Origin of the sequence: Knoellia locipacati (genome assembly GCF_007992835.1) — a bacterium.
Taxonomy (GTDB): domain Bacteria; phylum Actinomycetota; class Actinomycetes; order Actinomycetales; family Dermatophilaceae; genus Knoellia; species Knoellia locipacati.
The window spans coordinates 1-57,671 of record NZ_BKBA01000004.1 but is presented as its reverse complement, the minus strand read 5'-3'; the positions used below and the strand labels follow the sequence as shown (position 1 = coordinate 57,671).

General features: G+C 70.7%; 38 protein-coding genes (1 of these 38 running past the window's edge). 24 read left to right on the top strand and 14 right to left on the bottom strand.

Annotated features, from left to right (window positions below; all coding sequences use genetic code 11):
- From KLO01_RS06180 to KLO01_RS06140, 9 genes are all read left to right on the top strand, one after another.
- On the top strand, positions 1-1,139 hold the 3' portion of the coding sequence (locus tag KLO01_RS06180) for a serine/threonine-protein kinase (RefSeq protein WP_147063260.1). The gene continues 349 nt to the left of window position 1, outside the view; the window shows 1,139 of its 1,488 coding nt (coding positions 350-1,488); its start codon lies beyond the left edge, outside the window; its stop codon occupies positions 1,137-1,139.
- Between the two features lie 4 nt (positions 1,140-1,143).
- Complete coding sequence (locus KLO01_RS06175; protein ID WP_147063258.1) at positions 1,144-1,836, top strand: FHA domain-containing protein; 693 nt, start codon at positions 1,144-1,146, stop codon at positions 1,834-1,836.
- A 165-nt stretch (positions 1,837-2,001) separates the two neighbouring features.
- Complete coding sequence (locus tag KLO01_RS06170) at positions 2,002-4,866, top strand: immune inhibitor A domain-containing protein (protein ID WP_147063256.1); 2,865 nt, start codon at positions 2,002-2,004, stop codon at positions 4,864-4,866.
- An 821-nt stretch (positions 4,867-5,687) separates the two neighbouring features.
- A complete protein-coding gene (locus tag KLO01_RS06165; protein ID WP_147063254.1) occupies positions 5,688-6,164 on the top strand; it encodes a hypothetical protein in 477 nt (158 codons plus the stop codon).
- Positions 6,165-6,497: 333 nt separating this feature from the next.
- The gene (locus KLO01_RS06160) at positions 6,498-7,466 is read left to right on the top strand and encodes an AAA family ATPase (RefSeq protein WP_147063252.1); all 969 of its coding nucleotides are present in this window, start codon (positions 6,498-6,500) and stop codon (positions 7,464-7,466) included.
- A gap of 35 nt (positions 7,467-7,501) precedes the next feature.
- The gene (locus tag KLO01_RS06155) at positions 7,502-9,151 is read left to right on the top strand and encodes a DUF58 domain-containing protein (protein WP_246136084.1); all 1,650 of its coding nucleotides are present in this window, start codon (positions 7,502-7,504) and stop codon (positions 9,149-9,151) included.
- Positions 9,148-11,559, top strand: coding sequence for a transglutaminase TgpA family protein (locus tag KLO01_RS06150; RefSeq protein ID WP_147063248.1), 2,412 nt, complete (start codon positions 9,148-9,150; stop codon positions 11,557-11,559). The genes KLO01_RS06155 and KLO01_RS06150 overlap by 4 nt, the downstream gene beginning before the upstream one ends.
- A 32-nt stretch (positions 11,560-11,591) precedes the next feature.
- Positions 11,592-17,942, top strand: coding sequence for an Ig-like domain-containing protein (locus KLO01_RS06145; protein ID WP_246136083.1), 6,351 nt, complete (start codon positions 11,592-11,594; stop codon positions 17,940-17,942).
- A 112-nt stretch (positions 17,943-18,054) separates the two neighbouring features.
- A complete protein-coding gene (locus KLO01_RS06140; RefSeq protein WP_246136082.1) occupies positions 18,055-24,396 on the top strand; it encodes an Ig-like domain-containing protein in 6,342 nt (2,113 codons plus the stop codon).
- Between the two features lie 33 nt (positions 24,397-24,429).
- Here the strand turns inward: KLO01_RS06140 and KLO01_RS06135 are convergent, their stop codons facing one another.
- Positions 24,430-24,645: a biotin/lipoyl-binding carrier protein gene (locus tag KLO01_RS06135; RefSeq protein WP_147063246.1), complete on the bottom strand. Its 216-nt coding sequence runs from the start codon at positions 24,643-24,645 to the stop codon at positions 24,430-24,432.
- A gap of 267 nt (positions 24,646-24,912) precedes the next feature.
- Here KLO01_RS06135 and KLO01_RS06130 point away from each other — a divergent pair, with 267 nt between their 5' ends.
- Positions 24,913-25,722, top strand: coding sequence for a zinc ribbon domain-containing protein (locus KLO01_RS06130; RefSeq protein ID WP_147063244.1), 810 nt, complete (start codon positions 24,913-24,915; stop codon positions 25,720-25,722).
- A gap of 112 nt (positions 25,723-25,834) precedes the next feature.
- Here the strand turns inward: KLO01_RS06130 and KLO01_RS06125 are convergent, their stop codons facing one another.
- Positions 25,835-26,926 (bottom strand): inositol-3-phosphate synthase, encoded by a 1,092-nt coding sequence (locus KLO01_RS06125; protein WP_147063242.1) that lies wholly within the window; start codon positions 26,924-26,926, stop codon positions 25,835-25,837.
- A gap of 82 nt (positions 26,927-27,008) precedes the next feature.
- A complete protein-coding gene (locus KLO01_RS06120) occupies positions 27,009-27,593 on the bottom strand; it encodes a PadR family transcriptional regulator (protein WP_147063241.1) in 585 nt (194 codons plus the stop codon).
- A gap of 254 nt (positions 27,594-27,847) precedes the next feature.
- Here KLO01_RS06120 and KLO01_RS06115 point away from each other — a divergent pair, with 254 nt between their 5' ends.
- The 6 genes from KLO01_RS06115 to rplI all read left to right on the top strand — a co-directional run bounded on the left by KLO01_RS06115 (position 27,848) and on the right by rplI (position 33,212).
- Positions 27,848-30,046, top strand: a complete 2,199-nt coding sequence (locus tag KLO01_RS06115; protein WP_147063239.1) for a transglycosylase domain-containing protein — start codon at positions 27,848-27,850, stop codon at positions 30,044-30,046.
- Positions 30,047-30,107: 61 nt separating this feature from the next.
- Positions 30,108-31,280 (top strand): glycosyltransferase 87 family protein, encoded by a 1,173-nt coding sequence (locus tag KLO01_RS06110; protein WP_147063236.1) that lies wholly within the window; start codon positions 30,108-30,110, stop codon positions 31,278-31,280.
- A gap of 138 nt (positions 31,281-31,418) precedes the next feature.
- Positions 31,419-31,706: a 30S ribosomal protein S6 gene (gene rpsF, locus KLO01_RS06105; protein ID WP_147063234.1), complete on the top strand. Its 288-nt coding sequence runs from the start codon at positions 31,419-31,421 to the stop codon at positions 31,704-31,706.
- A 104-nt stretch (positions 31,707-31,810) separates the two neighbouring features.
- Positions 31,811-32,410: a single-stranded DNA-binding protein gene (locus tag KLO01_RS06100; protein ID WP_147063232.1), complete on the top strand. Its 600-nt coding sequence runs from the start codon at positions 31,811-31,813 to the stop codon at positions 32,408-32,410.
- An 84-nt stretch (positions 32,411-32,494) separates the two neighbouring features.
- Positions 32,495-32,731, top strand: a complete 237-nt coding sequence (gene rpsR, locus KLO01_RS06095) for a 30S ribosomal protein S18 (protein ID WP_035904052.1) — start codon at positions 32,495-32,497, stop codon at positions 32,729-32,731.
- 34 nt (positions 32,732-32,765) lie between these two features.
- The gene (gene rplI / locus KLO01_RS06090; protein ID WP_147063230.1) at positions 32,766-33,212 is read left to right on the top strand and encodes a 50S ribosomal protein L9; all 447 of its coding nucleotides are present in this window, start codon (positions 32,766-32,768) and stop codon (positions 33,210-33,212) included.
- Positions 33,213-33,309: 97 nt separating this feature from the next.
- On the opposite strand, the gene KLO01_RS06085 is transcribed toward rplI, so the two are convergent.
- Entirely contained in the window at positions 33,310-33,903 is a 594-nt protein-coding gene (locus KLO01_RS06085) for a GNAT family N-acetyltransferase (protein ID WP_147063227.1), read from the bottom strand.
- 91 nt (positions 33,904-33,994) lie between these two features.
- Between KLO01_RS06085 and radA the strand changes: the two genes are divergently transcribed.
- The 4 genes from radA to KLO01_RS06065 all read left to right on the top strand — a co-directional run bounded on the left by radA (position 33,995) and on the right by KLO01_RS06065 (position 39,085).
- A complete protein-coding gene (gene radA / locus KLO01_RS06080; RefSeq protein WP_147063225.1) occupies positions 33,995-35,380 on the top strand; it encodes a DNA repair protein RadA in 1,386 nt (461 codons plus the stop codon).
- Positions 35,381-35,570: 190 nt separating this feature from the next.
- Positions 35,571-36,623 carry a DNA integrity scanning diadenylate cyclase DisA gene (disA, locus tag KLO01_RS06075; RefSeq protein ID WP_147063223.1) on the top strand — a complete coding sequence of 351 codons (1,053 nt, stop codon included), beginning with the start codon at positions 35,571-35,573 and terminating at the stop codon, positions 36,621-36,623.
- Between the two features lie 9 nt (positions 36,624-36,632).
- Complete coding sequence (locus KLO01_RS06070) at positions 36,633-37,550, top strand: iron-sulfur binding domain-containing protein (protein ID WP_147063221.1); 918 nt, start codon at positions 36,633-36,635, stop codon at positions 37,548-37,550.
- Positions 37,547-39,085, top strand: coding sequence for an MFS transporter (locus KLO01_RS06065; protein ID WP_147063219.1), 1,539 nt, complete (start codon positions 37,547-37,549; stop codon positions 39,083-39,085). Before KLO01_RS06070 ends, KLO01_RS06065 begins: the two co-directional genes overlap by 4 nt.
- A gap of 10 nt (positions 39,086-39,095) precedes the next feature.
- Here KLO01_RS06065 and KLO01_RS06060 read toward each other — a convergent pair whose 3' ends face one another.
- Both KLO01_RS06060 and KLO01_RS06055 read right to left on the bottom strand, forming a co-directional pair.
- Entirely contained in the window at positions 39,096-39,548 is a 453-nt protein-coding gene (locus KLO01_RS06060; protein WP_246136104.1) for an amino-acid N-acetyltransferase, read from the bottom strand.
- A gap of 238 nt (positions 39,549-39,786) precedes the next feature.
- Complete coding sequence (locus KLO01_RS06055; RefSeq protein WP_147063215.1) at positions 39,787-41,202, bottom strand: LVIVD repeat-containing protein; 1,416 nt, start codon at positions 41,200-41,202, stop codon at positions 39,787-39,789.
- A 175-nt stretch (positions 41,203-41,377) separates the two neighbouring features.
- Between KLO01_RS06055 and KLO01_RS06050 the strand changes: the two genes are divergently transcribed.
- Entirely contained in the window at positions 41,378-42,058 is a 681-nt protein-coding gene (locus tag KLO01_RS06050; RefSeq protein ID WP_147063213.1) for a DUF305 domain-containing protein, read from the top strand.
- 192 nt (positions 42,059-42,250) lie between these two features.
- On the opposite strand, the gene KLO01_RS06045 is transcribed toward KLO01_RS06050, so the two are convergent.
- The 7 genes from KLO01_RS06045 to KLO01_RS06015 form a co-directional block, all read right to left on the bottom strand.
- Entirely contained in the window at positions 42,251-44,794 is a 2,544-nt protein-coding gene (locus KLO01_RS06045; RefSeq protein WP_147063212.1) for an ATP-dependent Clp protease ATP-binding subunit, read from the bottom strand.
- Positions 44,795-45,009: 215 nt separating this feature from the next.
- A complete protein-coding gene (locus KLO01_RS06040; RefSeq protein WP_147063210.1) occupies positions 45,010-45,837 on the bottom strand; it encodes a hypothetical protein in 828 nt (275 codons plus the stop codon).
- Positions 45,838-46,014: 177 nt separating this feature from the next.
- Positions 46,015-46,674 carry a slipin family protein gene (locus KLO01_RS06035; protein ID WP_147063208.1) on the bottom strand — a complete coding sequence of 220 codons (660 nt, stop codon included), beginning with the start codon at positions 46,672-46,674 and terminating at the stop codon, positions 46,015-46,017.
- A gap of 378 nt (positions 46,675-47,052) precedes the next feature.
- Positions 47,053-47,889, bottom strand: coding sequence for an Fpg/Nei family DNA glycosylase (locus tag KLO01_RS06030; RefSeq protein ID WP_147063206.1), 837 nt, complete (start codon positions 47,887-47,889; stop codon positions 47,053-47,055).
- A gap of 4 nt (positions 47,890-47,893) precedes the next feature.
- On the bottom strand, positions 47,894-48,820 hold the full coding sequence (gene ku / locus KLO01_RS06025) for a non-homologous end joining protein Ku (RefSeq protein ID WP_147063204.1): 927 nt from the start codon (positions 48,818-48,820) through the stop codon (positions 47,894-47,896).
- 116 nt (positions 48,821-48,936) lie between these two features.
- On the bottom strand, positions 48,937-54,270 hold the full coding sequence (locus tag KLO01_RS06020) for an ExeM/NucH family extracellular endonuclease (protein ID WP_147063202.1): 5,334 nt from the start codon (positions 54,268-54,270) through the stop codon (positions 48,937-48,939).
- Positions 54,271-54,457: 187 nt separating this feature from the next.
- Positions 54,458-54,817, bottom strand: a complete 360-nt coding sequence (locus tag KLO01_RS06015; RefSeq protein ID WP_147063200.1) for a hypothetical protein — start codon at positions 54,815-54,817, stop codon at positions 54,458-54,460.
- 48 nt (positions 54,818-54,865) lie between these two features.
- Here KLO01_RS06015 and ligD (KLO01_RS06010) point away from each other — a divergent pair, with 48 nt between their 5' ends.
- The 3 genes from ligD (KLO01_RS06010) to KLO01_RS06000 all read left to right on the top strand — a co-directional run bounded on the left by ligD (KLO01_RS06010) (position 54,866) and on the right by KLO01_RS06000 (position 57,033).
- Positions 54,866-55,807 (top strand): non-homologous end-joining DNA ligase, encoded by a 942-nt coding sequence (ligD, locus tag KLO01_RS06010; RefSeq protein ID WP_186827936.1) that lies wholly within the window; start codon positions 54,866-54,868, stop codon positions 55,805-55,807.
- Positions 55,800-56,681: a non-homologous end-joining DNA ligase gene (gene ligD, locus KLO01_RS06005; protein ID WP_147063197.1), complete on the top strand. Its 882-nt coding sequence runs from the start codon at positions 55,800-55,802 to the stop codon at positions 56,679-56,681. The genes ligD (KLO01_RS06010) and ligD (KLO01_RS06005) overlap by 8 nt, the downstream gene beginning before the upstream one ends.
- A gap of 97 nt (positions 56,682-56,778) precedes the next feature.
- Positions 56,779-57,033 (top strand): hypothetical protein, encoded by a 255-nt coding sequence (locus KLO01_RS06000; RefSeq protein ID WP_147063194.1) that lies wholly within the window; start codon positions 56,779-56,781, stop codon positions 57,031-57,033.
- 4 nt (positions 57,034-57,037) lie between these two features.
- Here the strand turns inward: KLO01_RS06000 and KLO01_RS17280 are convergent.
- Positions 57,038-57,671, bottom strand: a 634-nt coding sequence (locus tag KLO01_RS17280; RefSeq protein WP_222611936.1) for a (2Fe-2S)-binding protein, incomplete at its 5' end; no start/stop codon positions are given.

Below are 57,671 nucleotides of genomic sequence, written 5' to 3'. Positions count from 1 at the left end.
CCGGCATACAGCTGGCTTCCGCCGTCGAGACCGCGCACCGCGCGGGCATCGTGCACCGCGACATCAAGCCGGCCAACGTCCTCGTGAGCCAGTACGGCGCACCCGGCCTCACCGACTTCGGCATCGCCGGTCGTGCGGTCGGGCAGGAGGAGCACGACGAGGACGTGGGTGTCTCCGTCCCCTGGTCGCCGCCCGAGGTGCTCTACGGCCAGAGCAACGGTGACGCGCGCAGCGACGTCTACTCGCTCGCGGCCACCCTCTGGCACCTCCTGGTCGGGCGCTCGCCGTTCGAGCAGCCGGGAGGCGACAACTCGGCATACGCGCTCATGCCCCGCATCCGGGCGACGCCGGTCCCGCAGACCGGACGCGCGGACGTCCCGATCAGCCTCGAGCGGCTGCTCGGCCACGCCATGGCCAAGAAGCCCGACGCCCGCCCCCAGACCGCGATCGACTTCGCGCGCGGTCTGCAGGCGATCGAGCAGGAGCAGCGCTTCGCCCGCACGCCAATCGTCGTCCTCGACGAGTCGGGCCACACGACGGTCGCCGACAGCACCGGCAGGGCCGCGCCCGAGGAGGCCGACCCCGACCGCACGAGCGTGCGCGCCCCCAAGGTCACCTCGGCGCAGACCCAGTCCCCGGCCCCGGCGAGCACCGCGCAACGCCCGGCCACCGAGACCGACGACGGCCCGCAGCCGACGACGATCAGCGGCGGTGCGCTGCTGGCCGGCGTGGGCGTTCTGCTCGTGGCGCTCGTCGGTGCGCTCGTGTGGGCGATCGGCTTCCGGGGTGGTGACGAGCCGACCGAGGCCTCGACCGACGCGCCGTCCGCCTCGGTGACGACGGGTGGCGGCGGCTCGATCGTCGACATGGCCGAGCAGCCGCAGATCGACGGCCAGGGCATCGCCGGAGGCGTCGTGTTCTCGTGGCAGTACGCCGGGGTCCGCAAGGGCGACTTCTTCCCGATGCGGATCGCGTCGAGCGAGGCAGCGATCCCGGAGGCGGTCGTGAAGTCGGTCAAGGTGATGCCGTTCAAGGTGAGCGCCAAGCCGGGCGAGCTGGTCTGCGCGCAGGTCGCGGTCGCGAGGGCCGCCGGGACGACCTCGCCCTACTCGCCCATCAAGTGCGTCCAGGGAGGATGACCGCATGTCGGTGACGGTGGAGTTCTGCGGCGAGGAGTTCACGGCGAACGAGGACGCCCCGCTGACGATCGGCCGGGTGGCCGACGTCGAGATCGACGACAACCCCTACCTGCACCGGGTCTTCCTCCAGGTGCACCGCGAGCACGACCTCTGGTGGCTCACCAACGTCGGCTCGACGCTCACGGCGACGGTCGGCGACCGCAAGGGGCTGTTCCAGGCGTGGCTCTCGCCGGGTGCCCGCATCCCGCTCGCGCTCGAGGCGTTCACCGTGTGGTTCACGGCGGGGCCGACGACCTACGACTTCGACATCACCGTCGACGACGCGACCTTCACCTCGATCGTCACCGAGCCCGAGCCCGAGCCCGAGGACTCCCCGGGTGAGACGACCGTCGGCCGCGTCTCGATGACCCCGGACCAGAAGCTGCTCGTGGTCGCTCTCTGCGAGAGCTTCCTGCGCACGACGTATGCCGGCCAGGGCCAGATCCCGTCCTCCGCCCAGGCGGCGCAGCGGCTGGGGTGGACGACGACCAAGTTCAACCGCAAGCTCGACAACGTCTGCCAGAAGCTCGCCGACGCGGGCACCCGGGGCCTGCACGGTGGGCCCGGCAAGCTCGCGAGCAACCGCAAGGCGCGGCTCGTCGAGCACGCCCTGTCGACGCGCATGGTCACCGAGAAGGACCTCGTCCTCCTCGACTAGCGACGGGCCACCCCTCATCACCCCAAAGGGTGAGGTCAGGGGCCAATTCTGACCGTCTGACGCATGACTCTTCCCAAGGGTCCCCCCGGGACGGCAGGATGCACAGAAGTTCGTGCAATGCCGCGCGAACGTCCGAGCCCTCGGCTTGGTTCCTGGAGGAGAGACATGACAGCTCGCACATCCCTGCGCGGAAGGCGGCGTTACATCGCGGCCGTCCCCGCGCTGGCGTTGGCGGCGACCGGACTGACCATGGGGTCCAGCTCCGTCGCAGCAGCGCCGAGCACCGCCCCGGCGTCATCCGGCGTCGACAGTGCACCGTCCACGGCGGGGTACATCAACTACGTGGCTCCGCGCATGGAGTCCGCGTACTCGAGCGACAAGGCCGTGAAGAAGAACGGCAAGGTCGTCTCCAAGGTCACGGCCGACCAGCAGCAGAAGGCCCTCATCAAGGCCAAGCAGGTCGACCGCAAGCACAGCCAGGGCAACCCGGTCGCCGCCCGCCAGCTCGCCAAGGCCGAGGCCGAGTCGATCCGGACCGGCAGGAGCCCCAAGCAGCTCAAGGCCGCCGGCTACAAGAAGTTCAAGCAGGCCAAGACGATGCAGGAGGCCCGCCTCCTCACGATCCTCGTCGAGTTCAACGACAAGGCCAACGACGACTTCTCCAACGTCATGGTGCCGGACGGCTTCAGCGCCGAGGGCTGCGTCAAGGGCAACGTCCAGAACGGCCCGAAGCACAACAACATCCCGAACCCGGCCCTGAGCAAGCTCAAGGACAACAACTCGATGTGGGTCAAGGACTTCTCGTCCGCCCACTACAACACGATGCTCTACACCAAGACGGGCATCACCCAGCGCGTCCGCCCCGACCTCAAGGGCCCCGACGGCAAGGCCGGCATCGACATCTCCGGCTACACGATGAAGAACATGTACGAGGAGATGTCCAAGGGCGCCTACACGGTCGGCGGCTCGGCCACCCCGTGGATCACCGTCCCGCACTCCGAGGCCTACTACGGCGCCACGCGCTGCTACCTCGACGACAAGGGCGTCTGGACCTACGGCGCCATCCAGGACATGCAGGGTCACCCGGACAACCCGCTCGGTGCGGGCCAGCTCCCGATCGACGCCGTGGCGGCTCTCGCCAAGGCGCAGCCGAACTTCCCTTGGGCCGACTACGACCTCGAGGACCAGGGCGACCGCGACGGTGACGGCAACGTCCTCGAGCCCGACGGCATCATCGACCACGTCGTCCTCGTCCACGCCGGTGAGGACAAGTCCGGTGGTGGCGGCGCCGAGGGCCCGTACGCCATCTGGGCGCACTCGTCCGACGTCGCCGGTGGCGCACCCGTGCCCGGCACGAACCTGCGTCTGTCCAACTACATCGTCCAGCCCGAGGACTCGGGTGTCGGCGTGTTCGCCCACGAGTACGGCCACGACCTCGGTCTGCCGGACCTCTACGACACCGCGAGCGGTGGCGACAGCGACGTCGACTTCTGGGACCTCATGAGCTCCGGCTCGCACTCGGGCCCGATCTTCCAGTCGATGCCGACGCACATGGGCATCTGGGACAAGTGGGTCCTCGGCTGGGCCGACCCGCTCGTGGTCAACCCCGGTGACAAGGCCCGCTCGGTCCGTCTCGGACAGACGAGCCGCACCCCGCGGGGCACCTCCGACGGCGTGAAGATCAACCTGCCCGGCAAGACGGTCACGCTGGCCGAGCCGCACAGCGGTTCCAAGATGTGGTTCTCCAGCGCCGACCAGTCGTGGGCCAAGAACACGCTCTCGCGTGACGTCGCGGTCCCCGCCGGCGCCACCGACGCCAAGTTCTGGTCCTGGAACACCGGCTCCATCGAGAAGGACTGGGACTACGGCTTCTTCGAGGTCTCGACCGACGGTGGCACCACGTGGACCGAGCAGAAGCTCTTCGACGAGGCCGGCGCGGAGGTCACGACGCCCGACGGCTACTCGGACCCCAACGGCCGCATGAAGGACTTCGGCAACAAGAAGTACGGCGTCACCGGCACCATCGCGGGTTGGAAGCACTACTACGCCAACCTCACGCCGTTCGCCGGTCAGACCGTCAAGGTCCGCTTCCTCTACGCCACGGACGCGGCGTTCGAGGACACCGGCTGGTTCCTCGACGACCTGGCGCTCACCAACGGCGCCACGACCGTCTGGTCCGACGACGCCGAGGCCAACAACGGCTGGACCGCCACGGTCGGCACCTACACCGACAGCACCGGTGCCGGCTGGGTCCTCGACCCGGGCAAGCACGACTACGCCCAGTACTACCTCGTCGAGTGGCGCAACTTCGACGGGTTCGACAAGGGTCTGCAGTACGCCTACGACACCACCTACCAGAAGCTCGGTGGCGACGGCGCGTGGAAGGTCGAGAAGATCAAGTACAACGCTCCCGGTGCGCTCATCTGGTACCGCGACACGTCGTACGGCAACGCCAACCACGTGCTCAACAACCTCACGTCGCTCCCGAGTGAGGGTGCCAAGGGTGGCCTGCTCATCGTCGACAGCCACTTCGACCCGCTGCGTCGCAGCGGTGCGAACGCGGCGCTCGACCCGAGCACGCTGAAGAACCTGCCGTCCCGCCCGCAGTCGTCCAACGCCGCGTTCAACCTGTTCGGGACCTACCCGTTCAACGAGTGCTCGACGAAGGCCGACTTCACCGGCGAGGCCTGCAACACCTTCGGCAAGCAGTCCGCGGTGAGCTCCTTCACCGACAACAAGGGTTGGTACCCCGGCTTCGAGGTCCGTGACAACGGCGACCTCTTCTACCGTGACGCCGACGCGTCCACGGTGGTGCCGTCGGTCCACAACCAGCCCTACAGCGTCCGTGTCGTCGACCAGCGTGGTGCGGCCCTGCCGCAGTACTACGGCGAGGACATCGGCGCGGCGACCGTGCTCGGTGACGGCAACCCCGCCACCGACGGGGTCGGCTACGGCACCGGCGTCTCCATCCAGAAGGCGGACCGCGGCAACATGGCCGCCCTGATCCGGATCACCGCTCCCAAGAAGTGACCCGAACCAGCGCCTGACCATCGGGCCCGCATCCCTCAGGGGATGCGGGCCCGATGCGTTCCCGACTGATTGCTCCACTGGGACAGCGCGGTGACCCGACTGATTGCTCCACTGGGACAGGCCATTCCGACTGATTGCTCCACTGGGACAGCTCTCGGACCGTCCACAGGTCGGCTGTGATGCCTCGGTCATCCACATGTGCGCCGGTCGTCCTGTTCATGGGCTGTTCGAACCCCGCAGCCTTCGACGATGGTTCCCTTCGACGAGCTTCCTCAGCCCTTCGTCCGCGCCGATGTGGTTGCAGCCGGACTGTCGGCCCGCGCGATGAGCCGCGCCGCGGCCTCCGGCACGCTCGTGCGTGTTGCCGAACGCCTGTATGCCGTCCGCTCGTCCTGGGAGTCCCACTCCGCCTGGGAGCAGCACCGGATGAAGGCCGAAGCCGCCGTCCGGCTGACGAAGGACGCCATCGTGAGTCATTCGAGTGCTGCTGCCCTTCTGGGGCTGCCACACCCGACCCACCCTCCGCAGCACGTCGCCATGACGGTGCTCGACGACCTGCGGACCAGCAGGTCGGACACCTGGCGGCAGTTCCATCGAGGAGCGACGCCCTACGAACACGTGCGGATCTCCGCCGGGGTTCCGGAGTTCGTCGTGGCCCGGACCGTCATCGACTGCGCCCGCGAGCTTCACCCCCGCGACGCTCTGGCGATCGCCGACGGCGCGCTGCGAGCCGGTCTCGTCACCCGTGAGGAGCTGTGGACGATGAGGTCCCACCAGCGGAGGTGGCCCGGTGTCGCGGCATCGAACACGTCCTCCTGCTTGTGGACGGCCGACGCGAGAACTGGCTGGAGTCCGCATCGGCCTGGGCCACCCATCGATGGGGACTTCCCATCGGCGTGCCCCAGGTCGACATCCTCACCCCGGCGGGCCGTCACATCGGCAGGTGCGACGTGTTGTGGAGCCGCGAGGGTGTCGTCGGCGAGGCTGACGGGGTGGCCAAGTACCTCGAGGACGGCGCATCGGAGCAGCAGGTGGGACGGCGTCTGCTCGCCGAGGAGGAGCGGCAGCGTGGGTTCACCGACCTCGGACTGGCTGTGGTGCGGTGGACTCCCCGAGAGGCCATCGACGGAGGAGAGATCCACACTCGCTTCCAGCGCTCCGCGGGTCCGCCCAGATCCGTCGACGCCATCCTCAGGTGCTCCTGCTGCAGGCGCAGATTGGATGAGTGCGGCGTCGAGGCGGAGATCGCGACATGGCGGCGCATGGTGGCCCAGGAGTTCACCCGGAAGGTCTGGTGACCTCACCGTCGCCTGCAGCGTGGCGACGACATGTCCTGACAGGGCAAGACGTCGACCTGAGAGGTGTCCCGGTGGGGCAATCAGTCGCACGTGGGGCGTGGAAATGGAGGGTTCAACTACTGCTCGGTAAGTCAAGAGTGGGTATGGACACCTAGGGTGAGGCCACTTTCAGACGGTAGGGTGCGACACGGCATACGCGGAGATTTGTGACACGTCACGCAGTCTCGCTGTGCCTGGCACCCACGGGGGGTGACGTCATCGGGTCGGGGATCGCGCAGGGTTCCGCGGGCCGGAGGGGTCGACCCCGTCCCAGCGATGAGAGGACCCTGACCCATGACGGTCACCCATGACCAGGCCGCGTGGTTCACCAAGACCTTCGAGGCGATGGTGAGCAACGTCGACAAGGCCGTGCTCGGCAAGGAGCACGTCATCCGACTGGCCCTGACCTGCATGCTGTCCGAGGGGCACCTCCTCCTCGAGGACTTCCCCGGCACCGGCAAGACCCAGCTAGCGCGCGCGCTCTCGAGCACCGTCCACGGCACCAACAGCCGCATCCAGTTCACGCCGGACCTGCTGCCCAGCGACGTGACCGGCGTGACGATCTACGACCCGAACAGCAAGAAGTTCGAGTTCCACCAGGGGCCGATCTTCGCGACCATCGTCCTCGCCGACGAGATCAACCGCGCGTCACCCAAGACGCAGTCGGCCCTCCTCGAGGTCATGGAGGAGGCCAAGGTCACCGTCGACGGCGTGCGTCACGAGGTCGGCGACCCGTTCATGGTCATCGCCACCCAGAACCCCATCGAGCAGGCCGGTACCTACCGCCTCCCCGAGGCGCAGCTCGACCGCTTCCTCATGAAGACCACGCTCGGCTACCCCGACCACGACGCCACCGTGCGCGTGCTGCGCGACGCCAAGACGCGTGACCGCACCAAGGCCCTCGAGCCGGTCGTCACCTCGCAGGTCATCCTCGACATGGCCGAGCTCGCGGACGAGGTGCACGTCGACGACGCCATCCTCGACTACGTCTCGCGCCTCGCCGAGGAGACCCGTCGCCACGTGAGCGTCCGGCTCGGTCTGTCCGTGCGCGGCTGCCTCGCGTTCGTCCGCTGCGCCAAGACCTGGGCCATCGGGCAGGGCCGCACCCACGTCATCCCCGACGACATCAAGCTGCTCGCCCAGCCGGTGCTCAACCACCGCCTGCTCGTCACGGCCGAGGCCCAGTTCGCCGGCATCACCGTCAACCAGGTGATCGACCAGATCCTGGGTGAGGTCGCCCCGCCGACCGAGCGCGTCGCCTGACGATGTCCGACCCGGTGGAGCCCGACGAGGCGACGGTGAGGCGGTCCGACCTGCGCGGGCCGTCGTCGTCGACCCCGCCGACCCCCGCGGCACCTGCCGCGCCAGCAACCCCAGCACCCCCCGCCGCACCAGCAACCCCCGTCCCGGAGCGCACCCGCTCGCGCTCGGCGGCGCCGCAGCAGGACGAGCCCGAGGCCACCGTCTCCCGGTCGTCGCTCAAGGTCCGCCCCGCGCAGGACCAGCCGAGCCGTCGGCAGGCCTCGGGCGCCACCGCCACGGGCGGTTCGCGCTGGCGTTCGCTCCTCGGCCTGCGCCAGCCCGAGGTCGACACCCAGGCCGTGCGACGCAACGACCCGCCGGCCTCCACCGGTGGCCGCTCCACCCGGCTGCGCCCCGAGCTCCCGACGATCACGCTGCCCCGCGTGCAGATCCCGGCGGCGATCACCCAGGGTGGCGCCCGCCTCCTCGACCTCACCGGCGAGCGGATCAAGCCGCTGGCCGACCGCGCCGCACCGGTGTGGCGCCCCGTGGCCAACACCCTCGCGTGGGTCTCCCCGCTCGGCTGGACCGTCCTCGTGCTCGGGCTCGTGGCCTGGTTCCTCGCGAGCCGCTACGGCTGGGCCGAGCTCTCGATGATCGCCGTTGCCTGCCTCGTGCTGTTCCTCGCGTGCGTCGCGCTCGCGATCGGCCACGCCAAGGTCGAGATCCGCACAGACGTCGACCCCACCCGCGTCACGGTCGGTGACCCGGCGACCGGCCGGATCGAGGTCCGCAACCTCTCGGGCCGGGGCATGCTGCCCCTGCTCGTCGAGCTGCCCGTCGGCCGGTCGGCCGCGCGCTTCACGCTGCCGTCCCTCGGCTCGGGCAAGTCGCACGAGGAGCTCTTCGTCGTGCCGACCGAGCGCCGGGGTGTCATCCAGGTCGGTCCCGCGACGACGGTGCACGGCGACCCCCTCGGGCTCGTGCGCCGCACGATGGAGTGGACCGAGCAGACCGAGCTCTTCGTCCACCCGATGACGACCTCGCTCGAGCCGCTCGGCGCCGGGCTCCTGCGTGACCTCGAGGGCCAGGTCACGCCCGACCTGTCGATGTCCGACCTCGCCTTCCACGCCCTGCGCGAGTACCAGCCCGGTGACGACCGCCGCTACATCCACTGGCGTTCGAGTGCCAAGCACGACCGGCTGCTCGTCCGCCAGTTCCTCGACACCCGTCGCTCCCACGTCGCGGTCGTCGTCGACACGACGCCCGAGGTCTACACCGGTGAGGACGCCGCGGTCGAGCTCGCGATCTCGTGCGCCGCCTCGCTCGCGGTGCGCTCGATCATGGACGAGCAGGACACGACGATCGTCTGCCACGACCAGCAGATCTCGCGCGCGACCGCGCCGCTGACCCTCGACACCTTCGCCCGCGCCTCCGTGGGTCCGGTCGACATCTTCGGCTCCGCGGGTGACGCGGCGGCCCTCGCCCCCGACGCGAGCGTCGCGATCCTCGTCACCGGCTCGCACCGCCCCTTCATCCAGGTCCAGCGCGCGCTCGCCCAGTTCGAGGTCGAGGTCATCAGGGTCGCCCTCGTCATCGACCCCGACGCCCAGGTCGGTGTCCGGCACGCCGGCGGCCTCACCATCCTCACCGTGCGCGAGCTCGCCGACCTGCGCCGCGTCCTCTTCAGCGGAGTCCTCGCATGAGCACCGACGCCACGGCGAGCCGCCGCTCGCGCGCCAAGGAGCGCCCCGCCCGCAAGCCCTCGTCGGGGCCCTCCCTCTTCGGTATGCCGTCGCGCGACGCCCTCGTCGACCTCGCCTTCGCGCTCGCGCTCGTCGCGATCGCCCTCGTCGGCTTCCGCACCGGCTTCATCGGGTGGGAGTGGATCGCCGCGGCGACCGTCGGCGTCGTCGTCGGAACTCTCGTCGCCCACGTCGCGGTGGTCCGGTCGTGGCCGCTGCTCGCCACCGTGCTCGTCCTCGTGGCGATCCACTTCGTCCTCGGCGGCCCGGTGGCCGTGCGCGGCGACCTCATCGCCGGGTTCATCCCCAGCCTGCAGACCTTCGTCGACCTCGCGGTCGCCCCGGTGACCGGCTGGAAGGAGTGGCTCACGCTGCTCCCGCCGGTCGACGCCCGCGGCCCGCTCGTGGCCCTGCCCTGGGTCACCGGCCTGTTCGGCGCGGCCGCGACCTACGGCATCGGCCGCCGGTTCCGCAGCGTCGGCGGTGCGGCCGTGGCCCCCGTCGTCCTGCTCGTCGGCAGCATCGCCCTCGGCACCCAGCAGCCCGCGGCCAAGTTCGTCCAGGGCGTGCTCTTCGCGCTCGTCCTCATCCTCTGGCTCGTCGTGCGTGCCGGCCGGACCCGCGCGGCGCTCCAGAACGGCGCCGGTCGTCAGGCCCGCCTGGTCACGGGCATCGTGCTCATCGTCGTCGCCGCCCTCGCCGGGACGTTCCTCGGCCAGATCCTCCCCGGCGCCGACGCGAGCTCGGCCCGCACCGTGGTGCGCGACCAGCTCACCCCGCCCTATGACGTGGCCCAGTTCTCGAGCCCGCTGTCCGGGTTCCGCCGCTACACCGAGCCCAACTCGGCCAAGCTCTACGACGCCGAGGTCCTCAAGGTCACGGGTCTGCCCGAGGGCACGCCCGTCCGCTTCGCCACCCTCGACAACTACGACGGCCTCGTCTGGGGCGCCGCCGACCGCGCGATGGACGGCACGCCGTTCCAGCAGGTCGGCTCGCGCATCGCCCCCCGGATCTCCGGTGACCGGGTGACCGCGACGGTCACCGTGCCCGACGGTGGGTACGAAGGCGTCTGGCTCCCGGTCGCCGGGTCCGCCACCGGTGTCCGCTTCGACGGGGCCCGCGGCAACGACCTCGCCGACGCGCTGTGGCTCAACACCGCGACCGAGACGGCCGTGGTGCCCGCCTCGCTCCAGCCGGGTGACACCTACTCGTTCGACGCGGTCCTCGACAAGAACTGGTCGACGACGCTCCCCAAGGAGCTGTCGGTCAAGAGCGGTGGACAGGTCGCCGAGGACACGAGCTTCCTCGACGCCAAGCTCGACGCCTGGAGCGGCCAGGCCGGCAGCCCGTGGGAGAAGTTCGTCGCCATCGCCAAGACGATGACCTCCGACGGCGCCTACACCGACGGCGGCACCGCCAACTCCTACGAGAAGGTCTACCTCCCCGGCCACGGCCTGGCCCGGCTGAGCCGCTTCGTCGGCTCCACCCAGCTCGCGGGCAACGACGAGCAGTACGCCTCGACCCTGGCCCTGGCCGGCAACCGGCTCGGCATCCCGACCCGCGTCGTCATGGGCGCCGTCCCCGAGCCCGACGGCGTCGTCAAGGGCAAGGACGTGCACGCCTGGGTCGAGGTCCAGGTTGACAACGGCACGTGGCACGCGCTGCTGCCCTCCACCTTCCTGCCCGACCGCAACAAGAAGCCCAACGAGCAGCAGCTCAAGTCCGAGGAGCAGAAGGTCGGCGCCCAGGTGCCGCCCCCGGCCGGCGTCAACCCGCCCTCGGTGCTCCAGGGACCGGACCAGGCGCAGAACGCCACCGACATCAAGAAGAAGAAGCGCAACCCGCTCGACATCGGTGCGTGGCCGCTCTGGCTCAAGATCCTCGTGCTCGGCCTGCTCCTGCCGGTCCTGCTGTTCTTCGCCGCCCTCGCCGTGATCCGCTGGCTCAAGGCCCGTCGTCGCCGACGGCACGCCACGACCGGTCCGACCGCGTCCCGCGCGGCCTGGGTCTGGCGAGACCTCGTCAGCGACGCCCGCAGCCTCGGCGTCGCGGTCCCGCGGGGTGCGACCCGGCTCGAGCAGGCCCGAGACTTCCCCGAGTCGGTGACCGCGGAGCCCATCGCCGTGGGTGCCAACGCCGCCGTCTTCGGCCCGGGCGACCCCGAGCCCGAGGTCGCGACGACCCTTCTCGACGAGGCCGACGACGTGCGACGCCAGCTGCGCGGCGCCGTCTCACGGTGGCGCCGGATACGGTCCGACCTCAACATCCGCCCCCTGCTCGAGCGTGACCGCCGCCCGCGCACGGGAGGCCGCACGTTCCCGACCCTGCCATCCCTGCGCCGCGTGCGCGGAGCCGAAGGACCTGCGTGAACCCGTTCCGCCGTCGTCAGCAGTCGAAGCCCGTGAGCCGGTCGCTCCGGCATGGGCGCAACAAGGGACGCATCGCGTCGACGACGGTCGTCATCCTCGCGGCGTCGACGCTGGGCTACGCCGCGGTGACCTCGCAGGGCGCGACCGTCCACGAGGCCGACGTCGGCGACGGCGGGGTCTGGATCACCTCCGACGTGCAGGCCAAGTTCGGCCGCCTCAACAAGACGATCTCGCAGCTCGACGCCGGTGTCGCCTCCGACGCCGCTCCCGGCTCCGGGATCGACATCCTCCAGGACGGCAGCGCCGTGGTCGCGTGGTCCAGGGGGACCTCGCAGCTCCAGCCCATCGACGTGCGGACGGCGCAGTTCCGTGAGGAGACCGCGGCAGCACCCGGATCCCCGACCCGCGAGCCCGGCCGCATCTCACCGACCCTCGTCGACCTGCGCGGTGGCACCCTCGCCTCCGTCGACCCCAGGTCCGGCAAGGTCTGGGCCCAGCGGGTCGACCCCCGAGCCGGGGTCGAGTCCCTCAGTGGCCTCGGCGCCGCTGCCAAGCCGGTCGCGACGGTCGGCGGCGACGCCGTCCTCGCCGTCGGTGACGACGGCGCGATCCACGTCGCCTCGGGTACCAAGGGCACCGTGACGACGATCCGCCCCGGCGGCAAGGCCTTCACCAAGCCGGTCACCGAGGACAGCGGCGCCAAGGGCAACCAGCTCCAGGTCACCACCCTCGGCTCGGCGTGGGCGGTCTACGACGCACAGCGCGACCGGCTCCACAGCAAGGGACGCACCGAGGGCGTCGCCGCCGGCTTCGCCGAGAGCGAGGGCACGCCCGCGTATGCCGCGGTGCAGCTCCCCGGACCGTCGGCCGACGCCGTCGCGATCGCGGGCGGCAACGGCCTGCGCATGGTCCGGCTCGACGGCAGCGCGCCGACCGGCGGCATCGAGATCGCCGACCAGGTCAACCGCAGCGGCGCCGTGCCCCTGCCGGCCCACCCCGTCGTCCTGCGCGGCTGCGTCCACGGTGCCTGGTCCGAGGTGGGCAAGGTGTTCTACGGCGCCAACTGCGGCCGCGAGGAGCCCGTCCCGACCGGCACCATCGACAACATCAGCGAGACCCCGCTGCGTGACGGTGTCGCGTTCCGGGTCAACCGCGGCGTCATCGTCCTCAACGACCTCGACAACGGCTCCGCCTGGGACGTCCAGCGCGACAAGCAGAAGATCGACAACTGGGACGCGCTCATCCCGCCGCCGGAGCGCGACGAGGACAGCAAGAAGAAGGACAAGAACGTCGTCGACGACCAGGTCGCGCAGCAGCCGCCGACGGCCAAGCCGGACAACCTCACCGTCCGCGCGGGCCGCACGAGCAAGCTCCACGTCCTCGACAACGACACCGACGCCGCGGGCTCCGTCCTCGCGATCGACCCGCGCGACGTCAGCGCCGTGTCCGACCCCGACGTGCGGGCCTCGGTGTCCGCCGACGGCCAGAGCATCGACGTCACCGTGCCCGCCGGCAAGGAGACGCCGTTCCAGTTCACCTATCTCGTCGGCAACGGCAAGGTCAAGGCGAAGTCGCGTGCGGCGGTCAAGGTGAGCATTGCCTCCGAGGACACCAACAACGCCCCGTTCCTGCGTGAGGGGCAGGCCAAGCTGGCCAAGACGGCATACCCCGTCCTAGCCGGGAAGCGGCTCGCGGTGCCGGTCATCGCCGACTGGCGCGACCCCGAGTCCGACCCCGTCCTCGCCACGGTCGAGGGGGAGCGGCTGAGCATCGACGGGCAGGGTCGGCTGGCCTACCTCGCCTCGCCGGAGGCGGGCAAGACGAGCATCGAGTACGTCGCCGACGACGGACGCGGCGGCCGCACCAAGGGCGCGGTCCCCGTCGAGGTCATCGCGCTCACCGAGACCCGGGCGCGCCCGCCCGTGACCCAGCCCGACGTCATCCGCGGCGTCGTCGGCAAGTCGCTCCAGATCGAGCCGCTCGGCAACGACATCGCCGGCGCCGACCCGAGCGACCCCGACGACAAGATGCACCTCGCGGGCGAGGTCCGCGCCACCGGCGCGCTCACCGTCGACACCAACATCGACACCGGTGTCGTCACCGTGACCCCGTCCGGTGCCGGGACCTTCGAGCTCTCGTATGCCGCCCAGGTCGGTGGCGGTGTCGCTCCGGGGCGCATCCGGGTCGACGTCATCGAGGCGGCCGATCCCGACGCCCCGCCGGTCGCGGTGGGGGACACCGCGACCCTGCGCGACCAGTCGCCGACCCTCGTGGACCCGCTCGCCAACGACTACAGCCCGCGGGCCGACGTCCTCGTCACCCAGGGAGCCTCGGCTGCGACGAGCGAGGACTCGTGGCTCCAGGCCTCGATCTACCAGGGTCGCTGGATCCGTGTCGTGGCGCTCGAACCTGCCGGCGCCGCCGCGGACTCGACCCGGCGCGGGACGATCCGCTACACGGTGAGCGACGGCTCCAAGCGCGCCACCGGCGAGGTCACGGTGACCCAGAAGCCGGCACTCGACCTCGACCCCGTCGTCGAGGACGACACGGCCGTCGTCCGCGAGGGTGACGCCGTCGCCGTCCCGGTGCTCGACAACGACACCATGGCCGACGGCATCCCGCTGCGCATCGACCCCACGACCGTCAAGGTGCTCGGCAAGGGCGTGCAGCAGACCGCCTTCGCGTCGGGCAACGTCGTGCGCTTCGTGCCGTGGGCCTCGGGTCTCAAGGCCGAGCAGCTCGTCACGGTTGAGTACGCCGCCTATCCCGAAGGTATGCCGGAGCGCGCCCAGACCGGTCGCATCGCCATCCGGGTCACGCCGCTGCCGAGCGCTGCCCGCCCCAACCAGGTCCCGGTCGCGCGCAGCTTCTCGTCGTCGGTCACCGCCGGTGACCCCCTGACGATCACCGTGCCGACCACGGGCGTCGACCCCGACGGCGACACGGTCGGCGTCACGGGTGTCGTCGGCACCAACGGCGGCCCCGTCAACCTCACCTACGGCCGTGTCGTCTCCACCGGCCCGTCGACGATCCGCTACGAGTCGTTCCCGACGGCGTCGGGCACCGAGGTCATCAACTACGAGGTCGTCGACCGCTTTGGTGGCGTGAGCCGGGCCTTCGTCCGCGTCGGCGTCGTCGCGCCGGGCGACCCCCAGCCGCCGGTCGCGATCGACGACACCGTCACCGCCGCCCCGGGCAAGACCGTCACCGTGCCGATCACCGCCAACGACCTCATCGCCCGCGGCGACTCCGTCGAGATCCAGTACGAGGACCTCAACCCCTCGTCCGAGAAGTCGCAGTGGAAGGTCGACCTCGACGACGAGACCGTCTCGACGAAGGCGCCCGAGGAGGGCGCCCCCGTCCACGACTTCACCTACGGCATCAGCAACGGGCTCTTCGACCCCTCGCGCGCCAGCCTGCTCGTGCGCGGCCAGAAGGGCTGGATCAACCCGCCGGTCGCCAACGACGACGTCGCCAAGCCCAAGGGCGGCGAGGCTGCGACGACGGTCGACGTCCTCGTCAACGACACCGACATCGACTCCGACCCGGCGACGCTCAAGGTCATCGAGGTGCTCTCACCGCACGGCCGCATCACCGGCAACAAGGTGAGCGTCGACATCCTCGCCTACCCCCACACCGTCCCCTACGTCATCGAGGACGAGGACGGCGCCCGCGCGATGGCCGTCATCCACGTGCCCCGCGGCGCCGGTGGCACACCGTTCGTCGTCGAGGGCTCGCTCATCGAGATGGGCAAGGACGCCACCAGGACCGTCCCGCTCGGCGACTACGTGAAGTCGCCGCAGGGCAACACCCTGGGCATCACGTCGGCGAGCACGATCTCGACCGCCCCGAGCAGCAACCTCGCGATGACCGCCGACTCCGACGGCAACCTCACCCTGACGTCCTCCGGCGGCTACGTCGGTCCGGCCTCGGTGATGTTCGAGGTGACCGACCAGATGAGTGACGACCAGAAGGACGTCCACACGGCATACGTCTCGGTCCCGGTCCAGATCGGGCCGAGGACACCGCTGCTGCGGTGCCCCACGTCCGCCGTCACCGTCCTGGGCGGTGGGCTGCCGCGTGAGCTCGACCTCCCGACCCTCTGCCGCGCCTGGCTGCCCATCGGAATGACGATGGACGAGGTCACCTTCACCTCCTCGTGGGAGACCGAGCCACAGGACGTCCGTCTCGAGCGCAGCGGCGAGGGCGAGCGCGTCGTCACCCTGAGCGCCGGCTCGAACGCCCGCTCGGGCAAGGGCGTGCTCACCGTCGGCACCCGCGGGTCCGACGTCACCGCCAAGGTCAACGTCACCGTCGTCGGTGACCCGAGCCAGCAGCAGGCCGGCGTGACCGACCCGCTGGCCAACATGCCCCCGCCCCGCCTCCGGCCGATCAGCATCAACGGTCTCCAGGAGGGTGAGAGCCAGCAGGTCGACATCCGCTCCTACCTCGACTCGCCGCTGCAGGACGCGAAGTGCTCGGTCGACTCGGCGGCCGTGAGCAGCGGGACCAGCCTCACCGTCACCCGCAGCGGCTGCTCGATCACCGTGGCCGCGGGACCCCGGCCGAGCCCCACCGGCCGCATCTCGATCAGCGTGTCCGACGCCCCCGGCCGCCTGGCCACCGGCGCCGTGAGCGTGACGATGCTCGGCCGGCCCGACCCGCCCACGTCCGTCTCGGCGCAGGCCGACCGCGACGCGGGTGGCCGCGCCCGGGTCAGCTGGTCCGCCCCGGGCTACGACGGTGGCGCGCCGATCCGCACCTACACCGCGAAGTGGACGGGTGGCTCCACGGGCACCCAGGACTGCAGCGCCTCGCCGTGCACCATCGAGGGCCTCACCAACGGCAAGGACTACTTCTTCACCGTCACGGCGACCAACATCGTCGGCGAGGGCGACCCGGGTGGCCCCAGCAACGCCGCGCGGCCCGACACCAAGCCGGGTCCGGTGACGGCCGTGTCGATGGCCAGCCGTGGCGACGGGATCCTCAACCTCACGTGGTCGCCGCCCGAGAACAAGGGCTCGCCCGTCTCGAAGTACCTCGTGCGGCTCGTGCCCACGAGCGGCGGCGCCACGCGCACCGCCGAGGTGCCGGCACCCGGTTCGGCGACGGCGACGGTCACGACCTCGGTGAGCGGGCTCAACAACATGAGCGAGTACGCCGTCGCCGCGCAGGCCTACAACGAGGCCGGCCCGGGTCCCTTCGGCGCCGACACGACGATGCAGTCCGCGGGCACGCCGCCGGCTCCGACCGGGTTCGCGGCCAACGCCGACGGCCCCGGCGCCAACAAGGACCTCGCGGCCATCACCCTGACGTGGAACACGACGAGCCCCAACGGCCCGCCGCTCAAGAACTACACGATCAAGCGTCGGGTGGGCGGCGGTGCGTGGGCAGAGCTCAAGACCGTGCCCGCCGGCTCGACCCGCACCACCGACCAGGTCGTCTACGACGGTCGCCGCTACGAGTACGTCGTCACGGCCACCAACGGCGCCGACCTCACCTCGCCCGACAGCGCCGTCCAGTCGTTCACGTCGATCGGTATGCCGTCCACGCCGTCGGTCAGCGCGGCCACGCCCACCGACGACAAGCGCGCCCGGCTCACCGTCAGGCTCGGACAGCCGCGTGCCACCGGCTTCACGTCGGTGACGTGGCGGTCCTCCGACGGCGAGAGCGGGACCTACTCGTGTGGGAGCTGCCCCGCCAACGGCAGCGTCACCTTCACCACCTCAGTGCTGAGTACGCGCAACAAGGTGTTCTCCGTCCACACGAACAACGGCACCCGCGACTCGCAGCAGTCGGGCAACAGCAACCAGGTCCAGCCCTACGGTCCGACCCCGCGTCCCAACCCCAACGGCGGGTCGACCTCGGGGCAGTCAGTGACCTGGAACTGGACGCTGCCCACCGACGGACGCCCCATCACCCGGGTCCGGGTGACCGGGGACGCGTCCCACGACGGCGGGCCGATCACGTCCATCTCGGCACGCGGCAACTTCTCGCAGAACCTCACGATCCGGATCCAGGCCTTCTCCGAGGCCGGTGGCTCGCCGATTCTCGACATGACCCGTCGCACCGACGACCCGCCGCAGCCCCAGGTGACGAACCTCCGCTACGGCGCGAACTACGTCGATCCCGGTGGGACGGGGTCGTGCCGCTACTCCCCGGGCTGTCCGCGAGTGAGGTTCGACTACTCCAACTTCCCCGCGGGCAGGGGTTCCTACACCTGCGAGGACGGAGGGCCCTCCCTCGGTCCGTACTCGTTCACGAGCACCGGCAACGGGACGGTCGAGGGATGGTGCATCTACGCCAAGGACAGCAACAAGCGGATCCGCATCGTCGTGACCGTGAACGGCCAGACCAAGTCCTCGGACCCCACGGGGTGGTAGCCATGGCTCGATCCGCGGGGGAGTGCTCCCCATCCTCATCCGGCGCCGCGCGTGGGAGGCTTCGAACCTGCGCGCGGGGACACTCACCCCTGCGGCTGAGCGAGGTCAGGTCATGAAGCGCACGACACGTCGAGTTGCCGGAGCGACGCGGGGACGCCGCGGGGTCGCCTCGCTGGGTGTCGTCGCGATCGCTGCCTCGATGCTCGCGTATGCCGCGGTGACCAGTCGCGGGTCCACGGTCCACGAGGCGGAGGTGGGCGACGGCGGGGTGTGGGTCTCGTCGTCCGCGCAGGCGAAGTTCGGGCGACTCAACACCCAGGCCCGCCAGCTCGACGCCGGTGTCTCGACCGCGCTCGCGGACGGGTCCAAGGTCGACATCCTCCAGGACGGCGCCGCGGTCGTCGGCGTCGCCACCGGCAACACCCTCCTGCCCATCGACGTCCGGACGGCGACGTCGGGGGACTCGGGCGCGGCCGCCCCGGCGCCGCTGTCCGGACGCCCCGGTCAGTTCGTGCCCGCCACCGTCGACCTGCGTGGCGGCACCATCGCCACGGTCGACCCCAAGACCGGCAAGGTCTGGGCGCAGCGCGTCGACGCCAAGGGCGGCATCGAGTCGCTCCAGGACATCACGACCACAGCCAAGCCGCTGGCGACGATCGGGGGCAACGCCTCGATCGCCGTCGACACGAGCGGCACCGTCATCGCCGCCTCGGGCGCGACCGGTCGGGTCGTCACCATCGCCCCTCGCGACGACACCATGGCCAAGCCGGTCACCGTGACGACGAGCGTGCGCGCACCCCTGCTCGACGTCACGGCCGTCGGCAGCACCTGGGTGCTCTACGACGCGAGCAAGGACGAGCTCCACGTGGAGGGACGTGACGAGCCGATCAGTGCCGGCGCGACGCTCGGTGGCGGGACGGCCTACGCCGCACTCCAGCAACCGGGCCCGGAGTCCGACTCGGTCGTCCTCGCCAACTCCGTGGCCGCGAAGCCGATCCGCCTCGACGGCGGCGAGGGCGTCGGCGGTGTCGAGGTCCGCGACCAGGTCAACCGCGCGGTCGAGCCCCCGCTCGTCACGCGCCCCGTCGTCCTGCGTGGCTGCCTGCACGCCGCCTGGGCCGAGACCGGCAATGTCTTCTACGGCGCCAACTGCGGTCGCAGCGACGCGGTCGGCGCGGGCTCGCTCGGGGGCGTCGGCAAGGCCGTCGTCCGCGACGGCGTGGCGTTCCGGGTCAACCGCGGCAACGTCGTGCTCAACCAGCTCGACACCGGCGACGTCTGGGACCTCGACTCCACCAAGCAGAAGATCGACAACTGGGACGCGCTCATCCCGCCCACCAAGAAGGACGACGACAACGACAAGAAGGACCAGAACGTCGTCGACGACAACCAGGTGAGCCAGCCGCCCAAGGCGATGCCCGACAACCTCCGGGTGCGCGCCGGGCGCACGAGCAAGATCCACCCGCTCGACAACGACACCGACGCCAAGGGCTCGATCCTCGCGATCGACCCCAAGGACCTCACCGCGCCGAGCGCACCCGACGTCACCGCGACCGTGTCGAGCGACGGGCAGACGGTCGACGTCAACGTGCCGCTCAACCCGTCGTCCTCGACGATCACGTTCTCCTACAAGGTGAGCAACGGCAAGGCCAAGGAGCGCGCCTCGGCCAAGATCGTCCTCACGGTCGTCGGCGACGAGATCAACACGCCGCCCAAGCTGCGCGAGGGCCAGGCCGACCTCGCCAAGACCGTCTACCCTGTCGTCTCGGGTGGCCGGGTCGCGGCATCGGTCCTCGGGGACTGGCGCGACGGCGAGAGCGACCCGCTCACGGTCGACGCCGCCGACCCGAGCACCGTCATCGACGGCCAGAACCGCATCGGCATCACCGCACCGGTCAAGCCCGGCCCGGCGTCGGTGCCCTACGCGATCAACGACGGCCGCCAGAGCACCAAGGGCGAGGTCAACCTCACCGTCCTCGACCTCGCGCAGCCCAACGCCGTCGCCCCCAAGACCCAGCCCGACGTCGTGCGCGCCGTCCTCGGCAAGCCGGTGCAGCTCGAGCCGCTCGGCAACGACATCCCCGGCGCCGACCCCGGCGACCCGGACGCCCGCCTGCGCCTCGCCGGCGAGGTCGCGCCCTCCGGTCCCCTCGACGTCGACACCAACCTCACGACGGGCGTCGTCACCGTCACCCCCAACGGGCTCGGGACGACCGAGCTCGCGTATGCCGCGCAGTCCGGTGGGACCGTCACTCCCGGCCGCATCCGCATCGACGTCGTCCAGCCGGCCGACCCCGAGGCCCCTCCGGTCGCGGTCCCGGACGGAGCGACCCTGCGCGACCAGGCGCCGACGATGGTCGACGTCCTCGCCAACGACTACAGCCCGCGGGCCGACGTCGTCGTCACCCAGAGTGCCAAGGTGGACGCCGACAACGCCTGGCTGCGACCGACGATCTACCAGGGCCGCTGGGTGCGGATCGAGGCGCTCGAGCCCTCGCCGATCAGCGGTGAGGGCAGTCGCCAGGGCACGGTCGAGTACACGATCAGCGACGGCACCAAGCGCACCACCGGACGGATCAACGTCGTCCAGCGCCCACCCGTCGCCGGTGCCGCACCGACCGTCGAGGACGACCGCGACACCGTCCGCGAGGCCGACGCCGTGTCGGTCGCGGTCCTCGACAACGACACGATGGCGGACGGCATACCGCTCGTCCTCGACCCGGCGAGCGTCAAGGTCATCGGCGGCGGCGAGGACCGGGCATTCGCCTCCGGCAACCTCATCCGCTACGTCCCCGAGTTCACCGGGCTCACCGCGCCCAAGGACGTCGTCATCGAGTACGCCGCCTACGCCGAGGGTGCTCCCGACCGGGCCAAGACCGGCCGTCTCACCGTCACGGTCAACCCCCTGCCGACACGGGCGACACCCAACCAGGCCCCCATCGCCCGCAGCTTCTCGGGCTCGGTGACGTCGGGGGAGTCGGTCACCCTGACGATCCCCTCGACCGGTGTCGACCCTGACGGCGACACCGTGACGATGCGCGGGATCGTCGGCAAGGACGCCGACGCCCTCGACCTCACCTTCGGCCGCGTCGTCTCGGTCGGCCCGTCGACGATCCGCTACGAGGGCTATCCCAACGCCGCCGGCACCGAGCTCATCCGCTACGAGGTGCAGGACCGCTTCGGCGCGACGAGCCAGGCGTTCGTGCGCGTCGGCGTCGTCAGCCCCGGCGACCCCCAGCCCCCGGTCGCCGTCGAGGACGAGGTCGTCGCGGCTCCCGGCAAGCGGGTCACCGCCCACGTCCTGCGCAACGACCTCATCGCCCGCGGCGACGCGGTGCGGATGGACTACAAGGACCTCAACCCCGGCGACGTCCAGAGCAAGTGGAAGGTCGACGAGGACGAGAACACCGTCTCGACGGTCGTCCCCGAGCCGGACGCCCCGACGCACCAGTACGTCTACGGCATCGACAACGGCATCTTCGACCCGTCCCGCACGACCGTCCTCGTGCGCGGGGTCAAGGGCTACATCAACCCGCCGATCGCGCAGGACGACGTCGCCCGCGCCACACCCGGCGAGACGACCTCGCTGGTCGACGTCCTCGCCAACGACACCGACATCGACTCCGACCCCGCGACCCTCAAGATCGTCGAGGTCCTCTCGCCGCAGGGCAGGATCGAGAACGGCAAGGTCCGGGTCACGCTGCTCGACCACCCGCAGACGGTGCCCTACGTCATCGAGGACGAGGACAAGGCCCGGGCGCTCGCGCTCATCTACGTCCCCGCCGGTGACAACGGTGTGCCGTTCGTCGTCGAGGGCACGCTCATCGAGATCGGCCAGGACTCGACCAAGACCGTCAAGATCGCCGACCACGTGAAGTCCCCGCGCGGCAAGGCCGTGAGCATCACCGCCGCCGCGACCGTCTCGGCCTCACCGGCGAAGTCGCTCGAGGCGTCGGCCGACGGCAAGGACGCGGTCGAGCTGACCTCCGGCGGCGGCTACATCGGTCCCGGGGCCCTCATGCTCGAGGTGAGCGACCAGGAGAGCGCCGACGACAAGGACGTGCGGACGGCATACGTGTCGATCCCGGTCCAGGTCGGTCCCAAGGTCCCGCTCCTGCGCTGCCCCGACGCGCCCCTCGTCCTCGCCGCCGGTGGCCGTGCGCGCGAGGTCGACATCCCGACCTACTGCCGGGCCTGGCTGCCGATCGGCATGAACCTCGACGAGGTGAAGTTCGAGGCGAAGTGGGAGCCGCAGGCCAAGGGCGCCGACCTCGAGCAGGCGCAGAGCGGCGGACGCCTCGTCACGCTGCGTGCCGGTGAGCGGGCGCCGAGCGGCACCGGGTCGGTCACCGTCACCTCTCCCGGTATGCCGCCCGTGAAGTTCCCGGTGCGCGTCCTGGGTCGTGACGCGGACGGCAACGCCGCGGGCGCCGCAGCCGGCGCCGGCGCGAACGGCGCCGACCCCGCCGCCGTCCTCGGCCCACCCCGCATGCGGCCGATCTCGGTCGACGGCCTCAACGAGGGCGAGTCCGAGTCGGTCGACGTGAGCCGCTACCTCGACTCCCCGCTCGAGAAGCCGTCGTGCTCCATCCAGGCCGCCGCCCTCGAGAGCGGCACCGGCATCGAGGTGTCGCGCAGCGGGTGCACGCTCACCCTGAGGGCGACCCAGCAGCCCAGCCCGACGGCGACGATCTCGCTGCTCGTCTCCGACGGCCCCGACCGCACCGCCACCGGGCGCGTCACCGTGACGATGCGGGGCAAGCCCGTGGCCCCCGCCAACGTCAGCGCGGTCGCCGACCGGATCGCCGGTGGCCAGGCCCGGGTCTCGTGGGTCGCGCCGAGCTATGACGGCGGTGTGACGATCTCGCACTACACCGTGCGTGGCGGTGCGAGCCCGGTGCGCTGCACCGCCTCACCGTGCACCATCACCGGCCTGACCAACGGCAAGGACTACACGTTCACCGTCGTCGCGACCAACGCGATCGGCGACAGCCCGCCGAGCCGAGCGAGCAACGTCGTGCGCCCCGACACCAAGCCCGAGGCGACGTCGGGCGTCCGCATGATCTCGTTCGGTGACGGCAGGCTCGACGTCGGCTGGAGCCCGGCGCCCAACAAGGGGTCGGCGATCACCAAGTACGTCGTCCGGCTCGTCCCGACCGGCGGGGGCGCGAGCGCGCGCACCGTCCAGGCCGGGGGCAACGCCACGAGCTCACCGGTGTCCGGGCTCGACAACAACTCGCCCTACTCCGTCTCGGTCCAGGCCTGGAACGGCGCGGGCGCGGGCCCGTTCGGGCCTGCTGTCCAGATGCAGTCCGCGGGCACCCCTCCCGCGGTGACCGGTGTCAACGGCGCCACCCGTGGGCCGGGCGCGGGCTTCGACTCCGAGTCGATCACCGTCTCGTGGAACCAGCAGACCAACCCCAACGGGCCTCCGCTCAAGCACTACACCGTCTACCGCAACGTGGACGGGGGTGGCTGGACCCAGATCGGCCGGGTCGGCGCACAGACACGCACCCTCGCCGACACCATCCCCTACGACGGCCGGCGCTACGGCTACACGGTCACCGCCACCAACGGCGCCGACCTCGAGTCACCCAAGGGCAACCCGTGGACCTACACGTCCGTCGGCGTCCCGAGCAACCCGAGCGTGACTGCCGAGACGCCACGTGCCGACAAGTCCGTCGTCGTCCACGTCACGGTGGGCCAGCCGCGCGCCGGTGCCTTCCAGTCGATCCAGTGGCGTGGCGGCGGCAAGTCCGGCAGCCATGCCTGCGGCTGTGCGCCCGGCTCGACCGTGACGTTCACGCTGCCCAACATGGGAATCAACCCGCTCACGGTCAAGGTCCGCACGGTCAACACCGGGGGGCGGAGCTCGAGCGAGGCGACGAGCGGCTCGGTCCAGCCGTTCGGCCCGACCCTCACCCCCAACAACGTCTCGGCGTCGGCCAACAACCAGAACATCACGTGGCGCTGGAGCCTGCGCACCAACGGCCGGCCGATCGACCAGGTGCAGATCAGCATCGACGGTGGTGGCTGGCGCGCCCCCGACAACCGTGAGAGCCACACCCAGTCGTTCGGCTGGTCCGAGGCCCACGGCCTGCGGGTCCGCGCCCACAGCGACGCCGGGTGGAGCGACCCGTCTCCCGGTGTCCGCACGAGCACCGAGGCCCAGCCGAGGAACCTTACCAACGTGCACGCCAAGAAGGGCTGCTCGGGCCCGAGCGGCCAGCCGTGCGTGGCCTTCTCGGTCACCGGTTTCACGCCGGGGTCCTACACCGTGACGTTCAACCACAGCTCGGTCGGTGGCAACTTCACCAGCGCGACGCCGCTCAACGTGGGCGGCGGCGGCAACGGGTCGTGGAACGGCACCTACTACGTCGACAAGTACGGCACCGACCTCGCCATCACCTTCAACGGTCCGGGCGCGGCGTTCACGCTGCACACCCGCTGGTGACGCACGGTCCGGGCGGCCCCCCGCCCGGACCGGTCACTCGATGATCGCGAGGATGTCGCCCTCCTGGACGACGTCGCCGACCTCGACCTTGACCTCGCTCACGGTGCCGGCCTCCTCGGTGAGGACGGGGATCTCCATCTTCATCGACTCGAGGAGCGCGATCTCGGCGCCCACCTCGACGGTGTCGCCCACCTGGACGGCGATGCTGAGGACGTTGGCGACGAGGTCGGAGACGACGTGGTGCGGCATACCGGAGACCGTATCCACTACGCACGGGTAACCCCGCGTGCCCCGCAGGGGACGACCCGCCGGTATGCCGTCCGCCCCGTCCACGGGACGTTGCGCGGTTCGTGCCCACGACGGGTTCCGCGTTACCGTGGAAAGTCGATCCACCCCCCGGAGGCCGCGCGACCGCGTGTCCCGTCGGGCCGGCCACGCCGGCCAGGCCGTCCGGGACCCGATGTCGTGGCGCCCCGGCGCCGCCCCTGCACTGCCCCCTGTACGAAGGACGCCCCCATGCACTGCCGATCCTGTGGAGCCGACCTGCCGGTCGACTCCGCCTTCTGCTCGCAGTGCGGCGCCCGGGTCGAGCTCGGTTCGGTCCTCGGCGTCGGCACCGACCTGCCGGCCGTGCGGCCGCAGGAGCAGCAGCCCGAAGACCTGAGCCAGACCCGTGAGCTCCCGCGCGTCGACCCCTCGGTGGCGGCGGCCCCCGCAGCCGTCCTGCCCGGCGAGCCGTCCGGTCCGACCGGGCACCCCGGACACGCCGGACACCACGAGCACGTCGACCACGCCGGGAACGTCGGTCACGACGGACACGACGGACACGACGACGGCCCGAAGCACTCGCGCAACAGCATCCTCGCGATGGTCGCGACGTTCGCCGTCCTCACGATCATCGGCACCTTCGCCCTGACCCGACTCGTCGGCTCCGACGACCCGGCGCCCACCACGGCCGCATCCTCGAGCTCGTCGGCGTCGGAGGAGGCCGGTGACGCCTCACCCGCCCCGAAGACGTCGGCCTCGGGGAGCGCCTCGCCGCAGGTGGCGCCGTCCGCGTCGACGTCGGTTCCGGCTGGGGCACGACGCTGCTCGACGAGCGGGAGCGACTCGGTCGCCACGGCATACGCCGGCAGTGAGCGCACGTCGTGCGAGTTCGCGGCGGCCGTCCGCGACGCCTACCGCAAGGCAGGCAACCCCGAGGCGGCGACCAGCCTGCGGGCCTACAGCCCGGTGACGAAGAAGTGGTACTCGCTGTCGTGCGACGGCGGCGAGCCGGTGCGCTGCACGTCGACGACCAACGCGATCGTCCTGCTCGCCCCCTGAGCAGCACCCTTCCCGCCCGACGTGGGAAACGGGCACTTCGCCGGGGAACCATCCCCCGGCGAAGTGCCCGTTTCTCCTGCCCAGTCGGCGTGAGCCGTCAGCGCAGTGAGGCTCAGCGCTCCTCGGTGCCCGCGATGAACGCCTCGAGCTTCTCGCGACCGAGGTCGTCGGGACGCTGCTCCGGCGGGGACTTCATGAGGTAGCTCGACGCGGAGAGCAGGGCGCCGCCGATGCCGCGGTCCTTGGCGATCTTCGCGGCGCGGATGGCGTCGATGATGATGCCGGCCGAGTTGGGGGAGTCCCAGACCTCGAGCTTGTACTCCAGGTTGAGCGGGACGTCGCCGAACGCGCGACCCTCGAGGCGGACGTAGGCCCACTTGCGGTCGTCGAGCCACGCGACGTAGTCGGACGGGCCGATGTGGACGTTCTTGCTGTCGGTGACACCGGCGAGGGCGCCGGTGAGGTTCGACGTCACGGCCTGGGTCTTGGAGACCTTCTTGGACTCGAGGCGCTCGCGCTCGAGCATGTTCTTGAAGTCCATGTTGCCGCCGACGTTGAGCTGGTACGTGCGGTCCAGCGTGACGCCGCGGTCCTCGAAGAGCTTGGCCATGACGCGGTGCGTGATGGTGGCGCCGACCTGGCTCTTGATGTCGTCACCGATGACGGGGACGCCGGCGTCCTCGAACTTCTTGGCCCACTCGGGGTCGGAGGCGATGAAGACGGGCAGGGCGTTGACGAAGGCGACGCCGGCGTCGATGGCGCACTGCGCGTAGAACTTGTCGGCCTGCTCCGACCCCACCGGAAGGTAGGACACGAGCACGTCGACCTGGGCGTCCTTGAGCACTTGGACGATGTCGACCGGCTCGGCGGGGGACTCGTCGATCGTCATCGCGTAGTACTTGCCGATGCCGTCGAGCGTGTGGCCGCGCTGGACCTCGACACCCGTGGTGGGGACGTCGGCGATCTTGATCGTGTTGTTCTCGGAGGCGTTGATGGCCTCGGAGAGGTCCTTGCCGATCTTCTTGTCGTCGACGTCGAACGCCGCGACGAACTCGACGTCGCTCACGTGGTACTCGCCGAACCGGACGTGCATGAGGCCGGGCACCGACGCGGTGGCGTCAGCGTCCTTGTAGTACTCGACTCCCTGCACGAGCGAGCTCGCGCAGTTGCCGACGCCGACGATGGCGACGCGAATCGAACCCATGGTGGTGTTCTCCTTCAGTGATGGTGTGGTGCTGCTGTCGTGCCGACCACGACGTCGTATGCCGCGTGGCCGGGTCGGTCGGTCAGGGCTGGGGGCCCGGGTCGGTGGGGTGGCGGCGCTCGGCGTCGATGAGCTCGGTGAGCCAGCGGACCTCGCGCTCGGTGCTCTCCTCGCCGTGGCGCTGGAGGGCCTGGGTCCAGGAGTCGAGGCGGCGGCGCTCGCGGGCGGCGTTGGCGCGCACCGTCTCGAGCTGCTCCTCGACCCGCGAGCGACGGCCCTCGAGGATGCGGAGCCGGACGTCGGCCTCGGTCCTGGCGAAGAACGCGAGCCGCACGCCGAAGCCGTCGTCCTCGTAGGCCGCGGTGTCGATCCGGCGGGCGGCCGCCTCGAAGGACTCCTTGCCGGCAGCGGTGATCTCGTAGACGATCCGGTTGCGGCCCGAGGAGGTGCTCCCGGTGGCCCGGCCCGGCGACGTGGTGCCGGTCGACTGGGCGATGAGGCCGCGCGCGACCAGTCCGGACAGCGCCGGGTAGAGCGTGCCGTAGGACAGGGCCCGGAACGCGCCGAGGGCCTCGTTGAGCCGGCGCCGCAGCTCGTAGCCGTGGGTCGGGCCCTCGTGGAGGAGCCCGAGGAGGGCGAAGTCGAGCAGCTCGGACCGCTTGCTCATGTCGCACCTCCTTCGTCGACTCGCGGTGGCGTGGGTGACAAACTTCGAGCTTGTCAGTGGGACTGTACCTCGAAGTTATATCGCTGCGATACATCGAGAAGGTGATCTGCCCGACGGTGAGGGGTCGTTCACGTGCGTGACCAGCACGTTCCCTGAACGCAGTACTCAGGTTCGTGGCGTCATACTGGGGAAGGCGCGCCCTGCCGCACGGTGGTCGGCGCCCGCATCCGCATCGTCTGCCCCGAAAGTTGTTCATGAGCACCGCACCCCGTTCGCGCGCCGAGGCTCGCCGCCGCAGCGACAAGGCACGCCGACCCCAGGGCGGCCGCAAGCGGTCGTGGCCGCGCCGCATCATCTACACGATGCTGGCGCTCTTCGTCGCCGGCGTGGTTGGCGTCGGCATCGCCTACGCGATGACCGACGTGCCCGCACCCAACCAGGTCGCGACAGCCCAGACCTCGGTCATCTACTACGCCGACGGCAAGAACGAGATCGGCCGGATCTCGGACTACAACCGCGAGTCCGTGCCGCTCAAGCAGGTGCCGATCCACGTGCAGCGCGCGCTCCTCGCCGCCGAGGACCGCAACTTCTACGAGAACAACGGCATCTCGCCGACCGGCATCGCCCGCGCCGTGTGGGTGGCGGTCAAGGGTGGCGCGGCGACGCAGGGTGGCTCGACGATCACCCAGCAGTACGTCAAGAACTACTTCCTCAGCCAGGACCGCACCCTGTCGCGCAAGGCCCGCGAGATCCTCATCTCGGTCAAGATCGACGGCCAGCAGTCCAAGGACCAGATCCTCGAGAACTACCTCAACACGATCTACTACGGCCGCGGCGCCTACGGCATCCAGACCGCCTCGAAGGCCTACTTCGGCAAGGACGTCTCCAAGATCACCCCGGCCGAGGGTGCCTTCCTCGCCTCCGCCATCCGGGGCCCGTCGTTCTACGACCCTCGCCTGGGACCCTCGCAGACCAAGAACGCCCAGACCCGCTCGTCCTACATCCTCGACGCGATGGTCAAGGAGGGCTGGCTCACCCCGCAGCAGCGTGCCGCCGCGACGTTCCCCAAGAGCTTCGTCAAGTACACGCCGCCATCGGTGGGCGGCACCAACGGCTACCTCGTGCAGCTCGTCAAGGACGAGCTCATCAAGAAGGTCAAGGTCTCCGAGGGCGACATCTCCAGCGACGGCCTCCGGATCGTCACGACGATCGACAAGGCCAAGCAGACCGCCGCCGGCGAGGCGATCAAGGAGCGCATCCCCAAGGGCGCCAAGAACCTCCACGTCGGTCTGGCCTCGATCAAGCCCGGTGACGGCGCCGTCCAGGCGCTGTACGGCGGTGAGGACTACGCCAAGAACCAGTTCAACACCGCCACCGACGCGACGATGCAGGCCGGGTCGGTCTTCAAGGTCTTCACCCTCATCGCCGCGCTGCAGAGCGGTGACCTCAGCATCCGCAACAGCTTCGACGGCAACAGCCCGCAGTACTTCGAGGAGTTCGCGAACCCCGGCGGGGCCACGGACTTCAACCGCCGCGGCGGGGTGCGCAACTTCAACGACCGCGACTACGGCCGGATCACCGTCCCCGAGGCGACGGCCAACTCGGTCAACACCGTCTACGCCCAGCTCAACATCCTCGCCACCCCGGCGAAGACCGCTGCCGCGGCCAAGCAGGCGGGCATCACGACCAAGCTCAACCCCAACTACGCCAACGTGCTCGGCAGCGACAGCGTCAAGGTCATCGACATGGCCAACGCCTACGCCACCCTCGCCGCCAAGGGCATGCGGGCCACGCCGTACTTCGTGAAGTCGGTCAAGTCCGTCGACGGCTCCTTCGACTACAAGGCCGAGCCCAAGACGACGCGTGCCTTCCCGGCCGACCTCGTCTCCGACGTCGTGTACTCGATGGAGCAGGTCATCAAGAACGGCAGCGGCGACTACGCGGGGGAGCGCCTCAACCGTGAGGCCGCCGGCAAGACGGGTACGTCGAGCGACAACTACTCCGCGTGGTTCGACGGGTTCACCCCGCAGCTGGCCACCGCGGTGGGCATGTTCCAGGGCGACGGGTCCATCAAGAAGGAGAACCAGATGGACAACGTCCCCGGGTGGGGCGCCATCACCGGTGGCACGATCCCCGTCCGGATCTGGACCGACTACATGCGCGCCGCCACCGAGGGGATGGAGAAGCTCAAGTTCCCGGACCCGGCATACATCAACAAGAACGCGGCACCCAAGAAGACCCAGCAGCCGCAGCAGACGAGCGAGCCGTCCCGGACGCAGGCTCCCCAGCCGAGCAACACCCCGCAGCCGACGACTCCGTCGACCACCGCCCCGCCGAGTCCCCAGCCGAGCGACACCCCGAAGCCGACCAAGACCAAGACGCCCAAGCCGACGGTCCCGATCCCGACCCTGCCCGGTCCGACGTCGTCGCCGGCCGACCCGGGAACCGGCTGAGGTGAGGCCACCCGCCCCTCACCGGGCGGGTCCGGGTGGACCCACGGCCGCGTTCGCACCGGTGGCGCTCCTCGCAGCGCTGCCGGTGCTCGCGTCACTGTGGATGCAGGGCCCCTGTCTCGAGCAGGGGTGGGGAGGGCAGGAGCCGTTCTGGCGGTTCTGCTACTCCGACCTCGCCGTGTCGACCCAGACGACCGACGCCGGGCGCGGGTTCGGCGCGTGGCTCTCGGGGGAGGTCCCCCTCGACCACCCGCCCCTCACCGGCGGGCTGGTCGCCCTGGTCGCCGGGCTCGGACCCGACGGCACGGCGCTCGACACGCAGCGCTGGGTCCTCGCCGTGTGGGCGGTGCTCAGCGTCGCCGCACTGGTGCTCATGGCGTGGTGGGTGCGCGACACCACGGCCCACGACGGTGACGGTCGGGGCATCCGGCTCGACCCCCGGCACGTCGTCCTTGCCCCCGTGGCCGCGCTCACCCTGCTGCTCTCGCCCGACCTCCTCGGGGTGGCGCTCGCGACGGGTGGGCTGTGGGCGTGGTCGAGACGCCACCCGGCGCTCGCCGGTGCGCTGCTCGGGGCCGGCCTCATGGCGCGCACCTATCCCGGGCTGCTGCTGCTCGTCCTCGCCGCCCACGCCTGGCGCACCGGCAGGGAGCGCGAGCTGGGGCGGGTCGCGCTCGGGGCGGTGGGTGCTGTCGCCCTCGTCGCGGTGCCCCTGCTGCTCACCGAACCGGCCCTCGTCACCCGGTCGTGGGGACTGTGGGACGACAGCCTCGCCGGCCTCGGCTCGGTCTGGTACCTCCCGACCCTCGCCGGCAGTCCGTGGACGGCCGACGTGCTCACGGCCGTGGCGGTCGTCGGCGTGCTCGTCGCCGTCGTGCTCGCAGGGCTGCTCGTCCTCGGCGCACCGACGCCGCCGCGCGTCGGTGCCGCGGCCCTCGTGCTCGTCGCGGTCGTGCTCGTGACCGGCAAGTCCTTCCCCGTCCAGGCCTCGCTCTGGCTCGTCCCGCTCGTCGCCCTCGCCGGGCTGCGCTGGCGCGACCACCTCGTCTGGGCGCTCGCCGAAGGGGTGCACTTCGTCGCCGTCTGGCTCTACCTCGGTGGCCTGTCGGACGCCAACCGGTCGCTGCCCGCGAGCTGGTACGCCCTGGCCCTGCTCGGCCGGGTCGCCGCCGTCGCCTGGCTCGCCGTGCGTGCGTGGCAGACCTCCAGCCGGCCGGTCGGTGAGCGAATTTAGCCGTATGCCGTGCAGCCGGTACCCTTGGCGAGTTGCCGTGTGCCCTGTGGACAACTCCACGTTGGTGTCGGCAGCGATGCATACCCTCCTGTCACGGAGAGACCGTGACCGTTCAGACCGAAGGAGGCGGGTTAACGCATGCGTCAGTACGAACTCATGGTCATCCTCGACCCGGAGCTCGACGACCGCACGGTCCAGCCGTCGCTCGACAAGTTCCTCACCGTCATCACCAAGGACGGTGGCACCGTCGACAACGTCGACATCTGGGGCCGCCGTCGTCTGGCCTACGAGATCAAGAAGAAGGCCGAGGGCATCTACGCCGTCGTCAACTTCACCTCGGAGCCGGCCACGGCCAAGGAGCTGGACCGTCAGCTCGGCCTCAACGAGTCGATCATGCGGACCAAGCTCCTGCGCCCCGGCGCCTGATCTTCGTCCTCACGACTCCACCCCAGCGAGCCCGCTGGACCAGCCGTACCCAGCACCACCCACTCATCCGTCGCATCTGCACCAGACCAAAGGGGATCTGATCCATGGCAGGCGAGACCGTCATCACGATCGTCGGGAACCTCACCGGTGACCCCGAGCTCCGTTTCACTCCGTCCGGCGCTGCCGTCGCGAACTTCACCGTGGCCTCCACGCCGCGCACGTTCGACCGTCAGAGCAACGAGTGGAAGGACGGCGAGACGCTGTTCATGCGGTGCTCGGTCTGGCGTGACGCGGCGGAGAACGTCGCGGAGTCCCTCCAGCGGGGCACCCGCGTCATCGTCACCGGCCGTCTGAAGTCTCGTTCGTACGAGACCAAGGAGGGCGAGAAGCGCACCGTCATCGAGATGGACGTCGACGAGGTCGGCCCCTCGATGAAGTACGCGACCGCCAAGGTCAACAAGACCTCGCGCGGTGGCGGCGGTGGTGGCGGCTTCGGCGGCGACCAGGGCGGCTCGGGTCAGTCCGACCCGTGGGCGACCGGCGGATCGGCACCTCAGGGTGGCGGCGCGCAGGGCGGCCAGGGCGGCGGCTGGAGCCAGCAGGGCGGCGGCGCTCCGGCGGCACCGCAGCAGGGTTCGCAGGGACAGCAGGGTGGCCAGGGAGGCTGGGGCAACGCCCCGGCCTACGACGAGCCCCCCTTCTGACAGACACACACACCACAGATCCACACCATCCCTGGGAGACCAGGGCTCATCCGCTGAGCTGCTCAGCAGAAGGAGAGCACCACGATGGCCAAGCCAGTTGTGCGCAAGCCCAAGAAGAAGGCCAACCCGCTCAAGGCGGCGAAGGTCGAGAACATCGACTACAAGGACACTGCGCTGCTGCGCAAGTTCATCTCCGACCGCGGCAAGATCCGCGCTCGTCGGGTGACCGGCGTGTCCGTCCAGGAGCAGCGTCTGATCGCCAACGCGGTCAAGAACGCCCGTGAGATGGCGCTCCTTCCCTACTCCAGCTCGTCCCGCTGACGCGCGACCCAGCACCGACAAGGAGAGCTGAACAATGAAGGTGATTCTCACGCACGAGGTCTCCAACCTCGGCACCGCCGGTGACGTCGTCGACGTCAAGGACGGCTACGCCCGCAACTTCCTCTTCCGTCGCGGTCTCGCGACGGGGTGGACCAAGGGCGCACAGAAGCAGGTCGACTCGCTCGCCAAGGGCCGTGAGGTCCGCGCCGTGAAGTCGCTCGAGGAGGCCCAGTCGATCAAGGGCAACCTCGAGGCCAAGGCCGTCACGGTCCCCGCGCACGCCGGCAAGGAGGGACGTCTCTTCGGTGCCGTCTCCACCGCCGACATCGCCGCGGCGCTCAAGGCAGCCATCGGCACCGACGTCGACAAGCGCAAGATCGAGGTCCCGACCCCGATCAAGACCACGGGCGCCCACCAGGCCCTCGTCCGTCTGCACCCCGAGGTGCAGGCCAAGGTCGAGCTCAACGTCGTCGCCGGCTGACCCAGCCAGACGCACACCGACTGCGCCCCGACTCGCCTCGCGAGCCGGGGCGCAGTCGTGTCCCCGCCCGTCGGCGCGGTGCTCGGCGACGGACTGCTCAGGAGCGTCCGGCGAGCTCGCGCCGGACGACCCGGCGCCGCAGGGTGGGCGAGGCGACGATCTCGTAGCCGGCCTCCACGAAGACCTGCAGCAGCCCCACGGACGCCTCGTCCCAGATGACCGCCTTCCCCGGCGGTGGCTCGATCGGGTAGCCCTCGAGAACCTGTGCGCCGACCCGCTCGCCGTACTCGACCGTGGCCTGCGCGAGCTCGTACATCAGCCCCGAGCGGCGATGGTCCTTGCCGACGACGAAGCACGTCACCGACCAGACACCCTCGAGCTCGGGGTCCATCCGCATCCACGGCTGCTTCCTGCTCCACAGCCGGGGGTAGTTCTCGCGTGGCTCGACGGCGACCCAGCCGGCCACCTCCCCGTCGACGTAGCCGAGGAGCCCGGAGGTCGGTCCGGCGGTGCCGCACGCCGTCTGCTCGAGGAGGGCGGCGTCCCTCTCCGCCTGGGTGGTGTCCCGCCAGATCCAGCCCGGCACCTTGAGCCCCTGGCAGCGACACTTCGCCGCGCCACCGGTGGCGAACACGGCCTCGACGTCCTGCGCCAGTGCCTCGTTGGCGGGGCGCCAGGTGAAGTCGGGCATGCGGCGAGCCTAGGGGGCGACCGGCGCCGGGGCAGGGACGTCGACGGTCCGCCGGAGCGCGCTGTCGGAGGCGTCGCCTAGGTTGGCGGCCATGGCAGCGAAGGGTGCGCGACCGGCATACCGGTGCACGGAGTGCGGGTGGACCACGGTCAAGTGGGTCGGTCGCTGCGGCGAGTGCCAGGCCTGGGGGTCGGTGACCGAGGTCGGTGCCGTCTCGGCCCGCACGACCGCGGCCAAGAGCGTCGAGCGCCCGGCCGTGCCCATCGGCGAGGTCGACTCGAGCCGTGCCGAGGCCCGGGGCACCGGAGTGCCCGAGTTCGACAGGGTCCTCGGGGGCGGGCTCGTGCCCGGCGCCGTCGTCCTCGTCGCGGGGGAGCCGGGCATCGGCAAGTCCACGCTGCTGCTCGACGTCGCCGGGCGTGCGGCCCGTGGTGGCGAGCCCGGCCACGAGCGGCGCGTCCTCTACGTCAGCGGTGAGGAGTCGGCAGCGCAGGTGCGCAGCCGGGCCGAGCGGATCGAGGCCATGGCGCGCACCCTCTACCTCGCGTCCGAGACCGACCTCGCCACCGTCCTCGGGCAGATCGACCAGGTCGAGCCCGACCTCGTCATCATCGACTCGGTCCAGACGATCAGCAGCGCCGAGGTCGACGGCTCGGCCGGCAACGTCTCGCAGGTGCGCGAGGTCGCCGCGAGCCTCATCGCCACCGCCAAGTCCCGTGGCATCGCGACCCTGCTCGTCGGCCACGTCACCAAGGACGGTTCGATCGCCGGTCCGCGCGTGCTCGAGCACCTCGTCGACGTCGTCGTGCAGTTCGAGGGCGACCGGCACAGCCGGCTGCGCCTCGTGCGGGCGGTCAAGAACCGCTACGGCCCCACCGACGAGGTCGGCTGCTTCGACCTGTCCGACGTCGGCATCACCGGACTGGCGGACCCGAGCGCGCTCTTCCTGTCCAACCGCACCGCCGCCGTCCCCGGCACCTGCGTCACCGTGACCCTCGAGGGCCGGCGCCCGCTCGTCACCGAGGTGCAGGCGCTCGTCGACCAGAGCGAGGTGCCCAACCCGCGGCGCGCGACGAGCGGTCTCGACTCCGCCCGGGTCGGCATGATCCTCGCGGTGCTCGGCACCCGGGCCCGGGCGCCGATCGGTCGCAAGGACGTCTTCGCCTCGACGGTGGGTGGCGTGCGCATCACCGAGCCCGCCGCCGACCTCGCGATCACCCTGGCGCTGGCCAGCGCGATCAACGACCAGCCGCTGCCCACCGGAACGGTCGCGTTCGGCGAGGTCGGGCTCGCCGGTGAGCTGCGGCCGGTGACCGGCGCCCACCGGCGGCTCGCCGAGGCCTCCCGGCTCGGCTTCACCACGGCCATCGTGCCTCCCGGTGTCGTCGGCGGCGGGCCGGTCCCCGACGGCCTGCGGGTCATCGAGGTGGCGAGCGTGCTCGAGGCGGTCCAGCTCTCCGTCACGCCGGTCGGCTGACGTCCGCGAGGGAGCCCTGGATCGTGCGGCCCCGGCCGGTGGCGCCCCGCCCATACGTCACCCGGCCGTGACCGAACAGACCGACCGGGGTTCGCCCCCGCGCCGTTAGACTCGCGATCGGGTCAGGGAGACCTGACCTGCGACGACTGGAGGGAAGCACGTGGCCACGCCGCTGCACGAGGACGAGCTGATGCGGACGACACTCGCTGCCGTCGCCCCCGGCACCGAGCTGCGTGACGGCCTCGAACGCATCCTGCGCGGCCGCACCGGCGCGCTCATCGTGCTCGGGACGGACCGCACCGTCGACGCCATCGCCACGGGCGGCTTCCCGCTCGACGTCGAGTTCTCGGCCACCCGGCTGCGCGAGCTCGCCAAGATGGACGGCGCCATCGTCTGCGACCGCGACGTCACCAAGATCCTGCGTGCCGCCACCCAGCTCGTCCCCGACGCCAACATCGAGACCAGCGAGTCCGGCACGCGTCACCGCACCGCCGAGCGCGTCGCCAAGCAGACCGGCTTCCCCGTGGTCTCGGTGAGCCAGTCGATGCGCATCGTCGCCCTCTACGTCGGCGGTAGCCGGTTCGTCCTCGAGGACTCCAGCGCCATCCTGTCGCGCGCCAACCAGGCGCTGCAGACCCTCGAGCGCTACAAGCAGCGCCTCGACGAGGTCACCGGCACCCTGTCGGCGCTCGAGATCGAGGACCTCGTCACCGTCCGCGACGTCGCCAACGTCCTCCAGCGCCTCGAGATGGTGCGCCGGATCAAGGACGAGATCGGCGACTACGTCCTTCAGCTCGGCACCGACGGCCGCCTGCTCAGCCTCCAGCTCGAGGAGCTCACCGGTGGGCTGTCCGACGACCTCGGTCTCGTCATCCGTGACTACCTCCACGAGTCGCGCGGCGAGCACGACCTCGAGCGCGCGATCGCCAACCTCACCGCCATCGACGCGACCGAGCTGCTCGACCCGGCCGCGGGCGCCAAGTCGCTCGGCTTCACCGTCGTCGGCGACGCCCTCGACTCCTCGGTGAGCCCGCTCGGCTACCGCATGCTGAGCAAGGTCCCGCGTCTGCCGGGTGCCATCGTCGACCGCCTGGTCGAGCACTTCGGGAGCCTCCAGAAGCTCCTTGCCGCCGGGGTCGACGACCTCATGAGCGTCGAGGGCGTCGGCGAGGGTCGCGCGCGGCTCGTCCGCGAAGGCCTGTCCCGGCTGGCGGAGAGCAGCATCCTCGAGCGCTACGTCTGAGTCGCGGGCATGGTCAGTGGTGCCCGCACCTCGGCTCTCGACCTCGCGTCGCTGCACGACGAGGTCCTGCGCTGGTATGCCGTCAGCTCCCGTGACCTTCCGTGGCGCGAGCCGTCGTGCTCGCCGTGGGGCGTGCTGCTCTCCGAGGTGATGTCGCAGCAGACGCCGCTCGCCCGGGTCGAGCCGATCTGGCGTGAGTGGATGGCCCGGTGGCCGACCCCGGCCGACCTGGCGCGCGAGTCCCCGGGTGAGGTGGTGCGGGCCTGGGGCCGGCTCGGCTACCCGCGGCGCGCCCTGCGGCTGCACGAGGCCGCGACCGTCATCGCCCAGCGGCATGATGGAGAGGTGCCGCGCGACCAGACCGAGCTGCGGGCGCTGCCCGGCATCGGGGACTACACCGCGGCGGCCGTCGCCGCCTTCGCCTTCGGGGACCGCTCGGTCGTCGTCGACACCAACGTGCGCCGGGTGCAGGCCCGGCTCGTCACCGGGCTCGCCCAGGCCTCGCCCGCGATGACCCGGGCCGAGGTCGCGCTCGCCGAGGACCTCCTGCCCGACGACGACGAGGACGCCGCCACGTGGAACGTCGCGGTGATGGAGCTCGGGGCTCTCGTCTGCACCGCCCGGGCTCCGCGCTGCGAGGAGTGTCCCGTGAGCGCGAGGTGCGCGTGGGTGCTCGGGGGGCGACCGGCATACGACGGTCCTCCCCGGCGCGGTCAGAAGTGGCACGGCACCGACCGCCAGGTGCGGGGCATCATCGTCCAGGCGCTGCGCGAGAGCACCGAGCCTGTCCGGCGCGAGGCCCTCGCCCCGGGGCGTGACGAGGTCCAGGTCGACCGGTGCCTCGCCGGGCTCGTGGAGGACGGGCTGGTCGAGCCGGTGGGCGCCGAGCACTACGCCCTGCCGGGTCGCGAGGAGGCGGCGGGATGAGCCGGCGCGACGAGCCGACCGGGCCGCTGCGACCGGGAGAGCCCACCGAGCCGCTCGAGCCCGTCGACCCGGGTGGGCGGGACGAACCCCGCAGCTCCGCCTCCGGCCCCGGTGGGCGACGGGTCGCACCGGACCCCTACGGCGTGCGTGCCGGCGCCACCAAGGCCTTCCGGGTCGTGGGTCGCGGCACGGTCGGCGGCGCCCGGATCGCCGGTCGCGGCGGGCGCGCCGGTGCCCAGCGCGCCCGCGCCTTCGCCCGCTCCAAGGGCGCCGGCGAGAGCGGGCTGGCGCGTCTCGTCGAGCTGCACTTCGTCAACATCTGCGGGGACGCCGCCCTCACGGTGAGCCTCGCCGGCACGATCTTCGCCATCCCCACCGACGAGGCCCGCGCCCAGGTCGCGCAGTTCCTCGCCCTGACGATGGCGCCGTTCGCCCTGCTCGCGCCGTTCATCGGGCCGCTGCTCGACCGCTTCCGCCACGGCCGGCGGTGGGCGATCGGGACCACCCTCGCGCTGCGCGCCTTCCTCTGCTGGGTGCTCGCCACCGCCGTGGCGACGGACTCGCCGTGGCTCTTCCCGGCGGCGCTCGGCTGCCTCGTGTCGTCCAAGGCCTACGGCGTGACCCGCTCGGCCGCCATCCCACGGCTGCTGCCGCCGGGGTTCACCCTCGTCAACGCCAACTCGCGCATCGCCCTCGCCGGCGTGGCCGGCATGGCCGTCGGCGGCGGGCTCGCCGGTGCCGTCGCGCGGATCGGCCCCGAGTGGTCGCTTCGGCTCGCGTTCGTCATCTACGTCGTCGGCACCGTGCTCGCCATCCGCCTGCCCTCGCGGGTCGACTCGGCGGCGGGCGAGGAGGACATCGAGGACACCGTCGACTCATTGCCCGTTCGGGCTCCCTCGTCCGATCCACCACCTACCGCGCGACGGCCCGAACGGGCAATAAGTCGCGTCGGGGATCGGCTGCGGGCCCGGGTGCTGGCCCTGCCCGCCACCGTGCGGGCCGCGCTCGTCAGTGCCATGGGCGGCCGGCTGCTCACCGGCTTCCTCACGCTCTTCATGGCCTTCCTCATGCGTGAGCACCCGATCCCCGGCTACAGCGGCACCCTCGTCCTTGCCCTCGTCGTCGGGGCCGCCGGCGCCGGCAACGCCCTCGGCACCGTCGTCGGCAACGCGCTGCGCCGCCTGCCACCGGACCGGATCGTCGCGGCGGCGTTCCTGCTCATCGTCGCGGCCGCGCTCGCGACGGCGGTCGCCTACTCGCTCTGGACGCTCCTGGTCCTCGGGCTGGCGGCCGGCCTCTGCTCGCAGGTCATCAAGCTGAGCACCGACGCCATCATCCAGCGCGACGTCGCCGAGAACGTCCGCACCCAGACCTTCGCGTGGTCCGAGACGGTGCTGCAGATCGCCTGGGTCCTCGGTGGCGGCATCGGCATCGCGCTGCCGCTCGTCCCACAGCTCGGGTTCGGCGTCATCAGCGGTCTGCTCGTCGCGGTGCTGCTGCTCTCGATCTCGGTCCGACGCCGCACGCGCGTGTGAGCGGCGCGGGTCAGAGGACGCGCAGCATCCGGGTGTTGCCCAACGTGTTCGGCTTGACCCGCTCGAGGTCGAGGAACTCGGCGACACCCTCGTCGTAGGAGCGCAGCAGCTCGAGGTAGACCTCGGGCTCCACCGCCTGCCCCTCGATCACGGAGAACCCGTGCCGCGCGAAGAAGTCGGTCTCGAAGGTCAGGCAGAACAGCCGCTCCACCCCCAGCTCGAGCGCGCGCTCGACGAGCCCCTGCAGGATCCGCGAGCCCACACCCTGGCCCAGCACCGACGACGACACCGCCAAGGTGCGGATCTCGGCGAGGTCCTCCCAGAGCACGTGCACCGCGCCGCAGCCGACGACCTCGCCGTCGCGCTCGGCGACGATGAAGTCACCCAGCGACTCGTAGTAGGCCACCGCCTCCTTCTGCAGGAGCACCCGCTGCTCGGCGAGCGGCGCCACGAGCGCCCGCATCGCCCGGACGTCCTTGGTGCGTGCCGGCCGGATCTGTATGCCGTCCGCCCGCGACGGGCTCTCGGCTGCAGCTGAGACTGCAGGTGCTGCGGGAGCCGCGGGAGCGGCAGGTGAGGAGGGCACGGAGGGCGTGGACGGCATACGACCCAGTATTGCGGCCGGCACGCGAACCGGCCGCCCGCGCACGAAGCGCGGACGGCCGGGTTCCCGAATCGCAGTGGTGCGACTCCGTGGGTGGTCAGCGGGTCTTGTAGACCGGCTGGCTCTGCGGGTTGAGCTCGTCCATCTTGACCTTCGCTGCCTTCTGCAGGCTGGGCTCGGTGATCTTGAGGACGTCGAAGCCCTTGCCGAGGTCGGAGGAGAAGATGTGACCGTTGTAGTAGTACGACGACCAGGTGCCGCCGCCACCACCACCGACGCCGCCGTTCGGGCCGCGCTCGAAGTAGCCGATCTCACGCGGGTTCGCCGAGTCGGTGAAGTCCCAGATCGACGTGCCACCCATGTACCAGGACTGGACCATGATGTCGCGGCCCTTGACCGGGATGAGCGAGCCGTTGTGGGCCACGCAGTTCTCGCTGTCGTTCTGGTGGCGCGAGATCTTGTAGTACGACTTGAAGGTGAGCTTGTTGCTCTTGCTCAGGTCGTAGATGGCGTTGGCGCCACGCTTCGGGCCGACCGTCGTGTTGCAGGTCGCGCGACCGCCGCCACCGAGCTCGTCGGTGAAGACGACCTTGGTGCCGTCGTTGTTGAAGGTGGCCGAGTGCCAGAACGCGAAGTTCGTCGTGTCCTGGACCTTCTCGATGACCTTCGGCGCGACCGGGTTGGAGATGTCCATGATGACGCCGTCACCCATGCAGGCACCGGCGGCGATGTTCTTGGACGGGTACGCCGTGATGTCGTGGCAGCCGGTCGTGGCCGAGTAGCCGTCACCGGAGGGCTGGACGCCACCGGGGTTGCCGCCGTCGGGGAAGAGGTTGGGCTCAGCGACGACCTTGGCCTGCGTCGGGGCCTTCTTGGGGACCTCGATGATGCTGATCGAGTCGTGCGGCGGCTGGCAGTCCGGGTAGTCCGCACGCGGCGAGTAGGACGACACGTAGATGAAGTCGCTCTTCTTGCCGGGCACGAGCGTGTTGGTGTGCGAGCCACAGGCCGTCTCGACGGACTTGATGTACTTCGGCACCCGCGGGTTGGAGACATTGAAGATCTTGATGCCCTCCCACGACTGCTTGAGGGTGGTCGGCGACGTCGTCGACGAGCACGAGTCGTCGCTGCGCGAGGAGTCGGTCGACAGGTAGAGCAGGTCACCCGAGATGGTGATGTCGTTCTGCGAGCCCGGGCAGTTCACCCGCGCCAGGACCTCGGGGGAGGCGGCGTTGGTGACGTCGTAGATCACGAAGCCGTTGTAGTTGCCGACGAACGCCTTGTTGCCCGAGAAGGCGATGTCGCTGCCGGTCCCGTCGACGGGCGTGACGTGCGGGGTGTTGAACAGGTGCTGGACGTTGGCGCTGCGACCGACCTGGTCGGGAGCGAGCTCGACGCCCGACTTGCCGACTGCTTCCGGTGGGACGTCAGCGGCGCTGGCCGAAGCCACGCCCCAGCCGCTCGCGGCGAGCGCGGCGACCGCCGCGATCCCCACTGTGCGGGAAAGTCTCATGGTTCCTCCTCCGTCGGGCCAGCCGCGAAGGACCGCCCAGGTGTGTGTCCGGTCAGGTCATCGTTGTCCAAAAGTTCCACGGTCCGGGTAAAGGGAGGGTAAGAACTCCCTACTGGCGAGTTGTGTCGGGATCGGCCTGTCGCGGTGGACAGCATCGCCAACTACAGTGCGGCACATGCTGATTCGCCGCTCCACGTCAGCCGTCGCCCTCGTCGGCCTCCTCGCGCTCGGTCTCGCGGGCTGCTCGGGGGAGCCCGAGGCGCAGCCGGTGCCGCGCACTCCGGGCGCGACATCGAGCGACCCGGTCATCCAGCCGGGACGCCCCGGAGAGCCCAACGCGACGCTCAGCGGCGGTGCGGCGACGGTGGCTCCGAGGACGGTGTCCAAGGACGACGTGACCTTCTACCAGGACATGATCGTGCACCACTCCCAGGCGCTCGTCATGGTCGAGACGGCCCTGCCGCGCCTCACGGACACGCAGGTCACGTCGCTCGCCTCCCGCATCGGCGACGAGCAGAAGCCCGAGATCCTCACCATGACGACGTGGCTCCAGGAGCGCAAGCAGGAGGTGCCGCCGCAGGCGACCAACCCGCGGCTCGGCGACCACGACCACGCGGGCATGCCCGGCATGGCGACCCCGGCGCAGATGGACCAGCTGGCCAAGGCGAGCGGGGTCGAGGCCGACCGGCTCTTCCTCACGCTGATGATCGCCCACCACAAGGGCGCGCTGACGATGGTCGGCGAGCACGGCAAGACCGCCGGCGAGGAGGTCGTCGAGGAGATGGCGGCCGACATCAACGTCACCCAGGCCAAGCAGATCAGCCAGATGCAGCAGATGCTCGCCCGCCTCGCCTGACCTCCGCACGGTCGACTCCCCGTCGGGCCGGTCCCGAAGTCGTGCTCAACTCACCAATTCCTCCCCTCCGCCACGGTGACGGAGGGGAGGAATTGGTGAGTTGAGCACGCGAAAGGCGGCGTATGCCGGGAACTTTCGTTCCGGCATACGCCGCCTTCGTCGTGGTGTCGGGTGCTCAGCGCACCCGGCGGGTCACTCGCCCGAGGCGGCCGACCCGCTGCTCGGCGGGGCGGAGGCTCCGGCGGTGACGACGGGGACCTCGATGGCGGCAGCGTGCTGCGCGCCCTCGAAGGTGAAGGTGTCGTCCTTGCCCTCGCCGGTCGCGTCGACCGCGACGATCTCGCCGGCCTTGAGCTCGCCGAAGAGGATCTTCTCGGACAGCACGTCCTCGATCTCGCGCTGGATGGTGCGACGCAGCGGTCGCGCACCGAGCACGGGGTCGTAGCCACGCTTGGCGAGCAGCATCTTGGCCGCGGGCGTGAGCTCCATGCCCATGTCCTTGTCCTTGAGGCGCTTGTCGAGCTTGGCGATCTCGAGGTCGACGATCTGGATGATCTCGTCCTGCGTGAGCTGCGGGAAGACGATCGTGTCGTCGACGCGGTTGAGGAACTCGGGACGGAAGTGCTGCTTGAGCTCGTCCGTGACCTTGTTCTTCATCCGGTCGTAGCTGCTGCGCGTGTCAGGACCCGCGGTGAAGCCGAGGGCGCCCTTGGTGATGTCACGCGTGCCGAGGTTGGTCGTCATGATGATGACGGTGTTCTTGAAGTCGACCATCCGACCCTGGGAGTCGGTGAGGCGGCCGTCCTCGAGCACCTGCAGCAGGCTGTTGAAGATCTCGGGGTGGGCCTTCTCGACCTCGTCGAACAGCACGACCGAGAACGGCTTGCGCCGGACCTTCTCGGTGAGCTGGCCGCCCTCTTCGTAGCCGACGTAGCCGGGAGGCGATCCGAAGAGCCGCGAGACGGTGTGCTTCTCGCTGTACTCGGACATGTCGAGCTGGATGAGGCTGTCCTCGTCGCCGAAGAGGAACTCGGCGAGCGTCTTGGCGAGCTCGGTCTTTCCGACACCGGTCGGACCGGCGAAGATGAACGAGCCACCGGGACGACGCGGGTCCTTGAGGCCGGCGCGGGTGCGACGGATGGCCTGCGACAGCGCCTTGATGGCGTCGTCCATGCCGACGACGCGCTTGTGCAGCTCGTCCTCCATGTGGAGCAGCCGTGAGGACTCCTCCTCGGTGAGCTTGAAGACCGGGATGCCGGTGCTCGCCGCGAGAACCTCTGCGATGAGCTCCTCGTCGACCTCGGCGACGACGTCGAGGTCGCCGCTCTTCCACTCGTTCTCGCGCTGGGTCTTCTCGGCGCGCAGGTTCTTCTCGTCGTCGCGCAGGCGCGCGGCCTTCTCGAAGTCCTGTCCGTCGATCGCCGACTCCTTCTCGCGCACGACGGCCTGAATCTTCTCGTCGAACTCGCGCAGGTCCGGCGGTGCGGTCATCCGGCGGATGCGCAACCGGGCGCCTGCCTCGTCGATGAGGTCGATCGCCTTGTCCGGGAGGAAGCGGTCGTTGACGTAGCGGTCGGCCATGTTGGCGGCCGCGACGAGAGCGCCGTCGGTGATCGAGACGCGGTGGTGCGCCTCGTAGCGGTCACGCAGGCCCTTGAGGATCTCGATGGCGTGGGCCAGCGTCGGCTCGGCCACCTGGATCGGCTGGAAGCGGCGCTCGAGCGCGGCGTCCTTCTCGATGTGCTTGCGGTACTCGTCGAGGGTGGTCGCACCGATGACCTGGAGCTCACCGCGGGCGAGCATCGGCTTGAGGATGCTCGCGGCGTCGATGGCGCCCTCGGCCGCACCGGCACCGACGAGGGTGTGGATCTCGTCGATGAAGAGCACGATGTCGCCGCGGGTGCGGATCTCCTTGAGGACCTTCTTGAGGCGCTCCTCGAAGTCACCGCGGTAGCGGCTGCCGGCGACGAGCGCGCCGAGGTCGAGGGTGTAGAGCTGCTTGTCCTTGAGGGTCTCGGGGACCTCTCCGCGCACGATGTCCTGGGCGAGGCCCTCGACGACGGCGGTCTTGCCGACGCCGGGCTCACCGATGAGGACCGGGTTGTTCTTGGTGCGGCGGGACAGCACCTGCATGACCCGCTCGATCTCCTTCTCACGCCCGATGACCGGGTCGAGCTTGCCCTCGCGGGCAGCCACGGTGAGGTTGCGACCGAACTGGTCGAGCACGAGCGAGCCGGCGGGGGTGCCCTCGGCGGGGCCACCCTGACCGACGCCTGCGGCAGCGCCCTCCTTGCCACCCTGGTAGCCCGAGATGAGCTGGATGACCTGCTGGCGGACCCGACCGAGGTCGGCGCCGAGCTTGACGAGGACCTGGGCGGCGACGCCCTCACCCTCGCGGATCAGGCCGAGCAGGATGTGCTCGGTGCCGATGTAGTTGTGCCCGAGCTGGAGTGCCTCGCGCAGCGACAGCTCGAGGACCTTCTTGGCGCGCGGCGTGAACGGGATGTGACCGGTCGGGGCCTGCTGGCCCTGGCCGATGATCTCCTGCACCTGCTCGCGAACGGCGTCCAGAGAGATCCCCAGGCTCTCGAGGGCCTTGCTGGCGACACCCTCACCCTCGTGGATGAGACCGAGGAGGATGTGCTCGGTGCCGATGTAGTTGTGGTTGAGCAGCCGCGCCTCTTCCTGGGCGAGGACGACCACCCGGCGGGCCCGGTCGGTGAACCGTTCGAACATGGTGCTGGCTCCTGACTGATATGAGTCACCTCGATGCTATCCCCGCTGCCTGTATGCCGTGACGTCCCTTTCATGGACCGTCACCGAATCGGGAGCAGCGGGAGTGCCGCGAGGTGTGTCATGGCGTCCAACGCGGGGCACCTGCCGGGTGTTCCACGCCTGAGCCGGGTCCGCTCATGTTCGCTGTCGGCGGACGCGTCCGGGCCCGTCGCAGGTCAGCTGTCGCCGGTCCGTCCGGACCTGAGGATGCGGATCGTCGTCGCGTCGGCCTTGGTGGCGACGACGGTGACCTCGTCACCGGTGGCGAGGGTGCTCACCTTCCTCGCGAGGCGGTCGCGGGTGTCGGCGCCGATCGTGTAGGTCGCGGAGAACCCGTCGGTGCTCCTCACGGTGAGCTTGTCGGTCGTGACCGCGGTGACCTGGCCGCGCTGGAACAGGACGGCGCGCGTGGCGGTGCCGCCCTCGCCGGGGATGACGGCCTCACCGTGCAGCGCGCCACCCGCCCCCATGCCCAAGCCCATCCCCATGCCGGGGAGGTCGCCGGTGCCACGGCGGTCCTGTCCGGGCGGCACCTGCTCGGGCGTGCCGGGGCCGCGCTGGCCGTGGCCCGGGTCCATCTGGCCGGGTCCGGGCATGCCCCGGTCGTTGCTCGACGTCCACACGCCCCGGTCACGGTCGCCGCCGAAGTGGCGGCCGAGGCCGACCGCGGCGAGTCCGGTGAGGAGCAGGACGACCAGCGCGAGGCTGGCCGCGGCCACGACGACGGCAGCCTTGCCACCCGGAGTCGAGACGGCGTCGTTCCACGTGGAACGACGGCTCGCACCCGCAGCGGCTGGCTGTGCGCCGGGGACGGCCTGAGGGGGAGCCGCGCCGGCCGACGCCGGTGGCCAGGCCTGTGGTGCCGGCGCAGCGTGCGGGGCTGACGCGGCCGGGTTCTGTGGCGCGGCCGGGTGCTCGGGGGCGCCGGGCTGCGGTGCCCCGCCGGGGTTCTGGGGCATCTCGTGGGGATCAGGGGTGCCGGGCTGCTGAGGCGTCTCGCTCATGGGAGGTCCTTCCACTCCCGTCCATGATGGCCCCGGAACCTGAGACTGCGCCGGGAGTCGGCTCCGAAGCCGCCCACCGTCGGGCGCCGGGGGGACTCCACGCCTTGGTGGGCGGCCGGCATACCGGCAGGTCCGCGGGTGCGGTCGCACTGGCGACCCCACCCGCGGACCCGGACCTCACTCGTCGTCGCCGACCCGCAGGACGAGCTGCGTGCCCGGCGGCGCCGACTGGACGAGCCGCATCCGCGCGAGCGCAGGGTGCTCGTCGAGCAGCTTCGCGCCGTTGGCGAGCGACCGCAGCGCTGCCGTCTCGGCCCGGGCCGCCTCGAGCTGGGCGGCGCCGCGCTGGCGGGCCGTCGCGAGCTCGAGGGTCGCGGCGCGGACCTCGGGCGGGACGATGACGTCCTTGACGACGACCTCGGTGACCGCGACCCCGACCGGTCGGGCCACCGAGGCCACCGCCGCCGTGAGGGCGGCGGCGTCGAGGCCGGAGCCCCGCTGCGCGACCGTGTCGAGCGTCAGCCCGGCGACGGCGTCACGCAGCGCGACCTGGGTGCCGAGGTAGACCAGCCCGACCGGGTCGGCCGCGCGCTCGAGCCACGCGACCGGGTCCGCGACGGTCCACCGCACCGCCGCCGAGACGCGCACCTGCACGCCGTCGACGGTGAGGATCTCCTGCGGGGACACGGCGAGGAGCTGCTCGCGCAGGTCCACGACGACATACGTCGCCCGGCGCGCCCGACGGTGGCGGCCCGGCTCCAGCACCCGGGTGAGGGTGCCGTCGACGAGCTCGACCGCGGCGCAGTGGGCCGGGACGGAGACGTGGATGGGGAACATGGGCAACCTCCTTCGGGGTGCGCCGGTGGGACGGGTGGTGTGGCGTCGGACATGACGGAGCCGCGGCGATGGCGCCGGTCGGCGGACGGTCGTGCGGGGCTGCGGGCGTCTCCCTGACCACCCGGGCCGCTGGCACTCGCGTCCGGAGCTCCGACCGGCACCACCTGTCTGGAAGAGCGGGAGTCGAACCCGAAGCCTTGACAGGGCATGCCCGTGGATCCATCGACGAGAGGCGATGCGCAGGACCGGTGTGCGGCACGCCGCTCCGGCTGCTTCCTCTCGCTTGTCCGTGGACCAGTGTGCGGACCGGCGTATGCCGTGCGCCACCGAATTACGGTGACGTCGCCTGCCGCTCAGGGCAAGCCCTCCGCGGACGGTTCAGCCGCGGCGCTGGCAGTTGCCGCACCAGAAGAGGTTGCGGCCGGCGACGACCTGGGTCCGGATGCGCGACCCGCAGACGTGGCAGGCCTCGCCCTGTCGCTTGTAGACGTAGGACTCACGCTCGGTGAGCCGGACCTCCTCGCCCTCCTCGAGCAGCCGCGCGACCTCGTCGACCTGGTCGTGGACGGTGACGATCTTGCTCGTGGCGACGCCGAGCGGGAGCAGGGCGACGAGGTCCTCCCAGATGGCCCGCCACGTCTTGCGCTGGAGCTTGTTGCCCGGCCGGAAGGGGTTGACCCGCAACCGGAACAGCACCTCGGAGCGGTAGACGTTGCCCACTCCCGCGAGGACGGCTTGGTCCATGAGCAGCTCGGCGATGGGCTTGCTCGAACGCTGGATCCGCTTCCACGCGAGGTCGGGGTCGGAGCGAACGTCGCTGGGGCGCAACGGGTCCGGGCCGAGCCGGCCGAGGATCTCGTCGACCTTCTCGGGAGTGACGACGTCGCACACCATGGGCCCGCGCAGGTCGGCGACGTGGTCGTCGGTCGCGAAGCGGCACCGGACCTGGCCCACGACCGGCATCTCGCCGGCATACGACGTCGTGTCGATCGTGAAGGTGCCGATGAGACCCAGGTGCACCCAGAGGATGCGGTCGCCCGCGAACTCGACGAAGAGGTGCTTGCCCCACGACGTCGCGCCGAGGACCTCGGTGCCGCTCACGAGCGCGGCGCCGTCGGCGAACTTGCCCTGCGGGCTCGAGACGACCGGGGACGTGCCGCGGAAGGCGGTGTCGAGGTCGCGGGCAAGGGCGTAGAGGGTGTGGCCTTCGGGCATGGGGTCAGGAGGCCTTCTTGGTGGCCTTCTTCGCCGTCGCCTTGGTCGTCGTCTTCTTGGCCGCGGCCTTCTTCGTGGTCGTCTTCTTCGCGGCGGTCTTCTTGGCCGGTGTGTCGTCGGACGCCTTGGCGGCGGGCTTCGACGGGGCCTCGCCGCGGGAGGCCTTGGCCTTCTCGACCGACTTGGCCAGGGCAGCGAGCAGGTCGACGACCTCGCCGGACTCCTCGGCCTCGACGACCGGGGCCTTGACCTCGCCACCCTCGACCTTGGCCTTGACGAGGGCTTGGAGCGCGATCGCGTAGTCGTCCTCGTAGTCGTCGGCCTCGAAGTCGCCGGCGAGCTGCTCGATGAGGAGCTTGGCCATCGCCATCTCCTTGTCGGTGGCCTCGCCCGCCTCCTCGACGTGGGCGAAGTCGGCCTTGCGGATCTCGTCGGGCCACAGCATCGTCTGCATGACGATGACGCCGTCGCGCACGCGGAGCACCGCCATCGTCATCCGGGTGCGGATCGAGACGGTGACGACGGCCATCCGGCCCTCGGACTCGAGTGCCTCGCGCAGCAGGATGTAGGGCTTGGTCGCGCTCTTGTCGGGCTCGAGGTAGTAGCTCTTGTCGAGCAGCATCGGGTCGATCTGGTCCGAGGGGACGAACTTCTCGACGTTGATCTCCTTCGACGACTTGCTCGGCAGGTCGCCGAAGTCCTCGTCGGTGAGGATGACCATGTCGCCGTCCTCGGTCTCGTAGCCCTTGGCGATGTCGTCGTACGCGACCTCCTCGCCGTCGATGCTGCAGGTCCGCTTGTACTTGATGCGGCCGCCGTCCTCGCGGTGCACCTGACGGAACTGCACGTCGTGGTTCTCGGTCGCCGAGTACAGCCGCACGGGCACATTGACCAGCCCGAAGGAGACCGCGCCCTTCCAGATCGCACGCATGGGTCAACTGTATGCCGCACGCGGGCCACCTCGTCGGGCGTCGGCCGACCCTCGTTCAACGACCGAGGGGGCCCGGCTCTCGCCGGACCCCCTCAGTCATCGCTGCGGACTGGTCGTCACTTGACCTTGCCGTTGACCACCGTCACCGAGGTGGTGCCGGTGCCGGTGGTGACGTGCGCGTCACCGTTGTAGGTCACGACGATCGACTTGGTGCCGATCGTGCCGAACGGTCCCAGGACCATCGTGGCGCGCCCGCTGGCGTTCAGCGTGGCGTTCCTCGACACGCCGTCCACGAGGACGGTGACCGTGCCCGTCGGCGTCACGTTCGCGGCCGCCACGGTGATCGTGAGGGTCGTCGAGTCCTTGTTCTTCTGGAGCTTGTCCGGCGAGGGCGTCACGGTGACGGTGGCCGTCGCCTTGACGACCGTGACGCTGACCGTCGTGCTCGACCCCTCGTGCGAGGCGTCACCCGAGTAGGCGACGGTCAGCACGTGCGTGCCGGGCTCGAGCGACTTCGCGGCCAGTGCGACGTTGGCCGTCCCGTCCGACAGGGGCGCCGAGCCGAGCGTGGTGCCACCGAGCGAGACCGTCACCGTGCCGGTGGCACCCGAGGGCGTCACCGTGGCCACGACCGAACCGGGTGCACCGTAGGTGATCTGGGCCGCGGTCGCGCTCACGCTCGACCCGGCCTTGACCACCGTGAAGGGCACCGAGGTCGTCGTGCCCGTCTGCACCCCGACGATGTCGAGCCGCTGCGTGCCCGGGGTCGTCGACGCGGGGACGACCACGTCGACCGTCGCCGTGCCGTACTCGTCGAAGATCGCCGTGCCGATGGTGTTGTCGACCGGGAAGGTCCCGAGGGACTGCCCGCCCAGCGACACCGCGACCTGAGCGTCCTTCTTGTCCGGCGCCGTGGAGAACGCCAGCGACGAGAGGGTGAACCGGACGTGGTCACCGGGGGCGTAGGTGCTCGGCGCGGCGGCGGGGAAGTCCACGCCGACGGAGTGCTGCGTGTAGTCCGGCACCAGCGGCGGGTCGTCGTCCCCGGCGAACTCCGCCATGTAGTCGACCATGGCCTGCAGGTCGGTCACACCCGTGTCCTGCTTGTTCGTCCCCTGCGAGAAGGCGTTGAAGTTGTCGCCTCCGGCCGCGAGGAACGAGTTCGCGGTGACGGCATACGTCGTGCCGAGACCGATCGCCTGACCGTCGAGCCACATGTCCTTGATCCGGGAGCCCTGTGCGGCATCCGGGTCGTAGGTGTAGGTGAAGCCCTTGGAGAGGCCGAGCTTGAGGAACGGCCTGGCCGCGCCGGCCGGCTGCCACTGCTGCTCGAGGGCGGCCTTGATCTGGGCACCGGTGAGGTCCAGGTTCACCAATGTGTTGGCGAACGGCTGCACGTCAGCGGCCTGTCGGTAGGACAGCACCCGCGGGTAGTCCGTGCCGGTGCCGGCCATGTCCTGCCGGAGACCACCGGGGTTCATGAACCCGATCTGCGCGCCACCCACGGTTGAGGGGGTCGCCCAGCGCTGGACCTCGGCGACCAGGTTGCCCAAGGTCGACTCCTGGCCGCGGTTCTCGGTCGTCCCGTTGGCGAGCTTGCCCCGGTTGAAGGGAGCGCCGAGCTTGCCCAGCGGCACGGCACCGAGGGGACCGGCCTTGGCGACGGCGTCGTCGACGAGGGCCTTGGTGGCCGGGTCGACGGGGAACTGGGCCACACCGGCGCTGTTCTCGAGGGGCACGATCGACTGGGTCTTGGCCTGGACCAGACCCGTGCCGTTGTCCACGGTGAACACGAGCTTGTTGAGGTTCACGCCGTACTGGCCGGCCGAGACGACGGGGCGCTCGGTGACCGGTCGACCTGCCCACCCGGCAACCGGGAAGGAGCAGTCGTAGGCGAGGTGGGTGTGCCCGGAGATGATCGCGTCGACGTTGTCGTTGACACCCGTGATGACCGAACCGAAGTCCGAGGTCGGGTCGTCGTCCATCGTGGAGCAGGTGGTGGTCGGTGCGCCCTCGTGGACGAGGAGCACGATGACGTCGACACCGGACGCCTTGAGGGCGTTGGCCTCGGCGTTCGTGGCGGCGACGACGTCACTGATCTGCACGCCCTGGATGCCGGCCGGGGAGACCAGCTCGTCGAGGTGCTCGGTGACGGCGCCGATGAAGCCGACCTTGACGCCGTTCATCTCCTTGACCCAGCTGGGCTCGAGGAGCTCGCTGGCCGGGGCGCCGGCCTTGGTGACGTTGGCCCCGATGTACTTCCACGCGGCCCCGCCGAACGGGTTGTTCGTGGCGTCGTAGGGCGCCATGACCCGCTTGAGCAGGTCGTCGTAGCCCTGGTCGAACTCGTGGTTGCCCACCGCCGAGACCTCGAGGCCTGCCGCGTTGAGAGCGTCGATGGTCGGCTTGTCCTTCTGGATGAAGGACTCGAACGTCGACGCACCGATGAGGTCACCTGCGGCCGCGAACACGGTGTTGGCGTTCTCGCCCCGCATCTGCTTGACAGCCCCTGCGAGGACGGCAGCGCCGGCCTCGTTCGGGAACGGTGCACCCGTGTTGTTGAGCAGACGACCGTGGAAGTCGTTCGTGCCCAGGATCTGGATGTCGACCGGTCCCGTGGCCGGGGCGGTGTTGATGCCGATGATCTCGGGGTTGTGGTCGGAGGACCGGAACGGGTTGGCGGCGTACAGGTCGGTGACGTTGGTGTTGTAGCGGCTGTACTCGTACCAGAGCGGCTCGTAGGAGTTGATGTCCCAGATGTCGACCGCGTTGACGTCCGCCTTGGCGGGTGCGTTGGCGAGCACGTGGTCGAGCGAGCCGATCTGGCCGTCGAAGTTGTAGCTCTCCTCCTCGGGGTCGCTGGTGGACTCGAGGTTGGTGTAGCCCGCTGCCTTGAGGACCTGGATCGGGTCCTCCTCGCTGTAGGCGTTGAAGTCGCCGGCGAGGAACATGCGGGTGATGCCACGGGTCGTCTGGAAGTCGTTGGCGAACGCCACGAGGGAGTTGGCCTGGAGGACCCGACGGTCGTTGGCGTTGCCCTGACCGTTGGGGTCCGGGGTGCCCGAGCCCTTGGACTTGAAGTGGTTGACGATCACGCCGAAGGCGTTGGCGTTGGCGCTCCCGACCTTCTTGAACGCCTGGGCGAGCGGCTCGCGAGCGTCCGCGAAGGCCTCGGTGCCCGTCGACTGGTCGGCCAGGACGACCGACTCACCGACGGGGGCGGCGTTGGCCGGCTTGTAGATGAAGCCGGTGCGGATGACGTCCTGCTCGGAGAGCGGCGGCAGGGCGCTCGCGGCGGGGGAGGGCACGAAGGCCCACGTGCCGGCGCCGGCGTCGGCGTTGAGCGCGGTGACGAGCTCACCGATGGCGAAGTCGCGGTTCTTGCCGAACTGCACCGAGTTCTCGAGCTCCTCGAGGGAGACGATGTCGGCGCCGACGGTGTTGATGGCCGCCACGATCTTGGCCCGCTGACGGGCGAGGTTTGCCTCGTTGGCCGCGCCGCGAGGACCGTTGGGGTTGCAGGAGTTGTTGGTGATCCGGTTGCCGGCCCGGTCGGTGAAGTAGGTGCAGGTGCCGAGCCCGGAGGAGACGAACTCCTCGCCGGTGGTGGGGAAGAAGTTGAGCACGTTGAACGTGGCCAGCTTGAGGTCGCCGCCGACGTTCTGCGGGGCCGCGGGCCGGGTCTGTTCGATCTCGAGGGCGCCGGTGGGTGCGCCGACGACCTGGGCCTGCGGCAGGATCCGCCACGCGTTGAAGCCGAACGTGAAGACGACGGGCTTGGTGAAGGTGACGCCCGCACCGACCCGCATCGTGTGGGTCGGGGTGAGCCACGGGAGCGGCTGCGTGGAGTTCTGCGTCGTCGAGAACGTCAGGCTGGAGGCGTCGTCGAGGATGATCCGGTGCGCGTCGTTGTAGTTCTTGCGCGCGGTGACGGCGGCCGTCGCCTGGGCGTCGATGACCTCGGTCGGGGAGACCAGCGGCACGGAGCTGTTGGCGGCGACGCCCATCTCACCGCGGTTGGCGGTGGAGTTGGTCCCGTCGTTGTAGTACGGACCACCGTCGTAGACGTCCGTGAGGGTCCACGGGGCCGTCGGCTGGAAGAGCTCACCCTCGGCGACCTCGCGGGCGGTGTCGAGGGCTGCGCCGGTGAGGCAGGAGTCGCCGGGCAGGGCGCAGTCCGTGCCGGGGACGACGGTCTTGGGGGTCACGGTGCCGAGAGCGGCGACCGGGGTCACCGACGAGGCCACGATCTGCGTGGCGCCGGAGAACTCGGCGGCCGTGCCGGCCACCTGGACCGAGTCCCCGACGGCCGGGTAGGTGGCGAAGCCGCTGGTCCCGCCGTAGACGAAGATCGCGTCGGAGGCGTCAGGAGTGTCGGCTCCGGGCGTCTGGAGGTAGAAGCCGTTGAGCCCGCCGGTGGGGTAGCTCGCGGTCACGACGCCGTTGGTGAGGACGTCCTGGCCGGCGAAGGGCGTGGTGGCGCCCGTGCCCTGGATCTCGGCGATCGGGCGAAGCGTCGCCGCGGCGCCGATCGTGTAGGTGAAGGTGGCGCTGGCCGTGGCCGGAGTCGGCGTGGCCGAGTCGGTCACCGTCGCGGTCACGTCGTAGGTGCCGGCGGTCGTCGGCGTGCCGGAGACGGCGCCGTTCGGGGCGACCGTGACGCCCGCGGGCAGGCCTGTGGCCGACCACGAGTACGGCGAGGTGCCGCCGGTGGCCGCCAGGGTGAAGCCGGTGACCGGCGAGCCGACCTGACCGGTCTTGTTGCCCGGCGCCGTGGCCTCGAGCGTCGCGGGAGCGACGGGGCCGGCGTTCGTCGGCGTCGGAGCCGCCGTGCCGAACTCGGCCGAGTTGTTGTCGGCGTCGGCAGCGGTGCGGTTGACCGACACGGCTGCGGTGCCGGCGACCGTGGCGGCCGCCGTCTCGAAGCTGGAGGAGCCGCTCACACCGACCATGTCGACGATGCCCGCGACGCCGGCCATGTTGCCGCTCGTCGTGATGGCGCTCGAGCTGCTGAGGAGGTAGACCTGTCCGCCCGCCGCCGCCATGGCGAAGGTCGCCGGAGCCGCGTCGGGGGTGGGGAGGGCGGCCCCGTTGGCCCCCGTCGCACTCATCTGGATGAGGTACTTGCCGTTCGCGGGGATCGAGCCGGTGAGCGCGACGGGGGCGCCGCCCGAACCGCCGGCCGCTGCGCGGTAGTGGATGTACTTGCCGGCCAGGCTCACCGGGCTGGACGTGGGGTTGGACAGCTCGACGAAGTCGGCGTTGTAGAGCGCTCCGGCGTTGCCGCCGGCGCCGTAGACCTCGGAGATGACGACGTTGGGGCTGACCGCGCTCGCCGGGGTGGAGAACCCGGAGGCGAGTGGGGCGACGACAAGGCCGAGAAGGGCCGCGGCGGCGCCAGTGCGACGGCCACGACCTCCTCTCGACACCACTGTGGGGGGACGGAGCACGAGAGGGCCTTTCGACAGGGCGCAGGAAGACGGGGGCCACGAGATGTTCCACCCCGGTGTGGCAGCACCCTCCGGAGCAGTCCGGTGGTGAGCCGGGATCAAACTAGGGGGTGGCACCGACAGAACGGAATGGCGAGAGTTGCCAAGAGCGCTGGGAGGACGGGGCCGGGGTCACCCTGTGGGCCGGTCAGGTGGGTGCGCCGCCCTCGCTCGAGAGCAGGAAGCTGACGATCGCGATGTAGAGGGCGACCGGCCCGACGAAGACGATGAGTGCGATGACGGCGAGCACGAGCGTCCAGCCGACCACGCCTCGCAGCACTCGGTCCCGTGGGGAGAAGCGCAGGTGGAGCTCGCCGACCAGCCAGATGAGCGCGAACGGGCTGAGCACCACGGTGGTGCCGACGGACGCCCAGCCCACGCTGCGCAGGGTGCCCGACGCCGTGTTGCCGAACCGTGAGCCGAGCATGAACACGACCGACAGGACGACGGCGAACCCGACGGCCCACGGCAGGTTGCTGCGTCGGTCCGTGCCCACCCCCTGCTCCATGCCGGTATTGAACACGGGCACCGGCGCCCCGTGCGACAGGATGGGCGGATGCAGCCGATGCTCGCCTCCGTCGCGGACGGGATCCCCCGCGGGCCCGACTGGGTGCACGAGGTGAAGTGGGACGGCATGCGCGTCCTCGCCGACGTGCGCGACGGTCGCCTCGTCCTGTCGAGCCGGACCGGGCGCGACGTGTCGGTGAGCTTCCCCGAGCTCGCCGGGCTGGCCGACACCTACGACGACCTCCTCCTCGACGGCGAGGTCGTCGCCCTCGACGGCGGCATCCCGTCCTTCGGCGCGCTCGCCGAGCGGATGCACGTGTCGTCGGCGCGCAGGGCGGCGCAGCTCGCGGCGACCCGACCGGTGACCTTCATGGCCTTCGACCTGCTGCGGCTCTTCGGGTCCGACCTCACGAGCCAGCCGTGGTCGGCCCGGCGTGAGCTGCTCGAGCGGCTCGAGCTCGGCGGCGCCGCGTGGCAGGTGCCGCCGACCTACGACGACGGCGAGGAGCTCTTCGAGGCGACCCGTGACCAGGGCCTCGAGGGCATCGTGAGCAAAAGGCGTTCGAGCCCGTATGCCGCGGGCCGCCGGTCCCCGGACTGGCGCAAGTCCCCGCACCGCGCGACGCTGTCGGTCGTCATCGGCGGTTGGCGCCCCGAGGTCGGGACGACCAACCGGCTCGGTGCCGTCCTCGTCGGGACTCCCGACGGTGCCGGAGGCTGGGAGTATGCCGGTCGCGTGGGTGCCGGACTGGCCGGCACCGCGGGTGCCCGGGTCGCCAGGATGCTCGAACCGCTGGGGCGCAGCGCGTCCCCGTTCTCCAACGCCGTCCCCCGTGAGGACTCGACCGGCGCGTTCTGGGTCGAGCCGACCGTCGTCGTCGAGGTGCAGTCCCTGGGACGGGGCTCGACCGGGAAGCTGCGCCAGCCGGCATACCTCGGGGTCCGCAGTGACCTCACGCCCGCCGACCTGCACGAGGTGACCGATGCCTGAGAGATACGTCCCCGAGATCACGAGGGTCGACGTCGGTGGTCGGACCATGAAGCTGTCGAGCCTCAGCAAGGTCATGTACCCGTCGACCGAGACGACCAAGGGCGAGGTGCTGAGCTACTACGTGAGCATCGCGCCGATCCTGCTGCCGCACATCGCCGCCCGCCCGGTGACGCGGGTGCGCTGGCCGCACGGCGTCGCCGACCAGAGCTTCTTCGAGAAGAACCTGCCCAGCGGTGCGCCGTCGTGGCTGCCGAGGGTCCAGGTCGACGACGTGACCTACCCGATGGTCGACGACGTCTCGCACCTCGTCTACCTCGTCAACCTCAACTCGCTCGAGGTGCACGTGCCTCAGTGGACGGTCACCGAGGACGGTGAGCGCGAGAACCCCAACCGGCTCGTCATCGACCTCGACCCCGGCAGCCCGGCCGGCCTCGAGGAGTGTGCGCAGGTGGCTCTGCTGCTGCGCGAACGGCTCGAGGCGCTCGGGCTCGAGCTCTATCCCGTGACGTCGGGCAGCAAGGGGATGCAGCTCTATGCCTCGCTCGGCGGGGACCTTACGAGCGACCAGGTGCGCGACCTCGCCCAGCAGCTCGCGCAGGAGATGACGAAGAAGCACCCGGACCTCGTCCTGTGGAAGATGACCAAGTCGTTGCGCCCCGGCAAGATCTTCCTCGACTGGAGCCAGAACGTCGCCGCCAAGACGACGATCAGCCCGTACTCGCTGCGCGGCAAGGAGCTGCCGTGCGTCGCGGCGCCGCGCACGTGGCACGAGGTCGAGGCCGGGGCCGACGGGAAGCGGTTCGAGCAGGTGATGTTCGACGACATGGCCGACCGGATCGAGGAGCACGGCGACCTCCTCGCCGACCTGCTCTGACCGGGTGGGGCCCGCGCAGCCCTGGCTGCGCAGGCTCATGGCGACGGCACAACGCGCGCACAGCCGGTCCATGAGCGGGCCCAGCAGGGTGCTCGTCATGGACACCACGACGACCACCCAGCCCCGTTCCCACCGCCTCCTCGGCGCCGTCGCGTCGGCCACCGCGGTGGCCTTCCTCGGTACCGCGATCCTCGCGCCAGCAGCAGCCCAGGCCGCCGGAGTGGCGACGGGCCACCGCCTGCCCGCGCCACCGCCCGTCCCCGTGGCCGACCCGACCTCCCTGACGGTGCCGGGCCGGGCCGGTGCGGTCGTGACCTACCGCGTCACGAGCGGACGGTTCGACCGCGTCTGAGCCGTCAGGTCAGGTCGGCGAGCCGCGGGCAACCGGCGCACTCGTGGCAGCCGGGCAGGGCATAGATGAGGCAGCACGACCGTCGCTCCACGGTCGGTCCCCAGCCCGCACCGGTCGCGGCCCGCGCCTCGCGCAGCGCCATCTCCCACAGGTCCTCGACCATGCCGAGCCGTTGGCGGCTCGACATCTTCACGTCAACGTCGTAGGCAGTCGCGATCTCACGACCCAGCCGGACGTATGCCGTGCGCGCCGCCCCGACACGGACCTCGAGGTCCGCCTCGGCCCGCTCCACGGCGAGGAAGCCGATCCGCTCGGGATAGAGGCCCGGCGCGAGGTCGACGGAGAGCAGAGGCGTCGTCAGAGTGCCGAGATCGACGCGCCACGGACCGGTGGCTGCGGCAAATGCGGACACCTGTGCAGGAATGCTCAGAAGGTGTTGGAGGACGAATGCGGCAGCGACCTGGGGAGGTGCGGGAACGGCATACAGTCGGGAGTTCTGTTCCGTGAGTTTCCTGCACCATTCAACGGAATAGGCGAATGCGCTGGTCAGGGGCATGGAAAGGTGGCTACCACCGATAAATTCGAGATATCCGTGGTGGCGTGACAGAACCGAGGCGACGGCACCCGCATCGGGTGCC

Bases quoted from the DNA above. Each gene is read 5' to 3' on its own strand.
- KLO01_RS06115 (WP_147063239.1), top strand. From the start codon at position 27,848: ATGAGCACCGCACCCCGTTCGCGCGCCGAGGCTCGCCGCCGCAGCGAC.
- KLO01_RS06130 (WP_147063244.1), top strand. From the start codon at position 24,913: ATGCACTGCCGATCCTGTGGAGCCGACCTGCCGGTCGACTCCGCCTTC.
- KLO01_RS06120 (WP_147063241.1), bottom strand. From the start codon at position 27,593: ATGAGCAAGCGGTCCGAGCTGCTCGACTTCGCCCTCCTCGGGCTCCTC.
- KLO01_RS06100 (WP_147063232.1), top strand. From the start codon at position 31,811: ATGGCAGGCGAGACCGTCATCACGATCGTCGGGAACCTCACCGGTGAC.
- KLO01_RS06160 (WP_147063252.1), top strand. From the start codon at position 6,498: ATGACGGTCACCCATGACCAGGCCGCGTGGTTCACCAAGACCTTCGAG.
- KLO01_RS06055 (WP_147063215.1), bottom strand. From the start codon at position 41,202: ATGAGACTTTCCCGCACAGTGGGGATCGCGGCGGTCGCCGCGCTCGCC.
- ligD (WP_147063197.1), top strand. From the start codon at position 55,800: ATGCCTGAGAGATACGTCCCCGAGATCACGAGGGTCGACGTCGGTGGT.
- ku (WP_147063204.1), bottom strand. From the start codon at position 48,820: ATGCGTGCGATCTGGAAGGGCGCGGTCTCCTTCGGGCTGGTCAATGTG.
- KLO01_RS06015 (WP_147063200.1), bottom strand. From the start codon at position 54,817: ATGGAGCAGGGGGTGGGCACGGACCGACGCAGCAACCTGCCGTGGGCC.
- rplI (WP_147063230.1), top strand. From the start codon at position 32,766: ATGAAGGTGATTCTCACGCACGAGGTCTCCAACCTCGGCACCGCCGGT.
- KLO01_RS06125 (WP_147063242.1), bottom strand. From the start codon at position 26,926: ATGGGTTCGATTCGCGTCGCCATCGTCGGCGTCGGCAACTGCGCGAGC.
- disA (WP_147063223.1), top strand. From the start codon at position 35,571: ATGCGGACGACACTCGCTGCCGTCGCCCCCGGCACCGAGCTGCGTGAC.
- KLO01_RS06170 (WP_147063256.1), top strand. From the start codon at position 2,002: ATGACAGCTCGCACATCCCTGCGCGGAAGGCGGCGTTACATCGCGGCC.
- KLO01_RS06000 (WP_147063194.1), top strand. From the start codon at position 56,779: ATGGACACCACGACGACCACCCAGCCCCGTTCCCACCGCCTCCTCGGC.
- KLO01_RS06045 (WP_147063212.1), bottom strand. From the start codon at position 44,794: ATGTTCGAACGGTTCACCGACCGGGCCCGCCGGGTGGTCGTCCTCGCC.
- KLO01_RS06140 (WP_246136082.1), top strand. From the start codon at position 18,055: ATGAAGCGCACGACACGTCGAGTTGCCGGAGCGACGCGGGGACGCCGC.
- KLO01_RS06035 (WP_147063208.1), bottom strand. From the start codon at position 46,674: ATGTTCCCCATCCACGTCTCCGTCCCGGCCCACTGCGCCGCGGTCGAG.
- radA (WP_147063225.1), top strand. From the start codon at position 33,995: ATGGCAGCGAAGGGTGCGCGACCGGCATACCGGTGCACGGAGTGCGGG.
- rpsF (WP_147063234.1), top strand. From the start codon at position 31,419: ATGCGTCAGTACGAACTCATGGTCATCCTCGACCCGGAGCTCGACGAC.
- KLO01_RS06135 (WP_147063246.1), bottom strand. From the start codon at position 24,645: ATGCCGCACCACGTCGTCTCCGACCTCGTCGCCAACGTCCTCAGCATC.
- rpsR (WP_035904052.1), top strand. From the start codon at position 32,495: ATGGCCAAGCCAGTTGTGCGCAAGCCCAAGAAGAAGGCCAACCCGCTC.
- KLO01_RS06175 (WP_147063258.1), top strand. From the start codon at position 1,144: ATGTCGGTGACGGTGGAGTTCTGCGGCGAGGAGTTCACGGCGAACGAG.
- KLO01_RS06030 (WP_147063206.1), bottom strand. From the start codon at position 47,889: ATGCCCGAAGGCCACACCCTCTACGCCCTTGCCCGCGACCTCGACACC.
- KLO01_RS06150 (WP_147063248.1), top strand. From the start codon at position 9,148: ATGAGCACCGACGCCACGGCGAGCCGCCGCTCGCGCGCCAAGGAGCGC.
- KLO01_RS06040 (WP_147063210.1), bottom strand. From the start codon at position 45,837: ATGAGCGAGACGCCTCAGCAGCCCGGCACCCCTGATCCCCACGAGATG.
- KLO01_RS06050 (WP_147063213.1), top strand. From the start codon at position 41,378: ATGCTGATTCGCCGCTCCACGTCAGCCGTCGCCCTCGTCGGCCTCCTC.
- KLO01_RS06070 (WP_147063221.1), top strand. From the start codon at position 36,633: ATGGTCAGTGGTGCCCGCACCTCGGCTCTCGACCTCGCGTCGCTGCAC.
- KLO01_RS06065 (WP_147063219.1), top strand. From the start codon at position 37,547: ATGAGCCGGCGCGACGAGCCGACCGGGCCGCTGCGACCGGGAGAGCCC.
- ligD (WP_186827936.1), top strand. From the start codon at position 54,866: ATGCAGCCGATGCTCGCCTCCGTCGCGGACGGGATCCCCCGCGGGCCC.
- KLO01_RS06060 (WP_246136104.1), bottom strand. From the start codon at position 39,548: ATGCGGGCGCTCGTGGCGCCGCTCGCCGAGCAGCGGGTGCTCCTGCAG.
- KLO01_RS06085 (WP_147063227.1), bottom strand. From the start codon at position 33,903: ATGCCCGACTTCACCTGGCGCCCCGCCAACGAGGCACTGGCGCAGGAC.